Annotated in this window: 43 protein-coding genes, 4 tRNA genes and 2 pseudogenes (1 of these 49 cut by a window edge); 13 read left to right on the plus strand and 36 right to left on the minus strand. The window is 73.8% G+C overall.

The annotated features are described in order from the left end of the window. From ACGF7U_RS15875 to ACGF7U_RS15940, 14 genes are all read right to left on the minus strand, one after another. Nucleotides 1-330, minus strand: partial view of a CaiB/BaiF CoA transferase family protein gene (locus ACGF7U_RS15875; RefSeq protein ID WP_393107064.1) — the start only. 882 nt of this gene lie to the left of the window's left edge; only the first 330 of its 1,212 coding nucleotides appear in the window; the start codon lies at nt 328-330; its stop codon lies beyond the left edge, outside the window. Then, nucleotides 327-2,480 (minus strand): alpha/beta hydrolase, encoded by a 2,154-nt coding sequence (locus ACGF7U_RS15880; protein WP_393107066.1) that lies wholly within the window; start codon nt 2,478-2,480, stop codon nt 327-329. Before ACGF7U_RS15880 ends, ACGF7U_RS15875 begins: the two co-directional genes overlap by 4 nt. A gap of 4 nt (nt 2,481-2,484) precedes the next feature. Then, complete coding sequence (locus ACGF7U_RS15885; protein WP_393107068.1) at nt 2,485-4,434, minus strand: SUMF1/EgtB/PvdO family nonheme iron enzyme; 1,950 nt, start codon at nt 4,432-4,434, stop codon at nt 2,485-2,487. Next, on the minus strand, nt 4,431-5,369 hold the full coding sequence (locus tag ACGF7U_RS15890) for a ribokinase (protein ID WP_393107070.1): 939 nt from the start codon (nt 5,367-5,369) through the stop codon (nt 4,431-4,433). The genes ACGF7U_RS15885 and ACGF7U_RS15890 overlap by 4 nt, the downstream gene beginning before the upstream one ends. Then, complete coding sequence (locus tag ACGF7U_RS15895; protein WP_393107072.1) at nt 5,366-6,760, minus strand: ADP-ribosylglycohydrolase family protein; 1,395 nt, start codon at nt 6,758-6,760, stop codon at nt 5,366-5,368. The genes ACGF7U_RS15890 and ACGF7U_RS15895 overlap by 4 nt, the downstream gene beginning before the upstream one ends. Further along, nucleotides 6,757-7,959, minus strand: coding sequence for an ADP-ribosylglycohydrolase family protein (locus ACGF7U_RS15900; protein WP_393107074.1), 1,203 nt, complete (start codon nt 7,957-7,959; stop codon nt 6,757-6,759). Before ACGF7U_RS15900 ends, ACGF7U_RS15895 begins: the two co-directional genes overlap by 4 nt. A 2-nt stretch (nt 7,960-7,961) precedes the next feature. Next, the gene (locus ACGF7U_RS15905; RefSeq protein ID WP_393107076.1) at nt 7,962-9,254 is read right to left on the minus strand and encodes an ABC transporter substrate-binding protein; all 1,293 of its coding nucleotides are present in this window, start codon (nt 9,252-9,254) and stop codon (nt 7,962-7,964) included. Nucleotides 9,255-9,289: 35 nt separating this feature from the next. After that, nucleotides 9,290-10,129 (minus strand): carbohydrate ABC transporter permease, encoded by an 840-nt coding sequence (locus ACGF7U_RS15910; RefSeq protein ID WP_393107078.1) that lies wholly within the window; start codon nt 10,127-10,129, stop codon nt 9,290-9,292. A gap of 58 nt (nt 10,130-10,187) precedes the next feature. Next, nucleotides 10,188-11,120, minus strand: a complete 933-nt coding sequence (locus ACGF7U_RS15915) for a carbohydrate ABC transporter permease (protein ID WP_393107080.1) — start codon at nt 11,118-11,120, stop codon at nt 10,188-10,190. Continuing rightward, on the minus strand, nt 11,117-12,184 hold the full coding sequence (locus ACGF7U_RS15920; protein WP_393107082.1) for a LacI family DNA-binding transcriptional regulator: 1,068 nt from the start codon (nt 12,182-12,184) through the stop codon (nt 11,117-11,119). Before ACGF7U_RS15920 ends, ACGF7U_RS15915 begins: the two co-directional genes overlap by 4 nt. A 285-nt stretch (nt 12,185-12,469) precedes the next feature. After that, a complete protein-coding gene (locus ACGF7U_RS15925; RefSeq protein ID WP_393107084.1) occupies nt 12,470-13,114 on the minus strand; it encodes a hypothetical protein in 645 nt (214 codons plus the stop codon). A 138-nt stretch (nt 13,115-13,252) separates the two neighbouring features. Continuing rightward, nucleotides 13,253-14,443, minus strand: coding sequence for a snapalysin family zinc-dependent metalloprotease (locus ACGF7U_RS15930; RefSeq protein ID WP_393107086.1), 1,191 nt, complete (start codon nt 14,441-14,443; stop codon nt 13,253-13,255). 219 nt (nt 14,444-14,662) lie between these two features. Then, entirely contained in the window at nt 14,663-15,082 is a 420-nt protein-coding gene (locus ACGF7U_RS15935) for an NUDIX domain-containing protein (RefSeq protein WP_393107088.1), read from the minus strand. Between the two features lie 20 nt (nt 15,083-15,102). After that, entirely contained in the window at nt 15,103-16,074 is a 972-nt protein-coding gene (locus ACGF7U_RS15940) for a DUF5937 family protein (protein ID WP_393107090.1), read from the minus strand. 72 nt (nt 16,075-16,146) lie between these two features. Between ACGF7U_RS15940 and ACGF7U_RS15945 the strand changes: the two genes are divergently transcribed. Beyond that, entirely contained in the window at nt 16,147-17,409 is a 1,263-nt protein-coding gene (locus ACGF7U_RS15945; protein WP_393107092.1) for an MFS transporter, read from the plus strand. A gap of 23 nt (nt 17,410-17,432) precedes the next feature. On the opposite strand, the gene ACGF7U_RS15950 is transcribed toward ACGF7U_RS15945, so the two are convergent. From ACGF7U_RS15950 to ACGF7U_RS15995, 10 genes and pseudogenes are all read right to left on the minus strand, one after another. Beyond that, complete coding sequence (locus tag ACGF7U_RS15950) at nt 17,433-17,927, minus strand: hypothetical protein (protein ID WP_393107094.1); 495 nt, start codon at nt 17,925-17,927, stop codon at nt 17,433-17,435. Between the two features lie 320 nt (nt 17,928-18,247). Next, on the minus strand, nt 18,248-19,948 hold the full coding sequence (gene abc-f, locus ACGF7U_RS15955) for a ribosomal protection-like ABC-F family protein (RefSeq protein WP_393107096.1): 1,701 nt from the start codon (nt 19,946-19,948) through the stop codon (nt 18,248-18,250). A 394-nt stretch (nt 19,949-20,342) separates the two neighbouring features. Further along, nucleotides 20,343-21,428, minus strand: coding sequence for a cellulose binding domain-containing protein (locus ACGF7U_RS15960; protein ID WP_393107098.1), 1,086 nt, complete (start codon nt 21,426-21,428; stop codon nt 20,343-20,345). Nucleotides 21,429-21,550: 122 nt separating this feature from the next. Further along, nucleotides 21,551-21,622: transfer RNA gene (locus tag ACGF7U_RS15965), tRNA-Gln, on the minus strand. A 38-nt stretch (nt 21,623-21,660) separates the two neighbouring features. Continuing rightward, nucleotides 21,661-22,041 (minus strand): annotated as a pseudogene (locus tag ACGF7U_RS15970) (DUF998 domain-containing protein); the annotation flags it as partial. A 198-nt stretch (nt 22,042-22,239) separates the two neighbouring features. Next, nucleotides 22,240-23,439 carry an RtcB family protein gene (locus ACGF7U_RS15975; protein WP_393107100.1) on the minus strand — a complete coding sequence of 400 codons (1,200 nt, stop codon included), beginning with the start codon at nt 23,437-23,439 and terminating at the stop codon, nt 22,240-22,242. A 146-nt stretch (nt 23,440-23,585) separates the two neighbouring features. Further along, a tRNA-Gly gene (locus ACGF7U_RS15980) sits at nt 23,586-23,663 on the minus strand. A gap of 31 nt (nt 23,664-23,694) precedes the next feature. After that, a tRNA-Glu gene (locus ACGF7U_RS15985) sits at nt 23,695-23,767 on the minus strand. Between the two features lie 31 nt (nt 23,768-23,798). Next, a tRNA-Pro gene (locus tag ACGF7U_RS15990) sits at nt 23,799-23,871 on the minus strand. Nucleotides 23,872-24,049: 178 nt separating this feature from the next. Beyond that, a complete protein-coding gene (locus tag ACGF7U_RS15995; RefSeq protein WP_393107102.1) occupies nt 24,050-24,181 on the minus strand; it encodes a hypothetical protein in 132 nt (43 codons plus the stop codon). A gap of 153 nt (nt 24,182-24,334) precedes the next feature. Between ACGF7U_RS15995 and ACGF7U_RS16000 the strand changes: the two genes are divergently transcribed. The 5 genes from ACGF7U_RS16000 to ACGF7U_RS16020 all read left to right on the plus strand — a co-directional run bounded on the left by ACGF7U_RS16000 (nt 24,335) and on the right by ACGF7U_RS16020 (nt 28,040). Beyond that, nucleotides 24,335-24,931: a DUF6058 family natural product biosynthesis protein gene (locus ACGF7U_RS16000; protein WP_393107104.1), complete on the plus strand. Its 597-nt coding sequence runs from the start codon at nt 24,335-24,337 to the stop codon at nt 24,929-24,931. A 171-nt stretch (nt 24,932-25,102) separates the two neighbouring features. Next, nucleotides 25,103-25,558 (plus strand): helix-turn-helix domain-containing protein, encoded by a 456-nt coding sequence (locus ACGF7U_RS16005; protein ID WP_393107106.1) that lies wholly within the window; start codon nt 25,103-25,105, stop codon nt 25,556-25,558. Continuing rightward, nucleotides 25,551-25,943 carry a DUF4180 domain-containing protein gene (locus tag ACGF7U_RS16010; protein WP_393107108.1) on the plus strand — a complete coding sequence of 131 codons (393 nt, stop codon included), beginning with the start codon at nt 25,551-25,553 and terminating at the stop codon, nt 25,941-25,943. The genes ACGF7U_RS16005 and ACGF7U_RS16010 overlap by 8 nt, the downstream gene beginning before the upstream one ends. Nucleotides 25,944-26,044: 101 nt before the next feature. After that, a complete protein-coding gene (locus tag ACGF7U_RS16015; protein ID WP_393107110.1) occupies nt 26,045-27,235 on the plus strand; it encodes a spore photoproduct lyase family protein in 1,191 nt (396 codons plus the stop codon). Nucleotides 27,236-27,257: 22 nt separating this feature from the next. Further along, on the plus strand, nt 27,258-28,040 hold the full coding sequence (locus ACGF7U_RS16020) for an alpha/beta hydrolase (protein WP_393107112.1): 783 nt from the start codon (nt 27,258-27,260) through the stop codon (nt 28,038-28,040). A gap of 39 nt (nt 28,041-28,079) precedes the next feature. On the opposite strand, the gene ACGF7U_RS16025 is transcribed toward ACGF7U_RS16020, so the two are convergent. From ACGF7U_RS16025 to ACGF7U_RS16050, 6 genes are read right to left on the minus strand one after another with little or no spacing between them, the layout of a single operon-like run. After that, entirely contained in the window at nt 28,080-28,967 is an 888-nt protein-coding gene (locus tag ACGF7U_RS16025) for a M15 family metallopeptidase (protein WP_393107114.1), read from the minus strand. A 12-nt stretch (nt 28,968-28,979) separates the two neighbouring features. Then, nucleotides 28,980-29,975: an acetylxylan esterase gene (locus ACGF7U_RS16030; protein WP_393107117.1), complete on the minus strand. Its 996-nt coding sequence runs from the start codon at nt 29,973-29,975 to the stop codon at nt 28,980-28,982. Nucleotides 29,976-29,978: 3 nt separating this feature from the next. Next, nucleotides 29,979-32,357, minus strand: a complete 2,379-nt coding sequence (locus ACGF7U_RS16035; protein ID WP_393107119.1) for a beta-glucosidase — start codon at nt 32,355-32,357, stop codon at nt 29,979-29,981. Then, nucleotides 32,354-33,172 (minus strand): carbohydrate ABC transporter permease, encoded by an 819-nt coding sequence (locus ACGF7U_RS16040; protein ID WP_393107121.1) that lies wholly within the window; start codon nt 33,170-33,172, stop codon nt 32,354-32,356. The genes ACGF7U_RS16035 and ACGF7U_RS16040 overlap by 4 nt, the downstream gene beginning before the upstream one ends. Then, nucleotides 33,172-34,113: a carbohydrate ABC transporter permease gene (locus ACGF7U_RS16045; RefSeq protein WP_393107124.1), complete on the minus strand. Its 942-nt coding sequence runs from the start codon at nt 34,111-34,113 to the stop codon at nt 33,172-33,174. Before ACGF7U_RS16045 ends, ACGF7U_RS16040 begins: the two co-directional genes overlap by 1 nt. 8 nt (nt 34,114-34,121) lie before the next feature. Then, entirely contained in the window at nt 34,122-35,420 is a 1,299-nt protein-coding gene (locus ACGF7U_RS16050) for an extracellular solute-binding protein (protein WP_393107126.1), read from the minus strand. Nucleotides 35,421-35,638: 218 nt separating this feature from the next. On the opposite strand from ACGF7U_RS16050, the pseudogene ACGF7U_RS16055 reads away from it, so the two are divergent. After that, a pseudogene (locus ACGF7U_RS16055) lies at nt 35,639-36,685 on the plus strand (LacI family DNA-binding transcriptional regulator); the annotation flags it as partial. Between the two features lie 182 nt (nt 36,686-36,867). Here the strand turns inward: ACGF7U_RS16055 and ACGF7U_RS16060 are convergent. Then, nucleotides 36,868-37,698, minus strand: coding sequence for a peptidylprolyl isomerase (locus ACGF7U_RS16060; RefSeq protein ID WP_393107128.1), 831 nt, complete (start codon nt 37,696-37,698; stop codon nt 36,868-36,870). A 114-nt stretch (nt 37,699-37,812) separates the two neighbouring features. Next, nucleotides 37,813-39,069, minus strand: coding sequence for a D-alanyl-D-alanine carboxypeptidase family protein (locus tag ACGF7U_RS16065; RefSeq protein WP_393107130.1), 1,257 nt, complete (start codon nt 39,067-39,069; stop codon nt 37,813-37,815). Between the two features lie 294 nt (nt 39,070-39,363). On the opposite strand from ACGF7U_RS16065, the gene ACGF7U_RS16070 reads away from it, so the two are divergent. Both ACGF7U_RS16070 and ACGF7U_RS16075 read left to right on the plus strand, forming a co-directional pair. Then, nucleotides 39,364-39,588 carry a hypothetical protein gene (locus tag ACGF7U_RS16070; protein ID WP_393107132.1) on the plus strand — a complete coding sequence of 75 codons (225 nt, stop codon included), beginning with the start codon at nt 39,364-39,366 and terminating at the stop codon, nt 39,586-39,588. Between the two features lie 166 nt (nt 39,589-39,754). Continuing rightward, nucleotides 39,755-40,483, plus strand: a complete 729-nt coding sequence (locus tag ACGF7U_RS16075; RefSeq protein ID WP_393107134.1) for a class I SAM-dependent methyltransferase — start codon at nt 39,755-39,757, stop codon at nt 40,481-40,483. Nucleotides 40,484-40,579: 96 nt separating this feature from the next. On the opposite strand, the gene ACGF7U_RS16080 is transcribed toward ACGF7U_RS16075, so the two are convergent. After that, the gene (locus ACGF7U_RS16080; protein WP_393107137.1) at nt 40,580-42,553 is read right to left on the minus strand and encodes a hypothetical protein; all 1,974 of its coding nucleotides are present in this window, start codon (nt 42,551-42,553) and stop codon (nt 40,580-40,582) included. Nucleotides 42,554-42,942: 389 nt separating this feature from the next. Here ACGF7U_RS16080 and ACGF7U_RS16085 point away from each other — a divergent pair, with 389 nt between their 5' ends. Together ACGF7U_RS16085 and ACGF7U_RS16090 are read left to right on the plus strand one after the other, a co-directional pair. Then, nucleotides 42,943-43,905 (plus strand): NADP-dependent oxidoreductase, encoded by a 963-nt coding sequence (locus ACGF7U_RS16085; protein WP_393107139.1) that lies wholly within the window; start codon nt 42,943-42,945, stop codon nt 43,903-43,905. Nucleotides 43,906-44,220: 315 nt separating this feature from the next. Further along, a complete protein-coding gene (locus ACGF7U_RS16090; protein ID WP_393107141.1) occupies nt 44,221-46,494 on the plus strand; it encodes an ATP-binding cassette domain-containing protein in 2,274 nt (757 codons plus the stop codon). 95 nt (nt 46,495-46,589) lie between these two features. On the opposite strand, the gene ACGF7U_RS16095 is transcribed toward ACGF7U_RS16090, so the two are convergent. From ACGF7U_RS16095 to ACGF7U_RS16105, 3 genes are all read right to left on the minus strand, one after another. After that, nucleotides 46,590-46,838: a hypothetical protein gene (locus ACGF7U_RS16095; RefSeq protein WP_393107143.1), complete on the minus strand. Its 249-nt coding sequence runs from the start codon at nt 46,836-46,838 to the stop codon at nt 46,590-46,592. A gap of 498 nt (nt 46,839-47,336) precedes the next feature. Further along, nucleotides 47,337-47,939, minus strand: a complete 603-nt coding sequence (locus ACGF7U_RS16100) for a hypothetical protein (RefSeq protein ID WP_393107145.1) — start codon at nt 47,937-47,939, stop codon at nt 47,337-47,339. A gap of 652 nt (nt 47,940-48,591) precedes the next feature. Then, on the minus strand, nt 48,592-48,912 hold the full coding sequence (locus ACGF7U_RS16105) for a MazG-like family protein (protein WP_393107147.1): 321 nt from the start codon (nt 48,910-48,912) through the stop codon (nt 48,592-48,594). 116 nt (nt 48,913-49,028) lie between these two features. Between ACGF7U_RS16105 and gdhA the strand changes: the two genes are divergently transcribed. Both gdhA and ACGF7U_RS16115 read left to right on the plus strand, forming a co-directional pair. Further along, nucleotides 49,029-50,366 carry an NADP-specific glutamate dehydrogenase gene (gene gdhA / locus ACGF7U_RS16110; protein WP_393107149.1) on the plus strand — a complete coding sequence of 446 codons (1,338 nt, stop codon included), beginning with the start codon at nt 49,029-49,031 and terminating at the stop codon, nt 50,364-50,366. A 120-nt stretch (nt 50,367-50,486) separates the two neighbouring features. Further along, on the plus strand, nt 50,487-51,857 hold the full coding sequence (locus tag ACGF7U_RS16115; RefSeq protein WP_393107151.1) for an alpha/beta hydrolase family protein: 1,371 nt from the start codon (nt 50,487-50,489) through the stop codon (nt 51,855-51,857). Nucleotides 51,858-51,973 lie beyond the last annotated feature (116 nt).

The raw sequence follows: 51,973 nt of genomic DNA on the forward strand, positions 1-51,973 counted from the left end.
TTCCAGGGTACCGGGGCGGAAGTTCTCCACCAGCACGTCCGCGTCGGTGAGCAGCCGGCGCAGCAGCTCGGCGCCCTGCGGGTCGGAGAGGTTCAGGGTGACGGTGCGCTTGTTGCGCCCGAGCACCTTCCACCACAGCCCGACGCCGTCCTTCGCCGGGCCGTGCCCGCGCGACGGGTCCGGCTTGGCCGGATGCTCCACCTTGACCACGTCGGCGCCGAAGTCGCCGAGGAACGCCGCGGCGAGCGGCCCGGCGAAGAGGGTGGCCAGGTCGACCACCTTCACCCCGTCGAGCGGGCCGGGCCGGGCCGGTTCGGCTGCGGTCGTCACGGGGTCCCCTTCGTCGAATCGATGGTGGCGAGGAAGACGTCCCCGTTGCCGTGCGCCCCGCCCGGCAGCGCCCCGGCGGTGAGCCCGCTGACCAGCAGCCGCCCGTCCGCGCCGAGGGTGGCGTAGACGTTCTCCTCGCCGAAGGCGTCCGCGGCGTCGTCGCGGGCGGTGCCGTACTGGGCGACGCCGAGCTGGCGGCCCCGGGAGTCCAGGCGCAGCGTCAGCGCGTCCGCTCCCCCGACCGGCACCCCGAGGCTGCTGCCGGTGAAGCCGACCACGGCCACCGCCCCGCCGGGCAGGGCCACCACGTCGGCGCCGCCGTCGGCGCCCCGGCCGCCGGTCACCGTCCGCCAGCGCTGCCGGCCCGCCGCCGTGTACGCCACGGTCAGCACGTCGGTGCCGCCCGCGGTGGCCTCGCCGCCGACCGAGCCGGTGGCCACCACCGTGCCGGTGGAGCTGACCGCGACCCCGCCGAGCAGGTCGTCACCCGTCCCGCCGGCCGAGGTCACCCAGCCCCGGGTGCCGGCCGGATCGAAGCGGGCCAGCCAACCGTCGGTGCCGCCGAGCGCGGTGGTGCCGGGCAGGCCGGCCGAGGTGCCACCGGCGACGTACACGCCGCCGGCGTCGGCGGCCACCGCGTACGCCTTGTCCTCGCCGGGGCCACCGAACTGCCGGCTCCAGGCGACCGACCCGTCCGGGGCGATCCGGGCCAGCACCGCGTCCTTGTCCCCGGCCGGGGCCGTTCCGTCGAACGAACCGCTGGTGTAGCCGGCGACGTAGGCGCCGCCGTCCGGGGCTGCCGCGACGGCGTAGAACCGGTCCGCCCTGGCCGGGTCGCCGACCTGGGTCAGCCAGGCCCGCTGCCCGGTCGCGGTCAGCCGGGTCACGAACCCGTCGTCGGCCGGGCTGCCGGGGTGCCGGCCGTCGAGGTCGCCACGGGTGTAGCCGGCCGCGACCACGCCGCCGTCCGCCAGCGGCACCACTCCGTAGAGCCGCTCGTTGGCGGGGCTGCCGAACTGGGTCGTCCACCGGGTGCCGGTGGCGTCCAGTCGGCTCACCACGGCGTCCAGCCCGCCCGCGTACGGCTGGCCGGCCACCGGCCCGGAGGCCGCGTACCCGATGGTGGTGGCGCCGTCCGGGTGGGCGGCGACGCCGCCGGCCCAGTCGGTGCCCGCGCTGCCGTACGCGGGCCCGGGCAGCCCGGCCGGCGGGGTGACGCTCAGCGTGGGCGCCAGCCGCCGCAGGCCGTCCACGAAGGCCGGTCGCCAGACGTCCCAGTCGTGTCCCCCGTCGAGCACCCGGAACTCGGCGGCCACCCCGTCGGTGCGGCGCACCGTGTTGTAGAGGGTGGCCGCCTCGTAGTCCAGGTCGTGTGCCGCGTCCGCCGGGTTCGGGTTGGCCCACTCGTCGTCGCCGACCGCGATGTACATCCGCACCGGCGACCCGGCCGCCACGCCGGGCAGCAGCGCCGGGTAGTTCAACCGCTGGTACACCTCGTCGGAGAAGCGCTGCTCGCCGGAGCCGAAGGCGCCGAACTCGCGCGCCGAGGAGTCGGCCGGCGGCAGCGGCCGGTACACCGCCGGGCTGAGCACCAGCGCGTTGGCGAAGAGGTCGGCGTGGGCCAGGGCGTAGCGCAGGGCGCCGGCGCCGCCCATCGAGTAGCCGCCGACCAGCCGGGCGCCCCGGTGGGCCGCGGTGCGGTAGGTGGCGTCGACGTGTGCCACCAGGTCCCGGGTGAGCGCGGTCTCCACCGGCCGGCCCGGGTCGTCCGCGCCGGTGTACGCGGAGTCGACGTACCAGTTGCCGCGGCTGCTCCACGGCGCGTCGGGCAGCACGGCGATCACCGGGGGCACCTCACCGTCGGCGATCAGCCGGTCCAGGTCCGCCTTCACCCGGGTCCACGCCGCCATGGTGTCGCCCCGGCCGTGCAGCAGGTACAGCACCGGGTAGCGGGTGGCGCCGGCGGCGTCGTAGCCGGACGGCAGGTAGACGGTGTAGTCGATGTCGCCGCCCAGCGCCGGCGAGGGCGCGGCGGCGGTGGTCAGCGTGCCCGCGCTGAGCCGCTCGGCGGCGGCCGGCGCGGCGCCGGCCAACCCGAGCGCGAGGAGTACGGCGGCCACCCCGCCGCCGATCCGCCAGCGTCTGCTCATCAGCTCACTCCTGTCCGGTCGGGAGGTCGGCGGCGCAGCGGAAGCCGATTTGGTCGGAGCGGCTCATCCCGGCGCCGGTCAGCAGCAGCTTCACCGACACCTCCGGCGGCTGCGGGCCGCCGTCGAAGTACCAGTCGGAGCCCTCCGCCCGGTACGCGGAGCCGCCCTTGACGACGACGAACCGGGTCCGCCCGTCGGAGTGCTCGCTCTCGGTCAGGTTCCACACCAGCGGCTCCCGGCGGAGCAGCAGTCCCGCCTCGGCGGCCACCTGCCACTCGTCCTCGGTGGGCAGCCGCAGCCCGGCCCACGCCGCGTACGCCCGCGCGTCGGCCAGGTCGACCCCGGTGACCGGCGCGTCGGCCGGTCCCTGCCCGGCGGTGAACCGCTCCGGGCGCACCGGCCGGTAGCCGGTGGCGCGCAGGAACTCGGCGTACTGGCCGTGGGTGACCTCGCCGGTGGCGATCGCGAACCGGCCCAGTGCCACGCTGCGGCGCAGGGTGCCCATGTGGTGCAGCCGCGGCGGCAGTGGCTTCCACTCGTCGACGTACGGGGTCTCCCCGTACAGGCCGGTCTCCCGCACCCGGTAGCGCACCAGCAGGTCCCGCCGGCCGCCGTCGACGGCCACCATGCCCTCGGGCACCTCGGCCCGCGGCGCCCACGGGGTGCGCGCCCGCACCGCGGCGCGGGCCGGGAAGGACGGGTCGCCGGTCGGGGCGGGGTGCGTCGGCACGGCGGTGTCGGTGGCGAGCACCGCGGCGATCGCGCCCGCGGGCAGCGGGCCGCCCACGGCCACCCGGCCGTCCGGGGTCTCGGTGGCGGTCAGGTCGGCGCCGGTGACCAGGTCGACGAAGCGCCGGCCGGGACGCGGCTCGGTGACCAGCCACGGCCCGTCGTGGTCGCCGCCGCGGTTGACCACCGTCCACAGCGGCTCGCCGTCGTGCGTCCAGCGGGACGCGTACACCTGACCGGCGCCGGGGTGGTCGGCGAGCGGGACCCAGTCCTCCGCGCGCAGCCACGCGGCGTGGCTGGCCTGCACCCGGCGCATCGCCCGCAGCACCGCCCGGTCGCGGTCGTTCCAGCCGACCCAGACCCCGAAGACGCTCTCCCAGACCAGCACCCCGACCCCGTTGAGCCAGGCGGAGTGCAGCTCGTCGAGGTGGTCGCGGTGCCAGCGTCGGGTGTGGTGCAGCACGTGCCGCCGCTCGAACCACTTCGCCCGCAGCACGCCGGGCACCTCCGAGTCGGCGAACCACTGCGCCCAGGACATCGCGTGGTCGGCGATCCGGGCCAGCGGCACCCGGCTCTCCCCCTCCAGAACCATGCCGGGGCGGACGGCGTCCAGCTCGCGGCGCAGCTCGTCCGCGCCCTCCTTGAGGGTATCCAGGAAGACCCCGTCGACGCCGAGCTTGCCGGCCAACGCCGCGACCTCCTGCGCGTCGGTGCCGCTCTCGCGCCGGGTGCCGGTGTCCCACGGGTTGTAGTCGACGAACACCCGCACCCCGCGGGCCTGGAAGGCGCGCACCACCTCGGGCAGCTCGGGCACGTCCCGGTACCAGTCGAACTGGTTGCGCTCGTCGAGCCCGATCACCGGGTACGCGTGCCAGAGCACCACGCCGTCGAAGCCGCCGAAGTCCCGGCCGGCCGCGTCGAGGAAGGCATCGACGGTGAACACCCCGCGCTCGTGGTCGTAGAGCGTCTCGTCCCAGAGCCAGGCCAGGCAGACGCTGAAGCAGTCGCCGGGGATCTCGTCGTAGTGCGCGCCGGTGTAGCCGAGGCGGGCGCGGGCGTCGGCGCGCCAGCGGGTGAGCTGCTCGCGCCAGGCCGGCCAGTCGACCGGGTCGCCCGGAGCCGCGAAGATCTTCGCCTCGTCCAGCGCGGTCAGGTCCGCGTGCCCGCCCAGCGGCACCTCGGTCGGCCGGTCGATCGGGCGCGGTACGTAGGGGTTGAAGCTCACGGGACACCTCGGTAGGTCGCGGCGTACAGGGCCTCGATGGCGGCCCGGTCGGGCAGCGCGGTGGACGCGCCGGGGCGTTGCGCGCACGCCGCGCCGGCCGCGCAGGCCCAGCGCAGGGCGGCGGTGACGGCGTCGGCGTCGGGCGCGCCGCCGCGTTCGGCCCAGCCGACGGCGAGGGCGCCGGTGAACGCGTCACCGGCCGCGGTGGTGTCCACCGCCTCGATGCGCGGCGCGGGGATCGCCAACCGCGGGCCGCGCCGGTCGGCGTACGCGGCGCCCCGCGCGCCGAGCGTCAGCACCGCCCGGGGCACCAGCTCCAGCAGCGCGTCGAGCAGGACGCCCGGCTCGTCGGCGGTCGTCCCGGCGACGACGGCCGCCTCGTGCTCGTTGACCACCAGCACGTCGACCAGGCCGAGCAGGTCCGCCGGCAGCGGTGCGGCCGGCGCGGCGTTGAGCACCACGGTGGTGCCCGCCTCGCGCGCCCGGCCGGCGGCCCGCACCACGGTCGGCAGCGGCACCTCCAGCTGGAGCAGCAACACGTCCGCCGCGTCGATCGCCGCGAGGTCGGCGGCGTCCAGGTCGGTCAGCGCGGCGTTCGCGCCGGGGGCGACGAGGATGAAGTTCTCCGCCGCCCGGTCGACCGCGATCAGGGCGACGCCCGAGGGGCCGGGGACGGTACGCAGGCCACGGACGTCCACCCCGGCGGCGACCAGGTTGTCCCGCAACCGGTCCCCGAACTCGTCGGCGCCGACCGCGCCCACGAACGCGCAGCGCGCGCCCGCCCGGGCGGCGGCGACGGCCTGGTTGGCGCCCTTGCCGCCGGGCACGGTCCGGAAGTCCTCGCCGAGCACCGTCTCGCCGGGGCGGGGCAGTTGCGGCGCGGTGACCACCAGGTCCAGGTTGGCGCTGCCCACCACGACCACCCGCGCGCTCACGCCGACCCGCCCCGGGTCGCGGCGACGCCGGAGGACACGCCGGGGGCGGCCGGCTCGGCGAGGGCGAGGGTGCGGGTGGCCAGCTCGTCGAAGCCGATGCCGTCGAACCCGGCGATGCTGCTGGCGAGCCGGCCGCGCAGCGGGCCGACCCAGCGCTCGGGCAGCCCGGACGCGCCGGTCAGCGCCCCGGTCACCGCGCCGACGGTCGCGCCGGTCGAGTCGGTGTCCCAGCCGCCGCTGACGACCGCGCAGATCGACCGCTCCAACTCGCCCCGCCCGTACGCGAGGGCGGCGGCGACCAGGGCCGCGTTGTTGCGCACGTGCACCCAGTGCAGGTGACCGTGCCGGGCGTACAGCTCGTCCACCACCGTCTCCCAGTCGTCGGTACCCGAGCCGAGGGCGCGCGCCTCCCGGACGGTGGCGGCGAACCGGCTGCGCGGCGGCAGCACCGCCTCGCCGGCGTCGAGCACCTCGTCGACGTCGCCCGCCACGGTGGCGGCGGCGGCCAGCGCGGCCACCCAGATCGCCCCGTACACCCCGGCGCGGACGTGGCTGACCGTGGCGTCACGCCAGGCCAGCTCGGCGGCCCGGTCGGGGCGGCCGGGGTTGACCCAGCCGTACACGTCGGTGCGGATCTGCGCGCCGATCCACTCGCGGAACGGGTTGTGCCGCCGCGCGGTGTGCGGCGGGGCCAGCCCCAGCAGCAGGTTGCGGTAGGCCACCCGTTCGGCGGTGAAGACCCGCCCGCCGGGCAGCCAGTCCAGCCACGCCTGCGCCACGTCGGCGCTGGTGAAGTCCCGCCCGTGCGTCTCCAGCACGCGTAGCGCCAGCAGCGCGAAGTTCAGGTCGTCGTCCTCGGGCATCCCGTCGATGTTCTCGGCCAGGCTGGTCGGGGCGCTGCGCCGGTTCCACGGCCAGCGGGCCGCCACGTCGGCGGGCAGTCCCCGGGCCGTGAACCAGTCGCGCAGCGGCCACCGGCCGGTGGCGACGAGGATCTCCCGGATCCCGTGGCGGGGGATCTTCTCCACCGGCTTGCCGAGCAGGCAGCCGGCCGCCCGGCCGAGCCACGCGCCGTGCAGCCGGTCGTACGCGGCCGGGCCGGCGGGCAGCGACCAGTCCGCCGGCCAGGTGGCGCGGACGTCGGCCAGTTCCTCGGGCTCGTCGGGGCTGCCGGCGCCCGGCAGCGCGTCGGCCTCGTCGAGCAGGCGCGTGGCGAGGGCCCGCATCCGGGGCGTCGCGGGCGTGGGCGACGCCCCGCTGACCGGCGGGGTGAGCTCCCCGCCGGCCGCGCTCCACGCCGCGGCGATCCCGCTGACGTCGCGCCCCTCGTCCCGGCTGGCCGCGATCTCGTGCGGCAGCAGGTCCTCGGGCTGCACCCAGGTGATCCTCACCGGGCCGACTCCCCGGCCACCGCGCCGGACGGTCCGTCGGTCGTGACGCCGCCGCGCGCCGGGGCGTCGGCGAGGCCGGCGAAGCGCTCGGCCCGGCGGGCGAAGCGCTCCCGGTCACGGTCGAAGACCTCCGTGGCCACCTCGGCGAGCGCGCGGGCGGGCGCGACGAGGTCGGTACGGGAGGCGGTGGCGACCGCCTCCGACCACTCCGCCGGCACCGCCGCCGCACCGCCGAGGGCCCCGGCGATCGCCCCCGCCATGGTGGCGGTGGAGTCGGCGTCCCGGCCGTAGTTGACCGAGCCGAGCACCGCCTCGCGGAAGTCGCCGCCGGCCACCACCAGCATGCCGATCGCCACCGGCAGTTCCTCGATGGCGTGCAGCCGGCTCGGCCGCCGGGCGCCCAGCCCCGGGCTGCGGTACTCCTCCCCCACCGTGTCGTAGGGGGCGACCGCGCCGCGCAGCGGGCCGATGGCGGCGCGCCAGTCGTGGTGTCCCCGGGCCTCCTTCACCACGGCGTCGATGGCCGCCCGGGTGCCGTCGCGGGCCAGGTCGAGCGCCGCGGTGACCACGTCCTCGACGCCCGCGCCGGGGGTCGCGGCGGCGGCGACCGCGGCCGCGAAGACCGCCGCGGCCTCCCGACCGTAGCTGTGCTGGTGCGCTCCGGCGATCTCCACCGCCTCGGCGTACGCCCCGGCCGGGTCGCCCGCGTTGACGATGCCGACCGGGGCCATGTACATGGCCGCGCCGCAGTTGACGATGTTGCCGACCCCCGCCTCGCGCGGGTCGGCGTGCGCGTGGTGCAGGCGGGTGACCAACCACCGTTCGGCGGCCGCGAGCCGGTGGAAGGTCACCCCCTCGCGCTCCAGGTCCGGGATGTACACCACCCGCTCGATCAGGTCGGGGACGAGCAGGTCCACCACGTCGTACGCGTCGAGGTGGTCGCGCTTGGCCGCGTACGCCCGTACCAGCGCGTGGGTCATCAACGTGTCGTCGGTGATGTGCCCGTCGCCCTTGTGGTACGGCGCGAGTGGCCGCGCGGTGGCCCAGTCGGCGTGGTACGGGGGCACGATGCCCTCGACCCAGCCGCCGAAGCGGGCGCGGATCTGCTCCGGGAGCGCCGTCTCGGTGGCCCCGCCGAGGGCATCGCCCACCGCGGCACCGACCAGGCATCCGACCGACGTGTCGAGCAAGAGAGACATGGTTACCTCAGAACCTGCTTGCCACCGTCGACCAGCTGCGTGCCGAGCTGGTCCAGGGTGATCTTGTTGGCGAAGTACTGCTGGAGGGCCGGGGTGGCGTACTTGGTCTTCCACTCCGGGTAGCCCTGGGCCTGCTGGAACGGCGCCACGGTCAGGTCGGCGGCGCTGTCCGCGGCGACGTCCCAGCCCTGCTTGCCGCCGGTGAGCTTGACCAGTTCCTCGTTGGCCTGCTTGCCGGTCGGCACCAGCCAGTCACCCTTGGCGAGGGCGGCCATGTTGGTCGGGTTCAGGAAGAACTCGATGAACTGCGCCGCCTGCTTCTTGTGCTTGGAGTCCTCGGCGACCGACAGGGTCTGCGGGTTAGCGGCCTGCTTGCTGGACAGCCCCTTGATCGGCGGCAGGGTGACCCACTCGAAGCCGGCCGGCGCCTGCTCGACCATCTGCTGGCGCAGCGACACCGAGCCGGGCAGCATCGCGTACTTGCCGCCGAAGAAGCCGGGCAGGGTGTCCGCGCCGCTCATTCCGAGCGCCTCCGGGGAGGCCGACTTCGCGGTGTAGATCATGTCGTGGATGCGCTTCGGGACCTCCTTCTCGGCGTCGCCGACCTTGACCTCGGTGCGGCCGCCGTCGGTGTAGAAGAACTTCCCGTCGAAGTTGAGCGCCAGGTTCAGCACCCGGTTGGTGGGCGACTTCAGCGCCCAGGCCGCGCCGTACTGGCCCGGCTTGGTCAGCTTCTGCGCGTTGGCCTGGAACTCGTCCCAGGTCCAGCCGCCGTCGGCCGGCGGCACCGCGATGCCGGCGGCGTCGAGCAGCTTCTTGTTGGCGATGACGACCTGCGACTCCAGCAGGAACGGCACGCCGGTGACCTTGCCGTCGTAGGTGACGGTGTCCCAGATGCCCTTGTCGATCTGGCCCTTCAGGTCGTCGGAGACGAGCTTGGACAGGTCGGCCAGGTAGCCCTGCTTGCTGAACTCGCCGATCGCGGACGCCTCGTAGTGCACGATGTCGGCCGCGTCGCCGCCCTCGAACGAGGTGAGCAACTGGTCGTGGACGGAGTTCCAGTCACCCTGGACGTACTCGACCTGGATGTCCGGGTGCTCGGCGTTCCACTTGGCGACCAGGTCCTTGTTGGCCTGCAGCGACTCCTTCTGCCAGGCCAGGCTGAGGAAGCGCAGCTTGACCGGGCCGGAGGCGGCCTCGTCGTCGCCGCCGTCGCCGCACGCGGTGAGCGCGCCGAGGCCGACGACCGCGACCGCCGCGGCCGCGGCGAGCCGACGGAATCTGGTACGGAGCATGGGGGTACCTCCTTGGTGGTGGGTGGGGGACGGAGTCAGCCCTTGACCGCGCCGGCGAGCGACCCGGACGAGAGCCGGCGTTGCATGAACGCGAAGAAGATCAGGCTGGGCAGGGTGGCCAGCAGCGAACCGGCCGCCAGGGGGCCCAGGCGGGCGGTGCCCTCGATGCCCACGAAGCGGGCCAGCGCGACCGGCAGGGTCGCCAGCTCCGGGGTCTTGATCAGCACGAGGGCGAAGAAGAACTCGTTCCAGGCCGAGATGAACGAGAACAGCGCGGTGGCGACCAGGCCGGGGGCGAGCAGCGGGAAGACCACCCGCCGCAGGATCTGCACCCGGCTGGCGCCGTCGACGGAGGCGGCCTCCTCCAGCTCCCGGGGGATGTTGCGGACGAAGCCCTGCAGCATCCACAGCGCGAACGGCAGTGCCCAGACCACGTAGATCAGCACCAGCCCGGCGTGCGTGTTGGCCAGCCCGACCTGCCGCAGCACCAGGAAGATCGGGATGATCAGCAGCACGAACGGGAAGAGTTGGGACAGCAGCACCCAGCCCAGCGCCGCGGTGCCGAGCTTCGAGCGGAACCGGGCCAGGGCGTACGACGCCGGCAGCGCGACCAGCACGGTGAGCACGGCCGAGGCGAGCGAGACCTGGAGGCTGTTCAGTGCCGCCCGCCCCAGCTCCTGCTCGGTGAACGCCTGGACGAAGTTCTGCACGGTCGGGTTGCCGGGGATCAGCGTCGGGTGCAGCTGGACCAGCTCGCGCGGCGGCTTGAAGGCCGTCGAGACCAGCCAGACCAGCGGGAACCCGAGGAAGATCAGGTAGCCGGTCAGCGCGAGGTACTGCAACGTCCGCCCGGTGCGGCTCGGCTTTCCGAACATCACTGCCCTCCGATCAGGACCGCGGGGCTCGCAAGGTCACTTCTCGCACCGACCATGACTAGTTCGCCTCCCTGAGCCGGCGACGGAGATAGACCGCCAGCAGCGCCACGATGATCACGACCATCACGTTGCCGAGCGCGGCGGCGTAGCCGTAGTTGCCGTAGCGGAACGCCTCCTCGTAGGCGAAGAGCATCGGCAGCATGGTCTTGCCGCCCGGTCCGCCGGCGGTCAGCACGTAGACCAGGCCGAACGAGTTGAAGTTCCAGATGAAGTCGAGCGAGGTGATCGCCACGATCACCGGGGCCAGCGCGGGCAGCGTGACGTGCCGGAACCGGTGCCACGCGCTGGCGCCGTCCACCGCGGCCGCCTCGTGCAGTTCGCGACCCACCCCCTGTAGGCCGGCGAGGAGCACGACGGTGGTCTGCGGCATGCCCGCCCACACCCCGACGATGATCACCGCGGGCAGGGCGGTGCCGAAGTCGCCCAGCCAGTTGGTCCGCAGGCCGTCGGCGCCGACGCGGTGGAAGAACTCGTTCAGCAGGCCGGCGTCCGGGTGGTAGACCAGCTTCCACAGGATGCCGACCACCACCGGCGGCATCGCCCACGGCACCACGGCCAGCACCCGCGCCACGCCTCGGAAACGCAGCCGCTGGTTGAGCAGCAGCGCGAGCCCGAGGGCCAGCAGGAACTGCAGGACGGTCACCCCGAACGCCCAGAGCAGGCCGACCTGGAAGGAGTTCCAGAACAGCTCGTCGCCGAGCAGCTCGCGGTAGTTCGCCAACCCGGTGAAGGTGACCTCGACGTTGCGTCCGGCCCGGGCGTCGGTGAACCCGAGGTACATGCCGCGTACCAGGGGGAAGACCGACAGCACCAGGATCGGCAGCAGCGACGGGAGCAGCAGCAGGTAGATCATGGTCCGGTCGGAGCGGGACCGGGTGTGCCGCCGGGCCGCGGCCCGGTCGACGTCCGGCCGCTCGGCCACAGTCGTCATGACGGCACCTCTTCGGTGGACGGACGGGGGGTGGGCACGGCCGCCCGGCTGGAGGCGCGGACGGCGAGGCTGGGCAGGACCTGCTCCCGGCGGGGCGGCAGGGCCGGGTCGTCGATCCGCTGCAGCAGCAGTTCGGCCGCCCGGCGACCGCGCTCGGCCGAGCCGAGCGAGACGCTGGACAGCTGGGGGAACATCATCTGGGCCAGCTCGGTGTCGTCCATGCCGACCACCGCCACGTCCTCGGGGACCCGGTGCCCGGCGGCCAGCAGCGCGTGCAGCGCGCCGACCGCGATCAGGTCGTTGGCGCAGACCAGGGCGTCCGGGCGGGCGCGGGCGAGCAGCCGTTCGGTCGCCGCGCGGCCGGCCGCGTACTGGAAGTCGCCGACCTCGACCAGCCGTTCGTCGAGCGGGATGCCGTGCTCGGCGAGCGCGGCGCGGAAGCCCGCGTCGCGCGCCGCCCCGGGGACGGTGTCCAGCGGGCCGTTGACGAAGCCGATGCGGCGCCGCCCGCTGCCCGCCAGATGGTCCACGGCCAGCGCGACGCCCCGCCGGGAGTCGGTCCGTACGTTGTCGACGGGCGCGTCGGCGGCGAGCTGGCCGACCACCACCACCGGCACCGGGCTCTGCACGAGCGCGGCGAGGTGGTCGTCGGTGACCCGGATCGGCGAGAGGATCATGCCGTCGACGTAGCGGTTGGCCAGCCGGCGCAGCAGGGCGGTCTCGTTGGCGATCCGTCCGCCGGTGGCGTGCACGAGCAGTTGCCGTCCGGACGCGGCCACCACCGCCTCGATGGCCCGCATCATCGACACGTAGACGGGGTTGCCGATGTCCTCGACGGCGAGCGCGATCAGTCCGGTGCGCTGGGACTGCAGGGAGCGGGCGATGGCGTTGGGCACGTACCCGACCTCGGCCGCCGCGGCCCGGACCCTGCGGATGGTCTCCTCGCTCCCGCCGACGCCGTTGAGCACCCGGGAGGCGGAGGCGATGGAGACGCCGGCGCGGGCGGCGACAGTGTGGACGGTGGGTCGGCTGTCGGCCGACTCATGTAAACGTTTACGACCCACGCCCGACACCTCCACCTGATTCCTGTAAACGTTTCCGGGAGTCTGCGCCGCCCGCGTCGGGGAGGTCAAGGGTCCGTTACGAAAACGTTTCCAACAGGCCGATCCGCTGGTCAGAGCGTCATCGCCGGAACACGCGGGGTGCGGGGCGGGACGCCGGGTGCGGGCGGCACGCCGACGCGGCGCGGAGTGCGGGGCGGAACGCCGGCACGGCGCGCACGGGCGGCAAGGCGCGCACGGGCGGCACGGCCGGCACGGCCGTCAGGAACGGCACGGCCGGCACGGCCGTCAGGAACGGCGGTCGCGTTCCTGACTCAGCCGCTCGTCGAGCCGACCCAGTTCGTAGATGGCGTTGAGGTTCGTCGGCAGCCGGGTCACGTTGTCGACGAGGGGCTCCCCGTCCGGGTCGGGCGTGGGGGCGGGCGCGACGGCCGGGGCCGCCGGCGCGGGGGCGGGGGCGGGCCGGCGTCGGCGCAGGACGAGCAGCACCGGCACCACCACGGCCGCCCCCGCCAGGCCGTAGACCAGCCACCGCTGCGCTCCCCCGTCGCCGTCCGGCGGCGGCGCCCCGACCGCCGACGGGGTGTCCGATGTCGCGGTCCGCCCGTTCGGGGCGGGCACCGCCGCCTTCCGCTCGCCCGCCCCCTCGGCGACCCGACCCGGGTCGGCGACGGGAGCGGAGGCGGACGTCGAGGCGGACGGGCCGGGCGCGACCGGCGCCGCCGACGGGCCGGCCGGAGCCGATGGGCCCGGCGCCGGCGTCGAGCCGGACGGCGCCGGCGTCGGAGAGGCGCTCGGCGTCCCCCGGCCCCCTCCGGTGAGCAGGTCGTCGACGATCTGCCCGACGCCGCCGAGGAGGTCGCCGACCGGCCCGCCCGAGGCCGACGGCGTGGGTGCGGGAGCGAGCGCCAGGGTCAGGGCGAGTGCGGCCACGACAGGCATGGTTCACCTCGGAAGGGGTCGATGTGCCACGCACCGTACCGCACTCCGGGTGGTCGCCGCGTGACGCCCCGGACGCCGACGGACGGGGGGACGCCGCGCGCGGCGTCCCCCCGGGGTGGCGACGGGTCGTCAGACCGGGAGACCGCCGACCTGGGTGTTGATCCAGGACCGGATGGCCGGCAGGTCCACGTAGATGGACGGGCCGGTGGCGCAGGTGGAGTTGTTGTTGCCGGAGCGGCTGGTGGCGCCGATCAGGTACCACGCCCCGTCGATCCGGCGCACCTGCGGGCCGCCCGAGTCGCCGTAGCAGGCGCCCGAGTTGCCGTTGGTGTTGTTCGTGCAGATCTCGTACGGGCCGTTGATGCCGATGCAGCGGCTGTCCGACACGATCGAGGTGTCCAACTCGTACGCGACAGTCGGGGCGCTGCCGCAGCCCCGGGTCGGACAGGTCTGGCCCCAGCCGATGATCCGCGTGGCGGTGCCGACCGCACCGGAGGTGCTGGGGATCGGCGCCGGGGCGTAACCCACCGAGCTGGACAGTTGCAGCAGCTTGACGTCCACGCTCGGGTGGTTGACGGCCCGGACCACGCTGACCACCGTGCCGCCGCTGTTGCGGTAGATGCTGCCCACCCGCACCGAGGAGGGCGTCGAGCAGTGCTTCGCGGTGACCGCCCAGTTGGCCTTGATCAGGGTGCCGGTGCAGCCGGAGACGTACACCATCCACGGGTAGTTCTCGGTGGCCGGCCGGCCACCCACCACGTACGGCGAGACGTCGTCGCCGTCGTTCCAGGAGAAGGTGCCGGTGGGCGCCTCGGCGGCGGCCAGGCCGCCGGCGAACAGCGAGTTCACCCGCGACGCCTCGGTGGAACTCGGGTACGCGTTGCGGCAGGAGACCGGCGCGCTGCTGCCGGACATCAGGTCGGAGCACAGCCCGGTGCGCCGGTCCGGCAGGCCGAGGATGTGGCCCAGTTCGTGGCTGGCGATGCGGGTGCGGTCGTACCCCTGGTTGACGGCGGTCCAGCCCATCCAGATCCGGCCGGAGCCGAGCCCGCTGACCTGCGCCCGCGGCCAGCCGCTGTCGACGTAGATGGTGACGTTGCCCGGCGTGCGGGCCACCAGTTGGACGTTGCTGACCCGGCTGTTCCAGATGGCCGCGGCCTGGTCGAAGTTGGTGCGGAACTCGCCGGCCCGGCTCGCGTCGTAGTAGACGGTACGGGCGGCGGCGGACGCGCTCGTGTCGGTGGCGACCTGCATTCCGGTTGCGGCCAGCACCGCCGCCAGCGCGGCGGTCGCCGCGCGCAGCAGTTGTCGTCGGAACATACACGCACTCCCTGCGGTTGGCCGGCGGCGTGCCACCGCCGGTCATTGATGTACGTGAATGCTAGAGCGACTGCCGCCGATATACGGCATAACGGAATCGTCATACCATCGCCCCCACCCGTTCACCAGCGGGAGGTTTGGCCGCGAGGGCCCGCAGCAGGTGGTCTTGACCGGGCACCCCGGCGACGACCGACGGCCGGCCGCACCGGCGGCCGGGGGTCAGGGCAGCGCGTCGGGAAGCATCGCCAGGGTGGCCCGCAGCTGCGAGTGCAGCGGCGCGGGCAGGGTGTCGCGGGCGAACCAGCCGATCCGGTCGAACTTGTGCGGCTCGCCGATGGCCACCTCCGCCGGGTCCACCCGGACCGCGAAGAGCACCGCGACCCAGTGCGAGGGCGGGTCGTCGCGCAGCACGTTGCGCACCCCGAGCAGGGTGACCGACCGCGGCGTGGCCGCGTACTCCTCGGTTACCTCGCGGGCGACCGCCGCCTCGAAGCTCTCCCCGAACTCCAGCGCCCCGGCGCCGGTGTCCCAGGTCCCCGGCTCGTCCCGGGCGCCGGCCGCGCGGCGAGCCAGCAGCAACCGCCCGGCACCGTCGTGGCAGACGAAGACGCAGGAAACCCTCGGCGTACGTGCGGTCATGTCAATTCCTTCCGCATTGGTCAGGGGGCGGCGGCGACCAGCGCCTCCGCCGCGGTCGTCCGCGCGTACAGCACGAAGCGGCCGGCGCGGTGGGCGCCCACCAGGCCCGCGTCGCGCAGCGCCCCGAGGTGCGCCGACACGGTAGCGGGACTGAGCCCGCAGCGGTCGGCCAGTTCCGAGGTCGAGGTGGGCACCGCCAGCTCGTGCAGCAGCGCCGCCCGGGTGCGCCCCAGCACCCGGGCCAGCCCCCGGCCGCGCGGGGTCGGGTCCCGCTCCCACAGCGTCGCCACGGCGCGGGCCGGGTAGCGCAGCACGGGCTGCCCCGGCGACCCGAAGTTCGACCAGACCCGGGGCCCGGCGAAGACCGACGGGACCAGCAGCAGGCCGCGCCCGTCCAGACGCACCGCGCCGGACACGACGATGTGGTCGACGTGCAGCGTGCCACCCTCCAGCCGGACGTACGGGTCGAGGTGGTTGAGCAGGCCCTGCACCCCGTCGGTGGCCATCCGGGCCGCGCCGAGCAGCACCTCCCGCTCCAGCAGTGTGCGCATCCGCGGCCAGTACGGCCCGATCGCCACGTCGGCGTACGCCCGGACGACCGTCGCGAGCCGCGCCAACCCGGCCGGCGGATCGTCGTACAGCTCGGCGAGCCGCGGTGGACGCGGCCCGGGCTGGCCGTCGAGGCTGGCCCGCACGGCCTCGGCCGGGGTCGCGACCAGGGTGGCCAGCTCCACGTCGAGCGTGGGCTGCGACGTGGCCGGGGGCGGGCAGACGAAGGTCGGGATGACCACCGCCGGCTCCGGAACCAGGTCGGCGAGGAGCCGCCAGTCCAGGCCGGCCAGGCGCGGCCGGACCCGCTCGACCCAGGGCAGGTACTCCGGAAACCGGCGCGCGCCCCGGAGGATCCGCACGCTGGCGACCACCTCCCACAGCGGCGACACGGCGAACCGCGTCGTCGCGAGATCCCGCGCGTCCAATCCGACCAGCAACATGGTCCGCCCCCGTGAATTCGGCGAGGAACGAATCTATCGCCACCCGGCGGCGCCATCGGCACGGTGGACGGCATGATCACCGCTGCGACGGCGACGGCCCCCGGCCGTCGTCGCGATCCCCGCTGGCCCCGCTCCTTCCGCCTGCTCTACGCCGCCGCGCTCGTCGACGGCATCGGGTTCCACATCGGCCACCTCGCGGTGCCGGTGCTCGCCGTCTCCCTGCTGGCCGCCAGCCCCGGCCAGGTGGGACTGCTCGGCGCGCTGAGCACCGCCGCGTTCCTGGTGATCGGCCTGCCGGCCGGGGTCTGGATCGACCGGTGGCCCCGCCGGGCGGTGCTGGTCACGGCCGACCTGCTCCGGGCAGCCCTCGTCGCGTCCGTGCCGGTGGCCTGGTGGGCCGGCGGGCTCACGATGGGACAGCTCTACGTCGTGGCGCTGCTGACCGGCGTCGGCACCGTCTTCGCCGACGTGGCGGCGCAGAGCTACCTGCCGGAACTGGTCGGCCGGACCCGGCTGGTGGCGGCGAACTCGCTGATGATGAGCACGAGCGCCACCCTCCAGATCGCCGGGCGAGGGCTCGGCGGACTGGTGGTACAGGCGCTCACCGCGCCGGTCGCGATCGTCGCGGACGCGGTGAGCTTCGCCCTCTCCGCAGCGATCCTCGGACGGATCCCCGCCGGTGCCCCGCGCCGGCCCACGCGGCCCGAGGCGGACGGCTTCGGGCGGCGGCTGGGCGCCGGCGTCCGGCACGTCTTCGGCAACCCGCTGCTGCGCCCGCTCGCCGTGTCGACCGCGGGGATCAACCTCACCATGCAGCTGACCACCACGATGCTCCCGGTCGTGTTCCTGCGCGAGCTGGGCCTCGGCGCGGCCGTCCTCGGCCTGTTCCTCGGCGCGGGCGGAATCGGCGCGCTGCTCGGCGCGGTGACCGCCCGACCGCTGGCCGACCGCATCGGGCACGGGCGGGCGCTCTGGCTGCCCGGCCTGCTCGTCGCTCCGCTGGGCGGGCTCGTCCCACTGATCGGCGGCGGGGCGATGCTGTGGGCGGCGGGGCTGGGCTGGCTGGCGCTGGCGTGGCGCACCGGCGTCGGCAACGTCATCGGGGTCAGCCTGCGCCAGGGCGCCACCCCGGACGCGCTGCTCGGGCGGATGACCGCCACCTTCCGCTTCCTGCTCACCGGGGCGCTCACCGTCGGCGCGGTGGCCGCCGGCCTGCTCGGCCAGTACGCCGACGTCCGGACCTGCCTCGTGGTCGGCGCGCTCGCCAACGCCCTGACCTGGCTTCCGGTGTTCTGTTCGCCGCTACGGACGCTGCGCCGCCCGCCCGACGCCTGATGGTCGCCCTTCTCCGGGGGACGTCACGGCTCGTGTCGCCGCCAGCGCCGACCGGGTCGCCGAGCGGCGCCGACGCTGCGGGGGGCGACGCGTCGCACGTCGCCGGCGGCCAGGGCGAACAGCGCCAGCGCGCCGGCGAGGGTCGCGTTCACGCCGAGCACGAAGCCGCGCTCCGACCCCGTCGGCGCCACCACGTATCCGACGGTCGCCGCCGCCAGCGCCGCCAGCGCCATGCCCAGGCGCGCCGACGTCTCCCAGCGCGCGGGCCAGCGGCGCGGTGCCGCCGGCGCCGGGCCGTCGCGCAGGCGCCAGGCGACCACGACGACGAGCAGCGCACCGAGCGCACCGGCTCCCCCGACGATCAGCCACGGCAGGGCGAACCCCACCGCACCCCGGGCCGTCGACGTCGCACCCACGGCGGCGAGCAGGGCGAAAGCCGCCGCCAGCAGACCGTGCACGAGGATCACCCGCGTCAGGCGACCGCGTAGCCGGCTCGGCTCGGTGGTGGGTGTCGACACGCTGGCCTCCCCTGCTCGGTCCACCGGCATCGTGTCACGCGGCAACCCGTCGCGTCTCCTCTCATCGGCCAGCGATCGCGGCACAGGTGGAGGCGCCGACGGGTCGGCGACACTTCCAGGGCCGAAGGCGACAGGTCCAGGGATACCCAGAAGCTCGTCGAGTACGAGGCGTACGCCAACGGCGTGCAGAAGAACGTGCCTCGTAGAGCACCCTGCGATCGCGAGCTACGAGCTCAGGGGGTGCAGAGGGCCGACGGCGTGACCGAAAGCCCCCACCCTGGGTGCTTGACGGCTCGACATGGCGCAGACACTGGTCGAGCTCACCGGTCGTCACGCAACCGGTTTCCGACCGGGAGGCGGGCCGTCGGGCCTCGTGCACCGGCGCCTACGTCCCCCGGGGCGCCGATCTCCCGCAGCCGACCGTCGGCGAGCCGCAGCCAACGGTCAACCCCGATCTCGGCGAGGAACCGCTCGTCGTGGCTGATCACCACGAACGCCCCCTGGTACGCGTCGAGCGCGCTCTCCAACTGGGCGACGCTGACCAGGTCCAGGTTGTTGGTGGGCTCGTCGAGCAGCAGCAACTGGGGCGCCGGTTCGGCGAACAGGACACAGGCGAGGGTGGCGCGCAGCCGCTCCCCACCGGACAGCGCCCCGACCGGCAGGTGGGCGCGGGAGCCCCGGAACAGGAAGCGGGCGAGCAGGGTCAGCCGCTGCGCCTCGGGCAGGCCGGGCGCGTACGCCGCCAGGTTCTCCGCCACGGTGCGGTCCAGGTCCAGCAGGTCCAGCCGCTGCGACAGGTACGCGACCCGGCCGTCGGCCCGCCTGATCCGGCCGCTCTCCGGCGTCAGGTCGCCGCTGACCACCCGCAGCAGGCTGGACTTGCCGGCACCGTTGGGGCCGGTCAGGGCGATCCGTTCGGGGCCCCGGATCGTCAGGTCCACGCCGTCGCTGGCGAACAGCGGGCGCGCGCCGTGGCGGACCTGGATCTGCTCGCCGTGGAAGACCGTGCGGCCGGCCGGCAGGTTGGTGCCCGGCAGCTCCAGCGTGATCCGCTGCTCGTCGCGCAGGGCGCGGCCCGCCTCGTCGAGCCGGGCCCTGGCGTCGCTGACCCGCGCGGCGTGGGTCTCGTTCGACCTGCCCGCCGACTCCTGCGCCCCCCGCTTCATGGTGCCGGCGAAGATCTTCGGCAGGCCGGCGCTCTTGAGGTTGCGGGCGGCGTTGCCGGCCCGGCGCTCGGCGCGCTCGCGGGCCTGCTGCATCTCCCGCTTCTCCCGCCTGACCTCCTGCTCGGCGTGCCGGACGTTCTTCTCGGCGACCTCCCGCTCGACGCGCACGGCCTCCTCGTAGGCGGTGAAGTTACCGCCGTAGGAGCGGATCTCGCTGCGGTCGAGTTCGAGGATGCGGTCCATGCGGTCGAGCAGCGCCCGGTCGTGGCTGACCAGCAACAGGCAGCCGCCGAAGGCGTCGAGCACGTCGTGGAGCTTGCGGCGCGCGTCGAGGTCCAGGTTGTTGGTGGGCTCGTCGAGCAGCAGGACGTCGGGCCGCCTGAGCAGTTGCGCCGCCAGGCCGAGGGAGACGACCTGCCCACCGCTGAGGGTGTGCAGGCGTCGGGAGAGGGAGACGTCGTCGAGGCCGAGCCGGTCGAGTTGGGCACGGGTGCGCTCCTCGATGTCCCAGTCGTTGCCGATCGTGGTGAAGTGCCGCTCGTCGGCGTCCCCGGACTCGATGGCGTGCAGCGCGTCGAGCACCGGGGCGATCCCCAGCACCTCCGCCACGGTCAGGTCGCCAGCCAGCGGCAGGCTCTGCGGAAGGTAGCCCAGCACGCCGTCGACGGTGACGCTCCCGGCGGTCGGCCGGTGCTCGCCGGCGATCAGCCTGAGCAGGGTGGTCTTGCCGGCGCCGTTCGGCGCGACGAGGCCGGTGCGGCCCGCGCCCACGGTGAACGACAACCCTTGGAAGACGGGCGTGTCGTCGGGCCAGGAGAAGGAGAGGTTGGAGCAGACGATGAAGGCATCGGACATGGCGGAGCCCTTGGTGTGACGTGGGCGCGGAGGAGCGCCCCGGGGATGGAGGTCTAGGACGCGACGGCCCGTGGCCACGGCGGCGGTGTCATGCCTGCCGGCGGCCGGGCACTTCCGGTGTCACCCGGAGATGTCGTCGTCGCCCGCCATGTCTGGTCTCCCTGTCCCGATCAGTCGCGGCCCATCCTAACAGCGCCGCCCCGCCGTGAGGGACGCGCGCGGTCGCGTCGCCAGCCGCCGTACGGTTCGTCGCGCCCTGCCGCTCCGGAGACCGCCGACGCCCGCCGACCCGGGCGTCACAGGCGCCGTGCGGTCGGCCGGTGGGCTTCCGCCGTCACCGGCCGGCGCACGGGTCGCCCGGCGGTCAGCCGTGGGACTGGTGGTCCGCCCGCCGTCACAGGCCGGCGCACGGAGTGTCGCCCACCGTGCAGCTCTCGGGCGCCCTGGTGCGTACGTCGGCGTCCCTGACCTCGAACGTGATCGTGCGCGATCCCCCTGCTGGCACGGGCGGCCCGGTGAAGGTGACCCTCCGCCCGTCCTGCCGCCAGTCGGCCCCGCTGGCGTCGTCGATCGTGCTGCCGTCGGCCAGCGTGACGACCACCGTCCAGTCCTTGACGGCCGTCCCGCCCGGGTTGTCGACCACCACCTCGCCGGTGAAGCCGAAGAGCCGGGTGGAGGTGGTCTCGTAGCGGGCGGTCACGGCGGGGGCGGACGGCGCGACGGAGCTGGCCGTGATGGTGGGCGAGGGCTTCGCCGTGGGGGTGCGACTCGGGCGGGTGGCGTTCGGGGTGGCGGTCCGCGTGGGCCGGGTGGAAGGGGTCGGCCGGGCCGAGGCGCTCGGGGTGGTCGTCACCGTGGGCACCGGGGTCGGGGCGGGGACCGGGGCGGCGGCACGGTCCGGGTCGTCGGGCAGCGCCGCCCACACCGTCGCCACCGCCGCCAGCACGGCGGCGGCCAGGCCGGCGACCAGCAGCGGTCGGCCGCGGCGGGCGGCCGGCTCCTCGGGCGCCTCCGTGACCGGCAGTTCCGCCGTCATGCCGACCTCGCCACGGTTCAGGTCCACCTGCCGGAAGGCCAGCCAGTCGAGGATCGCGGGCAGCCGCCCCGCGATGGCCTGCCGGTAGCACTCCTCTCGCTGCTCCCGCTGCTCGTCGGACCAACTGCCGTGTTCCAGAACCTCGCGGACCGAGAGCCGGCTGCCCTCGGCGGTGGGCTCCAGGGAACAGGTGAGCCGGCTGCGCCGGCCGCCCTCGAGGCAGCGCAACGCGATCAGCTCCGGCTCCCGCCGTTCGGTCAGCTCCGCGTCCACGGCGGCGTCGAAGCCCGGCAGCCCCGCCGTGTACAGCAACAGCCGGTTGCGCGTCCCGTCCATCAGCTCGGCCTCGGTGAACCACCGGGCGAGCAACTCGCGATCCGTCAATGCGCGCCACACCCGGTTCGCGGGGTGGAACAGGTCGACCTGCGTGCCGATCTCGATCACGGCGAGACTCTACGGTCCCGGGGACGGGACCGCAGGCCTGGGCCGCGCCGCACGGTCCGCAGCCGCCGCGAGCCGACCCGCGGCCGATGCCGGCGTGGCCGCCGACGGCGGTCCTGGCTGTGCTGCGAGCGGAGGACTCGAACCTCCATCGCCCGTTCCAGAGACGGGTGTGCTGCCGATTGCACCAGCTCGCAATGGTTCCGTCCCGCGACGCGGTGGACGGACCGCGCCCCGACCAGGATCCGAAGAACACCGCGCTGACCAGGAATGAGGCGCCGAAGACGCCGACCAGCCGGGGTGCCCAAGTGGCGCCCGGCCCGTCCCGCAGCGCTCGCCGCAGGCCGGTCGCGCCGACGATGATCAGCGTCCCGGCGACGACGAAATTGATCACCTGGATCCAGCCCAGGTCTCCGAGGCTGAGCTGGCTGATGGCGTTGCGGGTGAAGTCGAAGCCCTCGCGGGTCAGACCCTGGATCACGCCCACCGTCAGGAAGAGCGGGCCCGCGGCGATACCGCAGCCCATCAGCGCCCGGTTCGTCGGACGGGTGCGGGTCCCAACAGTCCGGAGTCGTGCCCCCGGCGCGACCGGCTCGATCGTGTTCGTGCTGTTCATGCGTGGGTTCCATCGGTAAGAGTGAAGCGGTGATGACCTCCAGTCTTCGAGGGCCAGCGGCGTCGATCAAGCCAAGATCAAACCAAGAGCGTTGACCTGGATTCAACGAACAGGCCGACATGTTCGCGAAGCTTCCTGCCCGCTGAGCCGTCGGAGCGTACGGCCGGCGCCCACCCCTCCACGGGCGCCGGCCGGCGATCATCCCTTCACGCAGACGACCTGCTTGAGGTGCGCCACCACCTCGACCAGGTCCTCCTGCTGCGACATCACCTGGGTGATGTCCTTGTACGCGCCGGGGATCTCGTCGACCACCCCGGCGTCCTTGCGGCACTCCACGCCGGCGGTCTGCGCGGCGAGGTCCGCGGTGCTGTACGTCCGCTTCGCCTGCGCCCGCGACATCCGCCGCCCGGCCCCGTGCGACGCGGAGCAGTACGCGTCCGGGTTCCCCTTGCCCCGCACGATGTACGACCCGGTGCCCATCGAACCCGGGATGATGCCCAGGTCCCCCCGACCGGCCCGGATCGCCCCCTTGCGGGTCACCAGCACGTCGACGCCGCCGTAGTTCTCCTCCGCCACGTAGTTGTGGTGGCACGAGATCGGCTCGTCGTAGCGCACCTGCGGGAACTGCTCCCGCACCACCCCGCAGAGCAGCGCGAGCATGACCGCCCGGTTGCGCCGCGCGTACTCCTGCGCCCACCACAGGTCGCGGCGGTAGGCGTCCATCTCCGGCGTACCGGCGAGGAACACCGCCAGGTCCCGGTCGGGCAGGTCGGCGTTGTGCGGCAGTCGCCGCGCGACGGCGATGTGCCGCTCCGCCAGCTCCTTGCCGATGTTGCGGGAGCCGGAGTGCAGCATCAGCCACACCCGTCCCGCGTCGGCGCCGCCCTGCTCCAGGCAGACCTCGATGAAGTGGTTGCCGCCGCCGAGCGTGCCCAGCTGCCGCTGGGCCCGCGTCTCCAGCTGCGCCACCCGCCGGTCGAGGTCGGCGAACCGGCGCCAGAAGTCGTCCCAGCCGGCCTGCTCCAGGCCGCGGATGCGGCGCGGGTCGACCGGCTTCTCCCGCTGGGCGAAGCCGACCGGGATGGTGGCCTCGATCGCCGACCGCAGCCCGGCCAGGTCGTCCGGGAGGTCGGCGGCGGTCAGCGAGGTACGCACCGCGGACATGCCGCAGCCGATGTCGACGCCCACCGCGGCCGGCGAGACGGCCTGCCGCATCGCGATGACCGAACCGACCGTGGCACCCTTGCCGAAGTGCACGTCGGGCATGACCGCGACGCCCTCCACCCACGGGAGCGCGCCGATGTTGCGCAGCTGCTGGGCGGCCTGCGGCTCGATGCCGTACGGATCGGTCCAGACCCGGACCGGCGCGCGGGTGCCCGCGAGCGGGGTGTAACTCATCGTCGTCTCCTCGTGTCGTCGGCTGGTCGCACCGTCGCGGGCGACCGGAAAGGATCGACGACCGCCCGGGAATCGAACCCGGCGAGAGTCCTCGCGGCCTCTCCGCGCCCAGCGCGCGGTCGGCCCGCCGGGCAGGGCCCGACGGGTGGAGCGGTTGGCCGGATTCGAACCGGCGATCTTCACCATGGCACGGTGACGCGCTGACCGGACTGCGCCACAACCGCGTCGCACGACGCTCCGCCGAGCGTCGCCGCGCAGGCCGTACGGGATTCGAACCCGTGACCTCCCGGCTGAGAACCGGGCGAGCTTCCTGTTGCTCCAACGGCCCGTGTCCGGGGGGTCGGTGCCCCGCCCTGCCGTCCGGGACCGGGGAATCGAACCCCGTGTCTCTCGCGCCCAAGGCGAGCGGGTCAGCCAGCTCCCTCGTCCCGGTGACGTGTCGTCTCCCGGCCGGCCCGTGGCGGGACGGCCGGGGTGTTTGTTCCACTGTGGAGTTGAAAGGTTCGACGTCGCCGGAACGTGCCGGGGCGGAGGGAAACGTCGTCAATCCGGACGGACGAAAAAGCCGCCCGGACCCGGTGGGGTGGGCGGCTGCGCGTGCGCGCTGGCGCTAGTCGCGCCGCCACCCCGGCTGCCGGCCCTGCTCCCGACGGCAGCGACGCGGGGATCGCTCGCCGGTGGGCAGCGAGGCACCGCCGTGCGGCATGAGCCACATGGCGTCGGTGCGGGTGCGCTGCGACACGGCGTACTCCCCTGGGTCGATCGGTTGACCTTGCGCCGATGACGGTAGGCCCCGCCGGACGGTGAGGGCAATGGATATTCGCGAACGCTTCGGTCCGCGCCGAACCGTCGCGCGGCTACCGTTCCGGCCCGGGACGTGAGGAGGAGGATGCTGATGCAGCTCAGGAGGTCGGTGGCCCAGCGGTTCCGGCAGGTCAACGGCGATCACCCGATGACGGCGGCGGACGACGCGTACGTGAGCGAGCAGTTCGTGGTGCTCGACGAGCTGTGCGCCGCGCGCGGGTGCGACGCGGACGACGTACGCCGGCTGATGCTCGACCGGCGGCTGCCGCTGCCGGGATACCTGCGCTCCGACGGCGCGGAGATGGTGCCCGTGGACCTCTTCGCGCTCGCCGACGCAGCCGGCGGGACCGACGCGCTGGAGGCGTGGTTCACCGGCCACTGGGCCGACCCGGGCGTCGGCGCGGCGGAGTGGGACGCCTATCTCAGCGGCCGGTACGTCTGCCTGCGGTCGGTCAGCCCCGCCACGATCCGCCGCAAGGACGAGCTGGTCGCGGCGATCGGGGCGACCCTGGCGGCTCTCGACGCCCACCCGGCCGGCGACGCGGTGGCGCGGCTGAGCGCCCTGGTCGACGAGCTGGACGCGTTGGAGCCGGCGTTCACCGCGTACGACCGGCTGCGCTTCGGCGGGCCGACCTCGCGCGACACGTACGTCGAACCGGTGCGGGCCCGGTTGCGGCAGCACGCCTGACGGCAGCGGGAGCGCTCGCCCGGGCGCCACAATGAGGCACCACCGACGGTGTCGCCGGTGAGGTGGCGGCGACGGACGCAGCCGGGCTCGCCGATGAGCCGCGTCACAGCACGCCCTGCTCACTGTGCTCGACTTCCCTATCGCTCCCTATCTGGCCTAGGTTAGGGAGCGATGAGTGAGGAAATGTACTCGGTAGAGCAGGTCGCGGAGCGGCTCGGGCTGCACGTGCGCACCGTGCGCGGCTACATCCGCGCCGGCCGGCTGAGGGCGGTGCGGATCGGCAAGCAGTACCGGATCGCCCGCGCCGACCTCGACGCGCTGACCGGGCGGGCGGAGCCGGCCCGTCCCGCCGCCGGCCCGGCGGTGGAGGTGTCGAGCATCGTGCAGATCGACGGCGTCGACCGGGCCGCGGCCGACCGGCTCGACACGCTCGTCCTGGCCGGGGCGAACACCAGCCACGACCACGGGTACCCGCTGCGCGTCCAGACCGTCCACGACGAGGAGCGACACCGCATGAAGATCGTCATAATGGGCGGTGCCGCCGCCACCGCCGAGGTGCTGCGCCTGCTCGACGCCGTGCTCGACGGCGACAACGGCCTGCTCACCGGGGAGGTCGGGGATGCCTGACGTCCTGCGGGAGCGGGCCGGGGTCCCGGTGCTGGAGTGCGACCCGGACGGCCCGCCGGTGGCCACCGAGCAGGACGCGCTGGACCTGATCGGCGCGGCCTTCCTCGGCGCACAGGTGGTGGCCCTGCCCGCGAGCCGCCTGGACGCGTCGTTCTTCGCCCTCGGCACCCGCTTCGCCGGCGAGGTCATGCAGAAGTTCGTCAACTACCGGCTGCGCCTGGTCGTCGTCGGCGACATCTCGCGACACCTCGCGGCCAGCGCGGCCCTGCGCGCCCTCGTCCAGGAGTCGAACCAGGCGGATCACGTGTGGTTCGTGCCCGACCTCGACGCGCTCGACGCCCGGCTGCGGGCCGCGACCCGCGTGACCGGGCCGACGCCAAGCTGACCGGGCGAACGCCCAGGTGACCGGGCCGCGCCCGGCGGGGCCAGGTTGACACGCCGGCCTGCCCCGCGGTTGCCGCCCGCCGCAGCGGGTAACCGGCGCGGATGAGGCCGGAGGCCGAGCCCGTGGACGTCGACGAGCCGCTCGCCGTCGACGTACCGCCCGCGCCGCACGACGCCAGCGGCGAGCGCGTGCCGATTCGCCACCTGGCCGGGCTGGCGCCGGCGGCGCGCCCCGCGCGGCGGTGGACCCCGCGCCGGGTGGTGGCCACGCCCGCCGCGCTGGAGCATCCGCACGGCCGGCGGATCGCCGACCGGGTCGAGGCCCTGGGCATCGAGGTCGAGCGGCTGCGCGCCAACCGGCTGAGCGGGCTCCGCGGCGAGACCGAGCGCGAGACGTACGCCCGGGCGAAGGCGACCATGGCGATCGTGGTCAGCCCGCCGTCGCGCCGCAAGCTGCAACCCATCGCGCCCAGCGCGGACTGGCGCGTCGACCTGGCGGAGGGCTGCCCGGCCCACTGCCAGTACTGCTACCTCGCCGGGTCGCTGTCGGGCCCGCCGGTGACGCGGGTGTACGCCGACCTGGACGACATCCTCGCCGGGCTGGCCGACTACGCCGGGCGGGGCACGGTGACCAGCCGCAACGCCGGGCGGGCCGCCGAGGGCACGACCTTCGAGGCGTCCTGCTACACCGACCCGCTGGCCCTGGAACACCTCACCGGCAGCTGGCGGCGGGCCGTGGAGCACTTCGCCGGCTGGGACGCCCCGGTGCAGCTGCGCTGGACCACCAAGTACGCCGACGTCGACACGTTCGTGGGACTGCCGCACGCCGGTCGCACCCGGGTCCGGTTCAGCGTCAACTGCCGCCCGGTCAGCGAACGGATGGAGGGCGGCACGGCCCCGGTGCCGCACCGGCTGGCGGCGCTGCGCCGCCTGGCCCTCGACGGCTACCCCGTGGGGCTGACCGTCGCGCCGATCATGCCGCTGCCCGGCTGGCGGGAGCACTACGGCGAGCTGCTCGACGCGGTGGCCGACGCCGTCGCCGGGGTGCCCGACCTCGACCTGACCGCCGAGCTGATCACCCACCGGTTCACCCCGGGCAGCAAGGAGGTGCTGCTCGGCTGGTACCCGCGCACCAGGCTGGAGATGGACGAGTCCGCCCGCAGCCGCAAGTACGGCAGGTTCGGCGCCGTCAAGTACGTCTACCCGCGCCAGACCATGGCCGAGCTGCGCTCCTGGTTCGACCGCGAGCTGGCCGCCCGGCTGCCGGCCTGCCGGGTGCTCTACTGGACCTGAGCATGGACTACGGTCGACGACCGTGGCCCTCATGCGCTGTGACTTCTACTCCGAGGTGCTCGGTCTCAGCACCTCGATGACGGTGCTCCTGCCCCAGCAGACCTCCTCGCAGATCGGCATGTCGGGCAGCGCCCCGCAGGGCGACCCGCCCGTGCTCTACCTGCTGCACGGCCTGTCCGACGACGACACGACCTGGCTGCGCCGCACCTCGATCGAGCGGTACGTGGCCCCGCTCGGCCTGGCCGTGGTGATGCCCCAGGTCGCGCGCAGCTTCTACGCCGACGAGGAGCACGGCAACCGGTACTGGACCTTCCTCAGCACGGAACTGCCGCGGCTGTGCCACGAGTTCTTCCGGCTCTCGGCACGCCGGGAGGACACCTTCGTCGCCGGGCTCTCGATGGGCGGCTACGGGGCGCTGAAGTGGGCGCTGCGCGACCCGGGCCGGTTCGCGGCGGCGGCGAGCCTCTCCGGCGCGCTCGACGTGGCCGCCCGCCACCACCACCCGACCGCGCCCCTCGACGCCGGCGTCTGGCACACCGTCTTCGGCGGTCGCACCGTGGCCGGCAGCGACGACGACACCCTCGCCCTGCTAGACCGGGCGGCCGGCGCCGACCTGCCCGCGCTCTACGTCGCCTGCGGCACCGAGGACTTCCTGTACGAGGACAACCTGACCTTCGTCGCGGCGGCCCGCGAGCGCGGCGTCCCGCTCACCGTGGACTTCTCCCCCGGCGCGCACGACTGGGCGTACTGGGACGCGAAGATCCAGGACGTGCTGGCCTGGCTGCCGCTGCGCGCCGGCGGCTGAGCGGCTCGGCCGCCGGTGGCTGACGCCGCGCTCAGGCGCTCAGCCGGCCGCGGGTCCCGCCGAGGAGCGGGCCACCGGCACGTCGAAGTAGGTGTCCGGCCAGGGCTCGTCGCGATAGCGGTAGTGCCACCACTCGCGGTCGTAGTTGACGAAGCCGCCGTCGGTCATCAACTGCCGCAGCAACCGCCGGTTGTCCCGGGCCGCGCCGGTGACCCGCGGCGAGTCGGTGTGCGCCAGCGGGTCGAAGCAGTCGAAGCCGGTGCCCATGTCGACGCTGTTGTCGCCGAACCGCTGCTCCCGGGGGGCGGTGCAGGAGACCAGCGGCTGGCCCGGGGCGTACGGGGCCTGGGTGGGGGTCGGCACGTCGACCAGGGTCAGGTCGACCGTGCTGCCCCGGCTGTGCGCGGTGGGGGCGCCGATGTACCCCTCGTCGAACAGCTTCGACTTCGCCACGCGGGGATAGAACTCCGCCTTCATCTGCTGCTCGCCGGGCTGCCTCGCCCAGGTGACGAAGTCGTCGGCGGCACGCCGGGGGCGGTAGCAGTCGTACACCTTCAGGCTCCGGCCCCGCACGAGCGCGGCGTCCTGCACCCGGCGCAGCGCCTCGGCGGCCTGCCGGGTGAGCAGACAGAGCGGTTCGGGGTAGCCGGCGATCGGCCGGCCGACGAAGTTGTGCGCGGTGGCGTACCGGATGTCGGTGCGGATCCGGGGGTCGACGTCGGTGAGGACCACGAAGCCCGGCGGGCTCGGCGCCGCGGTCGGGACCGCCGACGCCGGCGGGGACGGTGCCGCCGGCGGGGACGGTGGCGGGGACGGGGCCGGCCCGCCGCAGGCCGACGCCAGTGCCGCGATCGCCACGGCCGCCGCGACGGCCCGGGCGGCCGCGACGTTCCGGGGCCGCCGGCCGGTCCCGCCCGCGCTGTCCACGCCCCCTGTCTATCAGGGTCCGGGCGCGTCGGGCCCCGGGTCCGGCGACAGGTGTCCGCGCAGGAAGCGCAGCGCGGCCTCGTCGTCGTCGATCCCGCCCGCCTCGTGACCGTTGTACCGCCAGACCGACAGCTCCGTCGGCCCCCGGTAGGCGTCGACGGCGGCGAACACGGTCGACGGCGGGACGATCTCGTCCATCAGCGCGACGGAGAAGCGGGCCGGTGACCGGCACCGCCGGGCGAAGTTCACCCCGTCGACGTAGGCCAGGGTGGCGAGCACCCGGTCCTCGGCGTGCCGGTGGACGGCCAGGTAGTCGCGGATCTCGCGGTAGGGATAGGCGTCGGTGACCATTACGGCGCGCGGGATGTCGCACAGGAAGGGCACGCCGGCGACGACGGCCCGCAGGTCGGGTACGAGCGCGGCGACGGCGAGCGCGGCCGCGCCGCCCTGGCTGTGCCCGAGGACGGCGACCCGCGCCGGGTCGACCGCCGGCAGCTCGCGGGCGGCGTCCACCGCCCGGACGGCGTCGGTGAGGAACCGCCGGTAGTAGTACGTGCGCGGGTCCTCGACGCCCCGGGTGGTCACCCCGGGCGCCTCCGGCCCGGCGGCGGCCGGGTCCGGGGTGTCGCCCCGGCTCCAGCCCGCCCCCTGGCCCCGGGTGTCCATCTGCAGGTGCGCGAAGCCGGCGGACGCCCACAGCAGGTTCTCCAGCGGGTGCCCCCGGCCGCCGCCGTAGCCGGCGTACTGGACGACCGTGGGCAGGGGCTGCCGCGCGCCGCGCGGCAGCCGCAGCCAGGCCCGCACCGGCTGCCCCGCGAACCCGGGAAAGGTGACGTCGAGGACGTCGACGGTGGCCAGCGCGGTGCCGGCCGGCTCGGCCCGCACCGGCCACCCGCACGCCCGCGACTCGGCGAGGGTGTCGGCCCAGAACCGGTCGAAATCCTCCGGCTCCCGCACCCCGCTGCGGTACGCCCGCAGTTGCTCCTCCGGCAGGTCGGTGAGCGCCACCGCTCACCCGTGCCGGGACGTGACGGTGAACCGGGGGTGCAGGCTGCGGGTGTGGTCGACGTGCCGGGCGGGGCCGCGCAGCTCCACGGCCGCCACCAGCCGGTGGTCGGTGCTCGACGCGGAGAGCCGCAGCTCCAGCTCGCCCGGCTCGACGACGCGCCGCCCGTCGCGGCCCGTGAACGAGAACAGGTCGGCCGGCACGGCCACGTCGATCAGGCAGGCCCCGCCCGCGTCCAGCGGCACCCGGTGGTAGCCGACCAGCCGCTGCACCGGCTGGACGACCGACGCCACCGGGTCGTGGACGTACACCTGCACGACCTCGCTGCCCCAGCGGGAGCCGGTGTTGCGCAGCGTGAAGCGCAGCCGCAGCTCCCCGTCGGTCGCGGCGTACGGCTCGTCGACCACCAGCTCCGACCAGTCGAAGGTGGTGTAGCCGAGGCCGTGGCCGAAGCCGTACGCCGGCGTCGGGTCGACGTTGGAGACGTCGGTGGCCTGGCCGAGGCGCGGCGCCAGGTAGGTGCTCGGCCCGCTGCCGGGCCGGCGGGGAACGCTGACCGGCAGCCGCCCCTGGGGTTCGACGCGGCCACTGAGCACGCCCGCGATCGCCGGGGTGCCCTCCTCGCCGGGGAAGAACGACTGCACGACCGCCGCCGCCTCGTCGACGGCCCGGCCCAACGCGTACGGCCGCCCGGCCAGCAGCGTCACCACCACCGGGGTGCCGGTGTCCAGCAGCGCGTCGAGCAGGTGCTGCTGCGCGCCGGGCAGGGCCAGCGACTCCGCGTCGCAACCCTCGCCGCTGGTGCCCCGGCCGAAGAGTCCGGCCCGGTCGCCGAGCGCCGCGACCACCACGTCGGCGTCGCGGGCCGCCTCGACCGCCGCCGGCAGGCCCGAGGTGTCGGGGCCGTCGACCGACACGCCGGTCACCGTGACGACGGCGCTGTCGGGGAACTCGGCCCGCAGCGCGTCCGCCAGCGTGGGCAGCGCGATGCCGACGGGCACCTCCGGGTGGCGTGGTCCGACGTGGGCGGGGAACGAGTAGCAGCCCAGCACCGCCGTGGGGCTCTCCGCCTGCGGCCCGACGAGCGCGATCCGGGCCGGCCGGGCCAGCGGCAGGGTGCCGTCGTTGGCCAGCAGCACGACGGCCTGCTCGGCGACCTCGCGGGCGAGGGCCCGGTTGGCCGGCGGATCCAGGTCGACGGTGCCGCGCAGCGCGTCCGGGTCGGCCAGGTCCGCCCCGGCCAGGGCCGCCGGCACCGGGCTCCACCCGGGATCGAGCAGGCCGAGCTGGGCCTTCTGCGTCAGCACCCGGCGCACGGCCCGGTCGACGAACGACTCCGGCACCAGGCCGGCGGCGAGGGCCTCGCGCAGCGGCGCGCCGAACGTCTTCACGGTGGGCAGCTCGACGTCGACCCCGGCGGCCAGCGCGGCGGCGGCGGCGGCCTGCCAACCGCCGGCCACCCCGTGCAGGGTGCGCAGGAAGGCGATGCCGAAGTAGTCGGCCACCACCGTCCCGGTGAACCCCCAGGCGTCGCGGAGCAGCCCGGTCAGCAGCTCCTCGTCGGCGGCGGACGGCACGCCGTCGATGTCGGTGTAGGCGCTCATCACCGACCGCACGCCGCTCTCGCGCACCGCCATCTCGAACGGCGGGAGGATGACGTCGGCCCGCTCCCGGGGGCCCATCGACACGGGCGCGAGGTTGCGTCCGGCGCGGGAGGCCGAGTAGCCGGCGAAGTGCTTGAGGGTGGCGACGACACCCTCAGACTCCAGGCCCCGCACGTACGCCGTGGCGATCGTGCCGACCAGGTAGGGGTCCTCGCCGATGGCCTCCTCGACGCGCCCCCACCTCGCGTCGCGCACCACGTCGAGCACCGGCGCGAGCCCCTGGTGCACCCCGACGCGGCGCAGGTCGGCGCCGATGGCGGCGGCCATCCGGCCGATCAGGCCCGGGTCGAAGGTGGCGCCCCAGGACAGCGGCACCGGGTACGCGGTGGCGCCCCAGGCGGCGAAGCCGGCCAGGCACTCCTCGTGCGCGATCGCCGGGATGCCGAACCGGTTGGCGGCGGCGATGCGCTGCTGGGTGCGCAGCAGGGACAGCGCGCCCAGCGCGGGGTCGACGGGGGCGGTGCCGAACGGGCGGGTCAGCTGGCCGAGGCCGTCGTCCAGCAGCGCGTCCAGGTCGACGGGCTCCTCCATTTCGTGCTGGTACGGCGCCACCTCGCCGCCGTCGGCCGACGCGCCCACCCACACGCCGTAGAGCTGCGCGATCTTCTCCGGCAGGGTCATGGCGGCGACCAGGGCGTCGACGCGGGCCGCGACGTCCAGGGTCGGGTCGTTCCAGGTGGCGGTGTCGGGTTGGATGTCGAGGGTCACGTTGTCGGTCACTTTCCTCCCACGCCCATCAGCCCCTGCACCAGGGCCCGCCGGGCGAACAGATAGACGAGCAGGACGGGCACCATCGACAGCACGACCGCCGCCAGCAGGCCGGGAATGTCGATCCCGTGCTGCGTCTGGAAGTTGTAGAGGCCGAGCGTGATGACCTTGGTGCTGTCGGACTGGGTCAGGATGAGCGGGAACAGGAAGCCGTTCCACGCCTGGAGGGCGGAGAAGACGGCGATGGTGGCGATCCCGCCCCGCGACAGCGGCAGCACCAGTTGCAGGAAGACCCGCCCGGGTGAGGCGCCGTCGATGGCCATCGCCTCGTACAGGTCGCCGGTGATGTCCCGCATGACGCCGCTGAGGATCAGCGCGCAGACCGGCAGGGAGAACGCGGCGGTCGGCAGGATGACGCCGAGCAGGTTGTCGTAGAGGCCCGCCTTGCTGATCAGGTAGAAGATCGGCACGATGACCGCCTGCGCGGGGACGGCCAGGCCGAGCAGGAACAGCCGGAACACCTGCGAGGTGAGCCGGCTGCGGCTGCGGACGATCGCGTACGCCAACGGCGGCACGAGCAGCAGCACGAGGGCCACCACGCTCACGGTCACCACGAGGGTGTTGAGGAGGTACCGGCCGAAGCCCTCGTCGAAGGCGCCGGTGTAGTTGTCCAGCGTGAACGTGTCGGGCAGGGCGAGCGGGCCGTTGCTGCCGTACCCCTCGCGGGTCTGCACGGAGACCGCGACCATGACGTAGATCGGCAGGCCGATCAGGAGCAGCCAGAGCAGCGCGCCGAGCCCGGCGAGCCAGTTCGGACGGTGCCGCATCACAGGCCCTCCATGGTGCTGCGCATCTTGTCGTAGCCGGAGACCCGCACCACGATCAGCGAGATGACGGTGGCGACGACGACGAGGAGCAGCGCGATGGCCGCGGCGGCGCCGAAGTCGAAGCCGCGGAACGCCTGCTGGTACATGTAGTAGGCGGTGATGGTGGTGTCGGTGCCCGGCCCACCCTGGGTGAGGATCAGAACGGTGTCGAAGGTGGTCAGCCCGCCGACGACCATGAGGACGACCGAGGTGATCATGGCGTTGCGCAGCTGCGGCAGGGTGACGTGGCGGAACTGGCCCCAGCGGCCGGCCCCGTCGACCTCGGCGGCCTGGTAGAGCACCCGCGGGACCGCGCGGGCGGCGCCCTGGTAGATCAGGGTGTGGAACGGGATGAACTGCCAGCTCGCGACGAAGACCAGCACGGCGATCGCGCCGGTGCGGCTGCCGAACAGGTTGCCGTCGCCGAACAGCCAGCGGGCGTGCCCGGGCACGCCGAAGTTCGGGTCGAGCAGCGCCCGCCACAGCACCGACACGGCGGTGGCCGACAGCAGCAGCGGCAGGAAGAAGATCGCGGAGAGCACCGCGCGGTTGCGCTGCCGCCCGGCCGCCCACACCCCGATCAGCAGGCTCAGCGGGGTCTGCACCAGCACGCCGAGGGCGGTGAGCAGGACGCTCAGCCACAGGCTGTTGATCATGATGGGGTCGCGGGCGAGCCGCTGCCAGTTGTCCAGCCCGACGAACTCCGCCGAGCCGAGGCCCGCCCAGCTGGTGAAGCTGAGCACGACCACGAGAACCAGCGGGACGAGCGCGAAGAGCCCGAAGAACAGCGTCGCCGGCAGGGCCCAGGCGAAGCCCGGGCGGCCGACCGTGGGGCCGCCCGGGCGTCGTCGGGCCCGTCGCTGCTCCGGTACGGCGGGGGCGGCGAGGGTGGTGGTGGACATGGCGGCGGTCAGCCCGCCTGCAGGGACTGCATGGCCTTGATGAAGCCGTCGGCGTCCATCCGGCCGTTGCAGTACTGCTGCACGGCCTGGTGGATGGTGGTGGTGGCGGCCGGCGGGTACGCCTGGTCCCAGGAGAGCTGGAACGTCGGCGCCTCCTTGACCAGGTTGAACTGGTACTTCAGGTAGGCCGGGTTGGCGGCGCCGTCGAGGAACTTCTCGGTGTTGGTGGTGGTGGGCAGGTTGCCGATGGCCAGCTGGGCCTGGACGAACTCGTCGGAGTACTGGAGCTTGAGGAACTCCGCGACCGCCTCCGGGTGCTTGGTCTTCTTCAGCACCGAGTAGAAGTTGTTGGTGTTGCCGACCACGTTGCGCGGGTCGCCCTTGCCGCCGGGCACGCTCGGGAAGGCGCTCCAGCCGAGGCCCTCGGCGGCGAAGGTCGGGTTGGCGTCGTTGTGGGTGGAGTAGTTCCAGGAGCCCATCAGCTCGAAGCCGGCCTTGCCGCTGGCCAGCAGGTTGGGCGAGCCGCCGTCGGTGAACTTGACCGAGTCGAAGTTGGTGCCGAACGCGCCCGCCTCGGTCAGTTGCCGCAGCAGCTCCAGGGCCCGGCGGCTCTCCGGGCTCGCCCAGGCGCCCTTGTCGCCGCCGAGCGCCTTGGCGAACAGCTCGGGGCCGGCCACCCGGTCGTAGAGGTACTGGTACCACATCTGGGTCGGCCACTTGTCGCCGCCGCCGAGGGCGATCGGGGTGATCCCCTTGCCCTTGAGGGTCCGCACGGCGGACAGCAGCTCGTCCCACGTCTTCGGCGGGGTGATACCCGCGTCGGCCAGCACCTTCTTGTTGTGGAACAGCAGCACCGGCTGGGTGCCCCGCATCGGCACCCCGTACGCCTTGCCGTCGACCACGGCGGTGTTGAAGACCGAGGGCAGGAAGTTGGCCTTCAGCCCCGGGTCCTTGGCGATCATGTCGTCCAGCGGCAGCAGCAGGTTCGCCTTGACGAACGGCGTGATGCTGCCGCCGCCCCAGTTGAAGAAGATGTCCGGGGCCTGGTTGGTGTTGATGATGGTCTGCAGCTTGGTCTGGTAGTCGGCGCCGGGAATGGTGTCGAGGACCGCCTTGACCTTCGAGGTCTTGTTGAACGTGTCGACGAGCTGCTTCTCGACCTTGTTGGTGGCGTCGCCGTACACCAGGATGCGGATCTCGTCCTGGCCGCCGGCGGAGTCGTCACCGCCGCAGGCCGTCAACGGCAGCGCCAGCGCGAGGGCTGCGCCGAGAGCGGCGACCCGGGCGAGCCGCGTACGTAAAATCATGATCGACCTCTCGTGGTGGGGGTGTGGTGGGGGAAAGTCGACGCCGGCGCGACGACCGGAGCCATCCCGATAAATTTCCGGAAGACTTCCGTAACTTGTGCGAACGCTAGAACCGACCTGCCGTGTCGTCAACCCCCGTCCGTGGGGCAAGATGAGCCGACGGAACGGTTCGGCCGTTCCGGACGTTTTTCGGTGCGGACGGGTACGGTCGGCACCTCCGGCCGGTGAAGGAGACGCGGGTGGACGGCGACGACGACGGGCGCAGGGTGACCATCACCGCCATCGCACGAGAGGCCGGGGTCTCGGTGCCGACCGTGTCGCGGGTGCTCAACGGGCGGTCGGACGTGGCTCCCGACACCCGCGAACGGGTCGAGGAGCTGCTGCGCCACCACGGCTACCGGCGGCGCACCAGTCGCACGGTGACCCGCGCCGGGCTGGTCGACCTGGTCTTCAACGACCTCGACAGCCCGTGGGCCGTGGAGATCATCCGCGGGGTGGAGGACGTCGGGCACGGCGTCGGCGTCGGCACGGTGGTCTCCGCCGTCCACCGGCAGTCCACCGCCGTGCGGCAGTGGCTGCAGAACCTGCGCGCCCGCGCCACCGACGGCGTCATCTTCGTGACCTCGCACGTGAGCCCGCCGCTGCAGGCCCAGCTGCGCCGGCTCAACGTGCCCGTGGTGGTCGTCGACCCGGCCGGCGTGCCCGCGACCGACGTGCCGACCATCGGGGCCACCAACTGGGCCGGAGGGCTCGCCGCGACCGAGCACCTGCTCTCGCTCGGGCACCGGCGGATCGGCTTCGTCGCCGGGCCCACCCACCTGCTGTGCAGCCGGGCCCGCCTCGACGGCTACCGGGCCGGCCTGGAGGCGGCGGGGGTGCCGGTGGACGACGCGCTGGTGCGTCCCGGCGACTTCTACCACGCCTCCGGCTTCGCCGCCGGGGCGGCGCTGCTCGACCTCGACGAGCCCCCGACGGCGATCTTCGCCGCCAGCGACCAGATGGCGTTCGGCGTCTACGAGGCCGTCCGCCGCCGAGGGCTGCGGATCCCCGACGACGTCAGCGTCGTCGGCTTCGACGACCTGCCCGAGGCCCGCTGGGCCTCACCCCCGCTGACCACCGTCCGGCAGCCGCTGGTGGAGATGGGCCGGCTGGCCGCCCGGACGGTGCTGCGGCTGGCCCAGGGCGAGGGCATCGACTCCCCCCGGGTGGAGCTCGCCACCCACCTCGTCGTACGGGACAGCTCAGCCCCGCCGCGCCGGCCGTGACGGGCGCCGGAGCACCGGCCGCCCCGCCCGGACGTTCCCGGTAACCGGCCCGGAAGTTTCGGCGCGCGGCCGGCCACAGCACGCGCCCCGGCGTCCCGGCGCGCGGCCGATCCGGCCGGGCGGCGCCGGGAACCGGGTGCCCGCGCCGTCCCCGCCCGGCCGCACGGGGACGGCGCGAACGGTCAGTGGCGGTGGTGGTGCCGAACCGCCCGGTGGATGTCCACCGGCAGGGCGGGCGCGCCGTCGACCGGCGCCGGGTTCTCGGCCGTCGGGGCGATGCCACCGGCGGCGATCCGGTCGAGGGTGGCCAGGCCGGCGGCGTCGATCGAGCCGAAGACCGTGTAGTTGGGGCGCAGCGCCGAGTCGGACTGGACCAGGAAGAACTGGCTGCCGTTCGTGTCCGGGCCCGCGTTGGCCATGGCGAGGGTGCCGCGGGCGTAGAGCCGGCGCACGCCCGTCGGGTCGGTGGGGGCCGGCGGCAGGTCGGTGGGCAGCTCGTCGAGGTAGCGGTAACCCGGGCCACCCGAGCCGGTGCCGGACGGGTCGCCGCACTGGAGCACCTTCAGGGTCGGGTACGCGGTGAGCCGGTGGCAGGAGGTCCGGTCGTAGAAGCGGTGCCGCACCAGGTGCAGGAAGCTCTGCACGGTGCACGGAGCGGCCTCGCGGTCGAGGGTCAGCCCGATCGACCCCTGGCTGGTCCGCAACGTCACCCGCACCGTGCCCCGGTCGGGCGTACGCCTCGGGTCGGGCGGCAGCGGAACCGGCCGGGCGGCCGGTTCCTCGGGCGTCTGGGTGTAGGCGCAGGGCCCCGGGGTGACCCGCGGGTCCGCCGCCGAGCCGGTCGGCGCCTCGACCGGGGAGACGGCGGGCGCGGCCACCGCCGCGGCACCGCCACCGGTCACCAGCGCGCCCGCCACCAGGGCCACCCCGGCGAGGCGGGTCAGCGTGCGGGCCGGTCGGCGGGGTGACGCGTTCGACGGTGTGACGGGGTGCGGTCGGGGATCGCTCGACACGTGGGTCCTCCTGGACGTGTGGCACCAGAAAGACCGGAGTCTATGGAGCTGGTCGCCGGTTGTCGATCCGTCCCGCACGCGGCACACCCGGCAGCGCGCGGGCCGCCGGCCGCGTCAGGGCGTCCGGCGCCGCCCCGACCGACGCCGCCAGAGCAACGCGAGCGTCGCCAGCCCGAGCACGGCCGCCGCGAGCACGGCCGCGGGCCACCGTCGCACCAGTCCGTCCTCGAGCGGCCCGCTGGCCGCCGCCGGGCGCGGGTCGCCGGTCGCGGCGAGCGCGGGCGGCGTGGCGGCCGCCGAGACGATCAGCTCCCCCGGCTCGACCAGTCGACCGACGGCGGAGTCCCGGGGCAGCGAGAAGCCCCAGTCGAGCAGCGCGCCACCCTGCTCCCAACCGCGCGCGGGCTGCGGCTCGGCGCCCAGCAGCGTCACCACCAGCCGGCGGCCGCCCCGCTCGGCCGCCCCGACGTAGGTGTGCCGGGCGAGATCGGTGAAGCCGGTCTTGCCGCCGAGCGCCCCGGGGTAGCGGTAGATGAGCTGGTTCTCGTTCTGGATCTCGAAGCCCTTGGTCCGCTGCGCCGGCTGGGCGGGGATGCGGTGGGTCTCGGTCAGCGCGTACCGGCGGAAGGTGGGGTCGGCGAAGCAGGCCCGGGCGATCAGCGCCAGGTCGTACGCGCTGGTGAACTGGCCCTTCCCGTCGAGGCCGGACGGGGTCACCGCGTGGGTCTGCAGCGCGCCGAGCCGGTGCGCCTCCTCGTTCATCGCCCGCACGCCGCCCGCCATCCCGTCCGGGCCGCCGCCGAGGCGGGCCAGCACGTTGGCCGCCTCGTTGCCGGACTGCAGCAGCAGCCCGAGCCAGACCGTCTCGATGCGGTAGCGGCCGCCGGCGACCAGCCCGACGGCGGAGGAACCCGGCTCGATGTCCATGTCGCCGTCGGTGACGGTGACGACCTGCGCCGGATCGAGCCGGGGCAGCATGGTGGCCGCCAGGAGCAGCTTCTGCACGCTGGCCGGGGTGGCGTGCTCGTGCGGGCCGCAGCCGCCCAGCACCTGACCGGTGTCCAGGTCGGCGACCAGCCACGAGGTCGCGGTGACCGCCGGCGGCCGCGGCGCCGCGGCGGGAACGACCAGGCCGGCGGTGGCCAGCGCCGGTCCGCCCACGGCCCGCTCCCCGGGCACGGCCGGCGGCGGCGACGGGCGCGGCGGGCGGGACACCTTCGGGGCGGGCGCCCGCGGGCACGGCGTCGGCGGCACCGCGGCGGACGCCGTGGCGACGGCGGTAACGCCGGTCGGGGCGGCCGCCAGGGGGGCGGGCACGCCGGCGGCGAGGATGACGGCGGTCGCCGTGGCCGCCAGCAGCCGAACCTTCATGCCCGCACCCTAACCGGCAGGATCCGGCGTGCGGGTCGGCTTGCCGATGCTCCGGGGGCCGGCGTGACGGCGGCGTACGGATCGAGCTGCCGGCGCGGTGCGACGCGGGCCACCCACGTTCCGGGACCATCGGCCCTGCCGTCGGGCGGACCCGGCGCGGAGGCTGGCAACCGAAAGCGGTAAAGGATCTTCCGGTTTGCGCGCCGGGCACCGCCGCACCGACGGCCCCGCCCCGCACACCGGCGCGATACCCGACCCGGAAGGACGCCCCATGAGGTCCTGTACCTCAAGACGATGATCCGGGAGCGGGACAGCGTGGCCTACCGGTGGGCGTCGTGGGCGTACCACGCCGTCGCCGTGCTCGCCGCCGCGCTCTGGGCACCGGCGCCGGTCGCCGTGGTCTTCGCGATGCTGCTGGCCCGGGCCGCCCTGCTGCCCGGACACCGGCTCGCGCCGAAGCGGGTGGGGCTGGTCGAGACGGCGTGCATCCTGCTGGTGCTGGCGGCGCTCATGCGGTGACCGGCCCGCCCGGCGCCCGGCGCGGGTCGGTCGCGCAGCCCGCGTCCCGGTCGGCCGCGGGCCGCCGCGTCGGTTGGCTCACAAGCCGTTGCCTGCGGCGGCCCCACCGACTAGAACCGGATCACGATCGCCCGGACGTCCCGGCGACGGTGGCGAGGTGATGGCCGTGGCTCTGATCTCCTACGACGACACCGACGCGGCCGCCTTCGCGGCCGGCCGGGAGCTGCCGCGCAGCGGGCTGGACCGGTGGCGGCACGCGGTCGGACAGCACCTGCGCCGGCGGGCCGGCACGACCGTGCTCGACCTCGGCGCCGGCACGGGGGCGTGGGCCGGCGCCTTCACCGACTGGTTCGGCGTGCGGGTGGTGGCGGTGGAGCCCGCCGCGGCGATGCGTTCCCACGCCGCCCACCGGCCGATGCTCGCCGGTGACGCGGCCGCGCTGCCGCTGCGCGACTCGACGATGGACGCCGCCTGGCTGTCCACGATGATCCACCACGTGCCCGACCTGGACGCGGCGGCCCGCGAGCTGCGGCGGGTGCTGCGCCCGGGCGCACCGGTGCTGATCCGCTCGCCGTTCCCCGGCCGACACCAGCGGATCGCCCTGTTCCACTGGTTCCCCGAGGCCGTCCGGGTGCTGCGGCGCTACCCCGACCTGGCGCGGGTGCGCTCGGCGTTCGCGGCGGCCGGGTTCCCCGTGAGCAGCGTCGAGCCGGTCGCCCAGACCACCGCCGCCTCGCTGGCGGAGCTCGCGGAGCGCCTCGAACGCCGGGCCCACACCCCGCTCCAGTTGATCACCGACGAGGAGTACGCCGACGGCCTGGCCCGGCTCCGGGCCGCGGCCGGCGCGGCGAGCGGCCCGGTCGTCGACCACCTCGACCTGCTGGTGCTGCGCTGAGCCAGCCCGGCAGAGTCGGGTCGCGGTGGCGCGGGTGGTCGTGCGGCGCCCCCCGAGGGCCGCAGCCGCAGCAGCCTGCCCGCCCGGGCCGCCGACTCACCGCGTGAGCCGATACAGCTCACCGCCCCGGGCGTAGTACATGACGCCGGCCGCGTCCATGGTCCAGACGTCGCTGGTCCCGGTGGCCAGCTTCTGCACCGACAGGGTGTCGGGGTCCACACAGGCCACCGTGGTACGGAAGTTGCCGCACACCGCGCCGTCCGGCGCGACCGCCAGGTGGTCGCTGCGCCAGACGTGACTGACGTTCCAGTCGAACGGCTCCACCTCCACCGTGTCGACCACGGTCCGGCTCACCGGGTCGAACTCGAAGAGGGTGCCGACCGTCGATCCCCAGATCCGGCCGTCCGGCGCCACGATCAGCCTGGTGATCGCCTTGGCGCCGGGGATCGCGGCGCCCTCCCAGACCTTCGTCCGGGTCGCCGGATCCCAGAGGAAGAGCTTCGCCTCCGTCCGCGTCGGGGCGACGCCGAGCCCACCCCAGATCCCGGTGCCGCCGAGCACCAGGCTCCCGACGGTGGTCAGGGCGGTGACGCTCTGCTCGGGCACGACGTCGCGGTACACCTCCTTCGCCCCGGTGGCGGGGTCGACGAGGGCCAGCGCCCCGCCGAGCTGGCCGTACTCGGGGATCGTGCCGAAGGCGACGCGGTCGCCGACCCCGGTGACGGCGAACGGCCGGTCCTGGTGATCCGCGCCGAGTGACCCGAACTGCCGCGGGTTGCTGCCGCGTACGACGGGCCTGGCCGGATCGAGCTCGAACAGGTTCGCCCCCGGGTACACGCCGGCGTAGATCCTGCCCCGGTACGAGAGCAATCCCTCGGCCTGGCCCAGTGCCCCGGGGTTCTCGCTGAAGGCCCCGGTCACGGGGTCGTAGGAGGTGATCCCGCCGCTCGGGTAGGCGCTGGAGAAGATTCTGCCGTCCGGGCCGGCCTCGATCGTCTGCAACTGGGCGGGCAGCCCCTTGACCCCGGCGGAGACGACCTTCTTGGCCCCGGTCTGCGGGTTGTAGTAGGACAGGTTGCCGCTCAGGCTGATCGTGACGAGCGTCCTGCCGGGCCACTCCGCGTCGGCCAGGTGCGCCCAGCCGAATCCGCGGGCGGTGCCGAACCCGGTGAAGTCGGTCGGGGTGAGCGTGCCGGCGTCCAGGTTGTACGCCATCAGGCGGCCGGCCGACGAGCCGAAGTAGACGTTCTTCTTCGCGTCCGGCGGGGAGAAGTTCAGGCCGGCGGCGGTACCGAGTTCGGCGATCCACCGGCCGGCCTTCAGGTCGTGCACCAGCACCCGGTTGCTGTTGGCGAGCCGGACGAAGAGCGTGTGCTGGTGTACGTCGAGGTCGTAGACGAACTGCTCGGCGCGGTACTGCTCGGGCAGCGGGATCTCGCGTCGCTCGCCGGATTCGATGTCGACCTCGACGAGCCGGGCCACCGTGCCCAGGCCCGCGTAGACCTTGCCGTTGGCGACGCCGATGCTGCGCACGTACTGCTCACCCGGCCAGATCTGGCCGTAGTCGCGCACGGCGCCGGTGCGGTGGTGGAACGAGTAGACCTTTCCGGTGGGGAAGGTGCCGACGAAGACCCGCTCCCCGTCGTTCGCCAGGCGCCACGTCGTGGTCTCCCCCGGCGCCGGCGAGCCCAGGTCCTCCACGTGGTCGGCGCCGGGTCGGTAACGGAACAACTTGCTGTCGGCGCCGATGTAGGCGGTGCCGTCGGGGGTGACGGTGCCGCCCCAGGAACCGCCGGCGCCGGGCAGCGGCAGGGCCCGCAGCACGGTCGCGGTGCGCGTGTCGATGACGTTCAGCACCCCTGTGGTCCCGCGCGCCACGGCGTACGCGTAGTCGCCGGCCGGCGTGGAGCCGAAGGTCGCCCCGTAAATCGCCAGGTTGTGGTGCGGCACGCCGACGAGGGTCTCGGTCGGCGCGGCGGCCACGGCAGGCGCACCCGGCACGGCTGCGGTGGCGACCAGGGTGGCCAGGACGGCGACCGACGCCAGGCGGCGACGCTGCTGGAGAGGCATAGGCAGTCCCTTCTACGACTTACGGCCATCACCGTAAGTCTCGATCCATTGATGGTCAACCACGCGAAGTGACAGACACAAGGGAACGGGTGCGCCTCATCCTCGCCGGATAGGGCTTACGGTCGCGGCCCTTATCCGCGCGGGAGCGCCCGTCCCGACGCGCGCCCGGCCGGACATCGACGGCCACGCACCCGGCCCCACGACACCCGCTCGACCACGACCGACCGCCGGCGGCGCGTCCGCCGGCCGCTGGCGGGCATCACGCCGAGGCCCACCACCACCCTCGTCGACAGGCCGATGGCGACCGGCACGACGGCCAATGCTCAGTGGTCAGCCTCGTAGGTTCGTCGGGGGTCTACTGTGGAACGGGTCGTGTGCGTGGGAATCCCGTGATCGCTGAAGGTGTTGCGCCACCCGTCAGCAGCAGTCGTGTGAAGGGCTCTCCCGTGCGTGCCATACAGATCGATCGCTTCGGCACACCCGACGTGCTCAGTCTCGTCGAGGCTCCCCAGCCTGAACCGGGTCCCGAGGAGGTGGTGATCCGGACAGTCGCGACCAGCATCAATCCGGTCGACGACAAGACGCGGGAGGGCGCCATCGGCGAGGGAACACCCCCGCTGCCGATGACGCTCGGATGGGACCTGGCCGGCATCGTGGTCGACGGCGGCAGCAGCGGTCTGCGCGCCGGGGAACGCGTCATCGCGATGTCGCACCAGCTCAGTTCCGGCCGGGGAACCTGGGCCGATCTGGTCGCGCTTCCGGCGCAGGCGGTAGCCGCCGCGCCGGAGGCGGTCAGCCTGGTCGAGGCAGCCACCCTGCCGCTTGCCGGGCTGACGGCCTTGCAGACGCTGGACTGGCTCGCGGTGTCTGCCGGGGAGCGGCTGCTGGTCGCCGGTGCCGCAGGTGCGGTCGGAGGGCTGGCACTGCAGATCGCTCGCGCACGCGGCATCGAAGTCGACGCTCTGGTGTCCAGGGACGCGCAGGTCGCGTTCGCCCATGGCCACGGCGCGGGCCTCGTCGCCACCGACAGCAGCGATCTTCAGGAGCGCAGCTATGACGCGGTCTTCGACACCTTCGGGGCTTTCGTGACCGAAGCCGTGGCCGACGGCGGCCGATATGCGTCGATCGCCACCCAAGCCGGGCCGGTCCCCGACCTGTCCGCACGCGGTGTCCGCACCACCGTCAACCAGGTGCGGGAGGATGGCGCGGGACTGAACGAGCTCACCAGGCTCGTCGACCGCGGCTCTTTGCACCTGCGCGTGCACTCCACCTTCGGCCTGCACGAGATCCAGGCCGCACACGAACGCTTCCTCCAAGGCAGCCTGGCAGGGAAGATCACCGTGACCTTCTGAGACTTCTGATCCTCCGGCGCACCCTGGCCGGAGGTCCAGGGAGCCCCGGAGTTCGACCACCTGGACGGGATTTGAGGCTTTGCCTGTCTCCCGCCGAGCACATCCGCACGAGTGGCGGCGAAACGTTCTACGGGCAGTTCAATGAGACGATTGAAGGCGACCAGAGGCATCCGGCCGCCCGCCCCGGGCACCTCCCTGCGCCCGTTCGCCGTACGGCGTACGCCGTACCGTATGGTGTACGGAAGGGTGGGTGACCCGGTCCCTGTGGCAGCAGTCCGGCGGGACAACCCGCCCCCCGACCTTCGAAGGGTTCGCATGCAGCAGCCAGCACGCTCCGCCGCCGACAGTCACGACATGATCGAGGTACGCGGAGCGCGGGAGAACAACCTCGCCGCCGTCTCCGTCGACATCCCCAAACGCCGGCTGACCGTCTTCACCGGGGTCTCCGGGTCGGGGAAGTCCTCGCTGGTCTTCGGGACCATCGCCGCCGAGTCACAGCGCCTGATCAACGAGACCTACAGCGCCTTCCTCCAGTCGTTCATGCCGAGCCTGAGCCGGCCCGACGTCGACTCGCTGCGCAACCTGACCCCGGCCATCGTGGTCGACCAGGAGCGGATGGGCGCCAACTCCCGCTCCACCGTCGGCACCGCCACCGACGCGTACGCGATGCTGCGGATCGTGTTCAGCCGGCTCGGCACCCCGCACGTCGGCGGGGCCGGCGCGTTCAGCTTCAACCTGGCCGAGGGCATGTGCCCGTCCTGTGAGGGACTCGGCCGGATCTCCGACCTCGACGTCAACGAGATGGTCGACGTCGAACGCTCCCTCAACGACGGCGCGATCACGGTGCCCAACTTCGCCGTCGACTCGTGGTACTGGCAGACCATCGTCAACTCGGGCCTGTTCGACCCGGACGTCAAGCTCCAGGACTACACGCCGCAGCAGTGGGAGGACTTCCTCCACAAGCCGGCCACCAAGATCAAGGTGGGCGGCAACAACTGGACGTACGAGGGCCTCGCGGTCAAGGTGCGCCGGCTCTACCTGGCCAAGGACCGCGAGTCGATGCAGCCGCACATCCGCGCGTTCGTCGACCGGGCGGTCACGTTCACCACCTGCCCCGCCTGCGGCGGCGCGCGACTCAACGAGGCGGCGCTGTCCTCCCGGATCGCCGGCCGCAACATCGCCGAGTGCTCCGCCATGCAGATCAGCGACCTGGCCGAATTCGTCCGCGCGATCGACGACCCGTCGGTCGCCCCGCTCATCGGCAACCTGCGCGACCTGCTCGAATCGTTGGTCGAGATCGGCCTGGGCTACCTGAGCCTCGACCGCGAGTCCGCCACCCTCTCCGGCGGCGAGGCGCAGCGGGTGAAGATGGTCCGGCACCTCGGCTCCAGCCTCTCCGACGTCACGTACGTCTTCGACGAGCCGACCGTGGGCCTGCACCCGCACGACATCGCCCGGATGAACGACCTGCTGCTGCGCCTGCGCGACAAGGGCAACACGGTGCTGGTCGTCGAGCACAAGCCGGAGACGATCGCGATCGCCGACCACGTGGTCGACCTCGGCCCCGGAGCGGGCACCGCCGGCGGCCGGATCTGCTACACCGGCGACGTCGCCGGCCTGCGCCGCTCGGACACCCTCACCGGCCGCCACCTCGACCACCGCGTCCGCCTGCGCGAACAGGTACGCCGCCCGTCCGGCCACCTGTCGATCCGCCACGCCGACCTGCACAACCTGCGCGACGTCAGCGTCGACATCCCTCTCGGGGTACTGACGGTGGTCACCGGCGTGGCCGGCTCCGGCAAGAGCTCGCTGATCCACGGCTCGCTGCACCGCCGCGACGGCGTGGTGGTCGTCGACCAGTCCCCGATCCGGGGTTCCCGGCGCAGCAACCCGGCCACCTACACCGGCCTGCTGGACCCGATCCGCACCGCGTTCGCCAAGGCCAACGGGGTCAAGGCGGCGTTGTTCAGCGCCAATTCCGAGGGCGCCTGCCAGACCTGCAAGGGCATCGGGCTGGTCTACACCGACCTGGCCATGATGGCCGGCGTCGCCTCGGTCTGCGAGGACTGCGAGGGCCGGCGCTTCACGCCGAAGGTGCTCACCTACCAGCTACGCGGGAAGAACATCAGCGAGGTGCTCGCGATGTCCGCCACCGAGGCCCGGGACTTCTTCCCCACCGGTCAGGCCCGGGTCATCCTCGACCGACTGCTCGACGTCGGGCTGAGCTACCTCACCCTCGGACAGCCGCTCAACACCCTCTCCGGCGGCGAACGCCAGCGGCTCAAGCTGGCCATCCACATGGCCGACAGCGCGAGCACCTACGTACTGGACGAGCCGACCACGGGCCTGCACCTGGCCGACGTGGACCAACTGCTCGCGCTGCTGGACCGGCTCGTGGACGCCGGCAACACCGTCATCGTCATCGAGCACCACCAGGCGGTCATGGCGCACGCCGACTGGCTGATCGACCTCGGGCCCGGTGCGGGGCACGACGGCGGCCGGATCGTGTTCACCGGCACCCCGGCCGACCTGGTGGCCCACGGCGACACCCTGACGGCCCGCCACCTGCGCAAGTACGTCGACCGCTGAGCGGGCGACGTGCCCTGGTCCCGGCGCCGCGAGCCCGCGCCGGTGCCAGGGCACGTTCCGCGCCCGGCGCGCTGGACGGCACGGGTTCGCGGGCGTCAGCGTCCGGACGCGGGGACGGCGCGCGCCGACGGGGTCGCCAGCCGGTCCAGCCAGCGCCGCAGCGGCGACACCGAGGCCGCGACCGGGGTGAGCAGCCCAACGGTGATCAACAGGGCGTCGAGGAAGAGCGTGGCGACCACGACGAGAACGGCCAGCGACGCGACCGTGCGGGCGATCGCCGGGATCGGGCGTGCGCCCGCACGGTGCACACCGTGGTAGCGGACGGGGATGCGGGGTGCAGCCATGGTGCTGATACCTGCCTCGAAGTTCGGAGGTGCCCCACTTACCCGCCTTGAGCTGCACAAACCCCGTTGATGACGCGCACCACTACGACCCATTCTTCCCTCCCGCGCGCCTCCCCGTGCCCCGGCTCGCCGCGCGCACGGGGCCGGCGTACTCGATATCCACGGTGCCCCACCGTCGCCGTGGCAGGAGTGCGGCGAGACAGCGCCGCCCCCGGACCGGGTGGGTCCGGGGGCGGCGCTGGGTGTCGGTGTGCAGGTCGCCTCTCGGCGCGTGGCGCGACGCGGCTCCAGCCGAACGGTATTCCGCGAAGGCATTTCAGGTGAGGCCCGGGGACACTGGGCACACCGACACCTCATTGAACCAGCCGACAGCCGCCGGTGTTCCCGCACCGGCCCTCTTTCTTGGTGGGCGGCCGGCGGCTCGTGCTGGAGATGTGCCGCTGGCCGGCACCCGTGACAGGTGCCGGCCGGCGGTCCCCCTTGCGTGGAATGTCTGTGTCAGTTGTTCCAGTGCTGGGCGACGAGGTCGGCGGCCTGCTGCTCCCACTGCGCGTAGTGATCGGGGTACGCCGACACCTGCACCGTCTGCGCCGCCTCGGTCAGGGGCATGTCCTGCCACCCGTCGACCTGCTTGAGACCCTTGAGGAACGCCATCGTCGAGTACTGCGGGTCGGTGATCTGCTCCACCGTGCCCCAACCCGAGGACGGGCGCTGCTGGAACAGGCCCTGCGAGTCGTGGTCGTTGCGCTCACCCAGATGACCCAGGTTCTCCAGCTTCGACTCCTGCAACGCCGTGGCGATGGCCACCACCGCGGCCCGCTCGTCCATACCGGCCTTCTTCGTCGCCGCGATGATCGCCTTGACGTTGGCGACCTGCTCATCGGACAGGTCGATGCGCGACTGCGCGCCCTGCACACCGTGCGGGATCAGCTTGGCCTTGTCGACGGCCGGCTTGTCGGCCTGCACGGCGACGGCGGTGATCGGGGTGCCCGCCTCGATCGGGGCGGTGGTGTCGTTGTGGTTCAGCGGGCCGGCGGCGAGAGCACCGGCGGTGGCGAGACCAGCGATACCGAGAACGCTCTTACGCATGATCGTGTTCATCACAGTGGCTCCATTCGGGGGTTGGCACCACCACCGCCAAAGGGGGAACGGCGAAGGGATGCAAGCACCGTCCGGCGCTCAACAAAACGGGGGGATCCGGCAGCACACCGGGAAGCTCAGACCAGGCCACGTTCACGCCGGACGCGGGGACGCCCGCTCACGCCGGCCGGACCATGTGAAACGACCAGCGGCCCACCATCATTCCGGGGCCCCGCACACCAGCCCGTCACCCGAGGGCGTGCCCTTGCTCAGCCGTACACCGGATGTAACGACCCCGACCCCGCCACGATTCCACACCCACGATGCCCCCGGTCACACCCCCAAACCAGACACCCGTGATGTCACCGCCCAGCCCCTGTCGACCTGCCCCCACCGACGGGACGCGCACCGACCGCCGTACCGCCAACCCGACATCCAGGCACGCACGACGCCCGACCACCGACGGGGTGGGGGCCCCCCGGGCCCCGGCCCGGGGGACACCCCCCCCCCCCGCGGCCGGGCCCGCGGGGCCCCCCCCCCCCCCCCCCCCCCCCCCCCCCGCGCCCCCACACCCCCACCCCCACGCACCGCAAGCCGAAGCCGACCACCCCAGCACAGCGCAGCGCGAAGCCAAGCCGAAGAGCCAAAGCCGCGAGAGGTGCCAGGAGCCACCTCAACCAGGAAGAGGCCCCACCCGACCACGGACCTTCGCCGCGCAGGCGCCGAGCACCGTGGCCGCGTCCAGCCCCAGGCTCTCGATCGCGACCAGCGCGGTGAACGCCACGTCCGCCAGTTCCGCCGCCACGTCGTCCCGGGTGTGGGTGACGCCCTTGCGCGGGTTCTGGCCGAGCAGGCCGATCCAGGCGCCCGCCGCCTCCCCCGCCTCCTCGGTGAGCTTGAGGATCCGGCAGGTCAGTTCGGCCTGCCCCGTGCCGTTTGCGGCGTCCAGCCAGCCGCGCGAGGCCCGGACCGCGTCCCAGATCGAGTCGTCCACGGCGACCAGTGAACCGGACCGGAATCACAGTCCGTATCCCGGGACGGTGGGCGGGTACGCCGACACCGGCTGGTAGCAACGGGGGCTACCAGCGCCAAGAGAAGGGACGTGTCGGCATGCCGGAGAGCGTGGAGACGGTGTTCGCCAGCGTGGTCGCCCGCAATCCCGGCGAGCCGGAGTTCCACCAGGCGGTACGCGAGGTGCTGGAGAGCATCGGCCCAGCACTGGCCCGGCACCCCGAGTACGTCGAGGCGCGCGTCGTCGAGCGGATCTGCGAGCCCGAGCGGCAGGTCATCTTCCGGGTGCCGTGGGAGGACGACCACGGCCGGATCCAGGTGAACCGGGGTTTCCGGGTGGAGTTCAACAGCGCGCTCGGCCCGTTCAAGGGCGGGCTGCGGTTCCACCCGTCGGTGTACCTCGGGATCGTGAAGTTCCTCGGCTTCGAGCAGATCTTCAAGAACGCGTTGACCGGGCTGCCGATCGGCGGCGGTAAGGGGGGCGCGGACTTCGACCCGAAGGGGCGCTCCGACCGGGAGGTGATGCGGTTCTGCCAGAGCTTCATGACCGAGTTGTACCGGCACATCGGCGCGCAGACCGACGTGCCGGCCGGAGACATCGGCGTGGGCGCCCGGGAGATCGGTTACCTGTTCGGCCAGTACAAGCGGATCACCAACCGGTACGAGTCGGGCGTGCTCACCGGCAAGGGCCTCGCGTACGGGGGCGCGCAGGTACGCCGGGAGGCGACCGGCTACGGGGCCGTCTTCTTCGCCGACGAGATGCTCCGGCAGGCCGGGGACAGCCTCGACGGCAAGCGGGTGGTGGTGTCCGGTTCCGGCAACGTGGCGATCTACGCGATCGAGAAGGTGCACCAGCTCGGCGGGAGGGTCGTCGCCTGCTCCGACTCGACCGGCTACCTGCTGGACGAGAAGGGCATCGACCTGGCGCTGCTGCGGGAGTTGAAGGAGCAACGCCGGGCCCGGCTGGACGACTACGCGCGGCACGTGCGGCACGCGGTGGCGGTCCCCGGTCGTACCGTGTGGGAGGTGCCCTGCGAGTTGGCGCTGCCGTGCGCGACGCAGAACGAGATCGGCGGCGCAGAGGCGGCGGCGCTCGTGGCCGGCGGCTGCGTCGCGGTGGTGGAGGGCGCGAACATGCCCACCACGCCGGAGGCGGTGCGGATCCTGGGCCGGGCCGGGGTGCGGTTCGCGCCGGGCAAGGCGGCCAATGCCGGCGGGGTGGCGGTGAGCGCGCTGGAGATGCAGCAGAACGCCAGCCGGGACTCGTGGACCTTCGCCGCGTCGGAGCAGCGACTGCGGGAGATCATGCGGGACATCCACGACCGCTGCTGGGCGACCGCCGACGAGTACGGGCTGCCCGGCGACTACGTGGCCGGGGCGAACATCGACGGGTTCCGGCGGGTGGCGGAGGCGATGCTGGCGCACGGCCTGATCTGACCAGGCCGTTGGTCATCCATTGACACGGATCGACGGCGGGCCTACCTTCGGGAGCGCTACCGGCCGGTAGGCACCCGTCGCGCCGCCGTCCCGGGCGGCACCGTCCGAGGGGGAGCAACGATGCCGTCCTCACCCGCCCGTCCCGCCCGCCGCCTGCTGGCCGCCGGAGTCGCTCTGGCCGTCGCGGTCGGGCTCGCCGGCCCCGCGCCGGCCTCGGCCGCCGCCGACCGACATTCCGACGGTACGCAGCCGCTGCCCGGCTACACCATCAGCAATCCGCCGCTGGCCCCGCTGGTGGTCGGCGGCGCACCGACCACCGTCCGGCAGGGTGTGCACCGGCACGCCGGCTTCATCATCGAGGTGCCGGCGACGTGGAACGGTGACCTGGTGATGTGGGCGCACGGCTACCGCGGCCAGGAAAAGGTGCTCTCGCCGGAACCGCCCGGCTTCGGGCTGCGGCAGCGCCTGCTGGAGCAGGGGTACGCCTGGGCGTCCTCGTCGTACGACCGCAACGGCTTCGACATCCGCTCCGGGGTACGTGGCACCAAGGACCTGGCTGACCACTTCGCCCGGGTGGTGCGGCGCCCCCACCGCACGTACGCGGCCGGGGTGTCGATGGGCGGCTACGTCATCGCGCGGTCGCTGGAGCAGTATCCCGGCTTCTACGACGGGGCGCTGCCGATGTGCGGCGTGCTCGGCGACCACCAGTTGCTGGACTTCTTCCTGGACTACAACCTGGTCGCCCAGGCCCTCGCCGATGTGCCGGCCCACCCGACCCCGCCGGACTACCTGAGCAACGCCGTCCCCCGGATCCAGGTGGCCCTCGGGCTGGCCGGGCTCACCCCTACCGGCCCGGACACCACCAACGCCCGCGGCAAGCAACTGCGCGACATCACCATCAACCGGACCGGCGGGCCGCGCCCCGGCGCGGCGGCGTCCTTCGCGGTCTGGAAGGACTTCCTCTTCGCGATCAGCACGACCGACGGCGGCGACTCCCCCGCCGAACGTCCAGGGCAGCTCGCGACCAACCTGTTCACCCGGTACAGCCCGAACAGCCCGGTCGACGTCAATTCCACCGTGCAGCGGGTGGCCCCGGAGAACCTGCGGCAGCGGATCCTGCCGACCCTGACCGAGGTGCCGCGCATCGCCGGCCGGCCCACCGCCCCGGTGGTCAGCCTGCACAACCTCGGCGACCTGTTCGTGCCCTTCTCCATGGAACAGGCGTACGCCCGGGACGTCGCGAAGCACGGCCGCACCCGGCTCGTCGTCCAGCGGGCCATCCGGGCCGCGCAGCACTGCGAGTTCACCCCGGCCGAGGCCGGCGCCGCCTGGGACGACCTGACGTCCTGGGTACGCACGGGCGCCCGTCCCGCTGGCGACCCGGTGACCGACCCGGCGGCGGTGTCCGCGTCGGACTACGGCTGCCGGTTCAGCGACCGGGCCGCGTACGCCGCCGGCGTCGGCACCCGCCGCCTCTATCCCGCCTGCTGACCCACCCCGGCATCACCGGAGACGCCGCTGGCCGGCACCCCGCACGGGGTGCCGGCCAGCGATTGTTCACACGTGTCGTCAGTTGTTCCAGTGCTGGGCGACGAGGTCGGCGGCCT

Origin of the sequence: Micromonospora sp. NPDC047670 (assembly GCF_043204915.1) — a bacterium.
Taxonomy (GTDB): domain Bacteria; phylum Actinomycetota; class Actinomycetes; order Mycobacteriales; family Micromonosporaceae; genus Micromonospora.

Bases quoted from the DNA above. Each gene is read 5' to 3' on its own strand.
- ACGF7U_RS15880 (WP_393107066.1), bottom strand. From the start codon at position 2,480: ATGAGCAGACGCTGGCGGATCGGCGGCGGGGTGGCCGCCGTACTCCTC.
- ACGF7U_RS15900 (WP_393107074.1), bottom strand. From the start codon at position 7,959: ATGTCTCTCTTGCTCGACACGTCGGTCGGATGCCTGGTCGGTGCCGCG.
- ACGF7U_RS15905 (WP_393107076.1), bottom strand. From the start codon at position 9,254: ATGCTCCGTACCAGATTCCGTCGGCTCGCCGCGGCCGCGGCGGTCGCG.
- ACGF7U_RS15910 (WP_393107078.1), bottom strand. From the start codon at position 10,129: ATGTTCGGAAAGCCGAGCCGCACCGGGCGGACGTTGCAGTACCTCGCG.
- ACGF7U_RS15915 (WP_393107080.1), bottom strand. From the start codon at position 11,120: ATGACGACTGTGGCCGAGCGGCCGGACGTCGACCGGGCCGCGGCCCGG.
- ACGF7U_RS15930 (WP_393107086.1), bottom strand. From the start codon at position 14,443: ATGTTCCGACGACAACTGCTGCGCGCGGCGACCGCCGCGCTGGCGGCG.
- ACGF7U_RS15935 (WP_393107088.1), bottom strand. From the start codon at position 15,082: ATGACCGCACGTACGCCGAGGGTTTCCTGCGTCTTCGTCTGCCACGAC.
- ACGF7U_RS15940 (WP_393107090.1), bottom strand. From the start codon at position 16,074: ATGTTGCTGGTCGGATTGGACGCGCGGGATCTCGCGACGACGCGGTTC.
- ACGF7U_RS15945 (WP_393107092.1), top strand. From the start codon at position 16,147: ATGATCACCGCTGCGACGGCGACGGCCCCCGGCCGTCGTCGCGATCCC.
- abc-f (WP_393107096.1), bottom strand. From the start codon at position 19,948: ATGTCCGATGCCTTCATCGTCTGCTCCAACCTCTCCTTCTCCTGGCCC.
- ACGF7U_RS15975 (WP_393107100.1), bottom strand. From the start codon at position 23,439: ATGAGTTACACCCCGCTCGCGGGCACCCGCGCGCCGGTCCGGGTCTGG.
- ACGF7U_RS16000 (WP_393107104.1), top strand. From the start codon at position 24,335: ATGCAGCTCAGGAGGTCGGTGGCCCAGCGGTTCCGGCAGGTCAACGGC.
- ACGF7U_RS16005 (WP_393107106.1), top strand. From the start codon at position 25,103: ATGAGTGAGGAAATGTACTCGGTAGAGCAGGTCGCGGAGCGGCTCGGG.
- ACGF7U_RS16010 (WP_393107108.1), top strand. From the start codon at position 25,551: ATGCCTGACGTCCTGCGGGAGCGGGCCGGGGTCCCGGTGCTGGAGTGC.
- ACGF7U_RS16015 (WP_393107110.1), top strand. From the start codon at position 26,045: ATGAGGCCGGAGGCCGAGCCCGTGGACGTCGACGAGCCGCTCGCCGTC.
- ACGF7U_RS16040 (WP_393107121.1), bottom strand. From the start codon at position 33,172: ATGCGGCACCGTCCGAACTGGCTCGCCGGGCTCGGCGCGCTGCTCTGG.
- ACGF7U_RS16045 (WP_393107124.1), bottom strand. From the start codon at position 34,113: ATGTCCACCACCACCCTCGCCGCCCCCGCCGTACCGGAGCAGCGACGG.
- ACGF7U_RS16050 (WP_393107126.1), bottom strand. From the start codon at position 35,420: ATGATTTTACGTACGCGGCTCGCCCGGGTCGCCGCTCTCGGCGCAGCC.
- ACGF7U_RS16065 (WP_393107130.1), bottom strand. From the start codon at position 39,069: ATGAAGGTTCGGCTGCTGGCGGCCACGGCGACCGCCGTCATCCTCGCC.
- ACGF7U_RS16070 (WP_393107132.1), top strand. From the start codon at position 39,364: ATGATCCGGGAGCGGGACAGCGTGGCCTACCGGTGGGCGTCGTGGGCG.
- ACGF7U_RS16080 (WP_393107137.1), bottom strand. From the start codon at position 42,553: ATGCCTCTCCAGCAGCGTCGCCGCCTGGCGTCGGTCGCCGTCCTGGCC.
- ACGF7U_RS16090 (WP_393107141.1), top strand. From the start codon at position 44,221: ATGCAGCAGCCAGCACGCTCCGCCGCCGACAGTCACGACATGATCGAG.
- ACGF7U_RS16095 (WP_393107143.1), bottom strand. From the start codon at position 46,838: ATGGCTGCACCCCGCATCCCCGTCCGCTACCACGGTGTGCACCGTGCG.
- ACGF7U_RS16100 (WP_393107145.1), bottom strand. From the start codon at position 47,939: ATGAACACGATCATGCGTAAGAGCGTTCTCGGTATCGCTGGTCTCGCC.
- gdhA (WP_393107149.1), top strand. From the start codon at position 49,029: ATGCCGGAGAGCGTGGAGACGGTGTTCGCCAGCGTGGTCGCCCGCAAT.
- ACGF7U_RS16115 (WP_393107151.1), top strand. From the start codon at position 50,487: ATGCCGTCCTCACCCGCCCGTCCCGCCCGCCGCCTGCTGGCCGCCGGA.